This window comes from Olsenella sp. An290, from assembly GCF_002159535.1.
Taxonomy (GTDB): domain Bacteria; phylum Actinomycetota; class Coriobacteriia; order Coriobacteriales; family Atopobiaceae; genus Thermophilibacter.
The window spans coordinates 113,823-171,493 of record NZ_NFIU01000003.1 but is presented as its reverse complement, the minus strand read 5'-3'; the positions used below and the strand labels follow the sequence as shown (position 1 = coordinate 171,493).

49 protein-coding genes and 7 tRNA genes are annotated in these 57,671 nt (G+C 64.7%); 21 read left to right on the top strand and 35 right to left on the bottom strand.

What is annotated here, in order from left to right:
* Nucleotides 1-102: 102 nt before the first annotated feature.
* The gene (locus tag B5F84_RS03530; RefSeq protein WP_087320850.1) at nt 103-2,790 is read right to left on the bottom strand and encodes a valine--tRNA ligase; all 2,688 of its coding nucleotides are present in this window, start codon (nt 2,788-2,790) and stop codon (nt 103-105) included.
* Nucleotides 2,791-2,872: 82 nt separating this feature from the next.
* Between B5F84_RS03530 and B5F84_RS03525 the strand changes: the two genes are divergently transcribed.
* Both B5F84_RS03525 and B5F84_RS03520 read left to right on the top strand, forming a co-directional pair.
* Entirely contained in the window at nt 2,873-3,625 is a 753-nt protein-coding gene (locus B5F84_RS03525; RefSeq protein ID WP_087320847.1) for a TatD family hydrolase, read from the top strand.
* A 120-nt stretch (nt 3,626-3,745) separates the two neighbouring features.
* A complete protein-coding gene (locus tag B5F84_RS03520) occupies nt 3,746-4,870 on the top strand; it encodes a glycosyltransferase family 8 protein (protein ID WP_239378223.1) in 1,125 nt (374 codons plus the stop codon).
* Between the two features lie 91 nt (nt 4,871-4,961).
* Here the strand turns inward: B5F84_RS03520 and clpX are convergent, their stop codons facing one another.
* The 7 genes from clpX to B5F84_RS03485 form a co-directional block, all read right to left on the bottom strand.
* Nucleotides 4,962-6,254 (bottom strand): ATP-dependent Clp protease ATP-binding subunit ClpX, encoded by a 1,293-nt coding sequence (gene clpX / locus B5F84_RS03515; protein WP_087320844.1) that lies wholly within the window; start codon nt 6,252-6,254, stop codon nt 4,962-4,964.
* A 4-nt stretch (nt 6,255-6,258) separates the two neighbouring features.
* Nucleotides 6,259-6,876 (bottom strand): ATP-dependent Clp protease proteolytic subunit, encoded by a 618-nt coding sequence (locus B5F84_RS03510; protein WP_087320841.1) that lies wholly within the window; start codon nt 6,874-6,876, stop codon nt 6,259-6,261.
* Nucleotides 6,877-6,947: 71 nt separating this feature from the next.
* On the bottom strand, nt 6,948-8,291 hold the full coding sequence (gene tig, locus B5F84_RS03505) for a trigger factor (RefSeq protein ID WP_204205490.1): 1,344 nt from the start codon (nt 8,289-8,291) through the stop codon (nt 6,948-6,950).
* 56 nt (nt 8,292-8,347) lie between these two features.
* A tRNA-Leu gene (locus B5F84_RS03500) sits at nt 8,348-8,434 on the bottom strand.
* Between the two features lie 176 nt (nt 8,435-8,610).
* Nucleotides 8,611-10,332 carry an ABC transporter ATP-binding protein gene (locus B5F84_RS03495; protein WP_087320838.1) on the bottom strand — a complete coding sequence of 574 codons (1,722 nt, stop codon included), beginning with the start codon at nt 10,330-10,332 and terminating at the stop codon, nt 8,611-8,613.
* Nucleotides 10,333-10,596: 264 nt separating this feature from the next.
* Nucleotides 10,597-11,079 (bottom strand): GNAT family N-acetyltransferase, encoded by a 483-nt coding sequence (locus B5F84_RS03490; protein ID WP_087320836.1) that lies wholly within the window; start codon nt 11,077-11,079, stop codon nt 10,597-10,599.
* A 307-nt stretch (nt 11,080-11,386) separates the two neighbouring features.
* Complete coding sequence (locus tag B5F84_RS03485) at nt 11,387-11,683, bottom strand: GHKL domain-containing protein (RefSeq protein ID WP_204205489.1); 297 nt, start codon at nt 11,681-11,683, stop codon at nt 11,387-11,389.
* Nucleotides 11,684-12,127: 444 nt separating this feature from the next.
* Between B5F84_RS03485 and B5F84_RS03480 the strand changes: the two genes are divergently transcribed.
* Nucleotides 12,128-12,616, top strand: coding sequence for a GNAT family N-acetyltransferase (locus tag B5F84_RS03480; RefSeq protein ID WP_087320833.1), 489 nt, complete (start codon nt 12,128-12,130; stop codon nt 12,614-12,616).
* A gap of 32 nt (nt 12,617-12,648) precedes the next feature.
* A complete protein-coding gene (locus B5F84_RS03475; protein ID WP_087320831.1) occupies nt 12,649-13,146 on the top strand; it encodes a GNAT family N-acetyltransferase in 498 nt (165 codons plus the stop codon).
* 27 nt (nt 13,147-13,173) lie between these two features.
* Here B5F84_RS03475 and B5F84_RS03470 read toward each other — a convergent pair whose 3' ends face one another.
* The 7 genes from B5F84_RS03470 to gdhA form a co-directional block, all read right to left on the bottom strand.
* Nucleotides 13,174-13,608, bottom strand: coding sequence for a GNAT family N-acetyltransferase (locus B5F84_RS03470; protein ID WP_239378221.1), 435 nt, complete (start codon nt 13,606-13,608; stop codon nt 13,174-13,176).
* Nucleotides 13,609-13,842: 234 nt separating this feature from the next.
* Nucleotides 13,843-14,688 carry a PHP domain-containing protein gene (locus B5F84_RS03465; RefSeq protein ID WP_087320826.1) on the bottom strand — a complete coding sequence of 282 codons (846 nt, stop codon included), beginning with the start codon at nt 14,686-14,688 and terminating at the stop codon, nt 13,843-13,845.
* A gap of 255 nt (nt 14,689-14,943) precedes the next feature.
* Entirely contained in the window at nt 14,944-18,153 is a 3,210-nt protein-coding gene (gene carB, locus B5F84_RS03460; RefSeq protein WP_087320823.1) for a carbamoyl-phosphate synthase large subunit, read from the bottom strand.
* Complete coding sequence (gene carA / locus B5F84_RS03455) at nt 18,154-19,422, bottom strand: glutamine-hydrolyzing carbamoyl-phosphate synthase small subunit (RefSeq protein WP_087320820.1); 1,269 nt, start codon at nt 19,420-19,422, stop codon at nt 18,154-18,156.
* Nucleotides 19,423-19,993: 571 nt separating this feature from the next.
* Nucleotides 19,994-21,235, bottom strand: coding sequence for a [FeFe] hydrogenase H-cluster maturation GTPase HydF (gene hydF, locus B5F84_RS03450; RefSeq protein WP_087320818.1), 1,242 nt, complete (start codon nt 21,233-21,235; stop codon nt 19,994-19,996).
* Nucleotides 21,236-21,361: 126 nt separating this feature from the next.
* Nucleotides 21,362-23,911: a transglutaminase domain-containing protein gene (locus tag B5F84_RS03445; protein ID WP_143786039.1), complete on the bottom strand. Its 2,550-nt coding sequence runs from the start codon at nt 23,909-23,911 to the stop codon at nt 21,362-21,364.
* 436 nt (nt 23,912-24,347) lie between these two features.
* Entirely contained in the window at nt 24,348-25,703 is a 1,356-nt protein-coding gene (gene gdhA, locus B5F84_RS03440) for an NADP-specific glutamate dehydrogenase (RefSeq protein ID WP_087320900.1), read from the bottom strand.
* A 541-nt stretch (nt 25,704-26,244) separates the two neighbouring features.
* Here gdhA and B5F84_RS03435 point away from each other — a divergent pair.
* From B5F84_RS03435 to B5F84_RS03415, 5 genes are all read left to right on the top strand, one after another.
* On the top strand, nt 26,245-27,513 hold the full coding sequence (locus B5F84_RS03435; protein WP_158094474.1) for a site-specific integrase: 1,269 nt from the start codon (nt 26,245-26,247) through the stop codon (nt 27,511-27,513).
* A 2-nt stretch (nt 27,514-27,515) separates the two neighbouring features.
* The gene (locus B5F84_RS03430) at nt 27,516-27,743 is read left to right on the top strand and encodes a hypothetical protein (protein ID WP_087320809.1); all 228 of its coding nucleotides are present in this window, start codon (nt 27,516-27,518) and stop codon (nt 27,741-27,743) included.
* Nucleotides 27,744-27,745: 2 nt separating this feature from the next.
* The gene (locus tag B5F84_RS03425; protein ID WP_087320808.1) at nt 27,746-28,618 is read left to right on the top strand and encodes a hypothetical protein; all 873 of its coding nucleotides are present in this window, start codon (nt 27,746-27,748) and stop codon (nt 28,616-28,618) included.
* Nucleotides 28,619-28,924: 306 nt separating this feature from the next.
* The gene (locus B5F84_RS03420) at nt 28,925-29,161 is read left to right on the top strand and encodes a helix-turn-helix domain-containing protein (RefSeq protein WP_158094473.1); all 237 of its coding nucleotides are present in this window, start codon (nt 28,925-28,927) and stop codon (nt 29,159-29,161) included.
* A gap of 9 nt (nt 29,162-29,170) precedes the next feature.
* Entirely contained in the window at nt 29,171-31,684 is a 2,514-nt protein-coding gene (locus B5F84_RS03415; protein WP_087320806.1) for a VapE domain-containing protein, read from the top strand.
* A 467-nt stretch (nt 31,685-32,151) separates the two neighbouring features.
* Here the strand turns inward: B5F84_RS03415 and B5F84_RS03410 are convergent, their stop codons facing one another.
* A complete protein-coding gene (locus B5F84_RS03410; RefSeq protein ID WP_087320803.1) occupies nt 32,152-33,138 on the bottom strand; it encodes a hypothetical protein in 987 nt (328 codons plus the stop codon).
* Nucleotides 33,139-33,295: 157 nt separating this feature from the next.
* On the opposite strand from B5F84_RS03410, the gene B5F84_RS03405 reads away from it, so the two are divergent.
* From B5F84_RS03405 to B5F84_RS03355, 11 genes are all read left to right on the top strand, one after another.
* Complete coding sequence (locus B5F84_RS03405; protein WP_158094472.1) at nt 33,296-33,502, top strand: helix-turn-helix transcriptional regulator; 207 nt, start codon at nt 33,296-33,298, stop codon at nt 33,500-33,502.
* Nucleotides 33,502-33,864, top strand: a complete 363-nt coding sequence (locus B5F84_RS03400; RefSeq protein ID WP_087320797.1) for a hypothetical protein — start codon at nt 33,502-33,504, stop codon at nt 33,862-33,864. The genes B5F84_RS03405 and B5F84_RS03400 overlap by 1 nt, the downstream gene beginning before the upstream one ends.
* Nucleotides 33,865-33,878: 14 nt before the next feature.
* Complete coding sequence (locus tag B5F84_RS03395; protein ID WP_087320794.1) at nt 33,879-34,058, top strand: hypothetical protein; 180 nt, start codon at nt 33,879-33,881, stop codon at nt 34,056-34,058.
* A gap of 2 nt (nt 34,059-34,060) precedes the next feature.
* On the top strand, nt 34,061-34,744 hold the full coding sequence (locus tag B5F84_RS03390) for a hypothetical protein (protein ID WP_087320791.1): 684 nt from the start codon (nt 34,061-34,063) through the stop codon (nt 34,742-34,744).
* 3 nt (nt 34,745-34,747) lie between these two features.
* Nucleotides 34,748-35,305 (top strand): hypothetical protein, encoded by a 558-nt coding sequence (locus B5F84_RS03385; RefSeq protein ID WP_087320789.1) that lies wholly within the window; start codon nt 34,748-34,750, stop codon nt 35,303-35,305.
* Nucleotides 35,302-35,661 carry a hypothetical protein gene (locus B5F84_RS03380; protein ID WP_087320786.1) on the top strand — a complete coding sequence of 120 codons (360 nt, stop codon included), beginning with the start codon at nt 35,302-35,304 and terminating at the stop codon, nt 35,659-35,661. The genes B5F84_RS03385 and B5F84_RS03380 overlap by 4 nt, the downstream gene beginning before the upstream one ends.
* Nucleotides 35,654-36,064 (top strand): hypothetical protein, encoded by a 411-nt coding sequence (locus B5F84_RS03375; RefSeq protein WP_087320783.1) that lies wholly within the window; start codon nt 35,654-35,656, stop codon nt 36,062-36,064. Before B5F84_RS03380 ends, B5F84_RS03375 begins: the two co-directional genes overlap by 8 nt.
* 1 nt (nt 36,065) lies before the next feature.
* Nucleotides 36,066-36,404: a hypothetical protein gene (locus B5F84_RS03370; RefSeq protein ID WP_087320781.1), complete on the top strand. Its 339-nt coding sequence runs from the start codon at nt 36,066-36,068 to the stop codon at nt 36,402-36,404.
* A 102-nt stretch (nt 36,405-36,506) separates the two neighbouring features.
* On the top strand, nt 36,507-36,737 hold the full coding sequence (locus B5F84_RS03365; RefSeq protein ID WP_087320778.1) for a hypothetical protein: 231 nt from the start codon (nt 36,507-36,509) through the stop codon (nt 36,735-36,737).
* A complete protein-coding gene (locus B5F84_RS03360; RefSeq protein ID WP_087320774.1) occupies nt 36,727-38,178 on the top strand; it encodes a terminase family protein in 1,452 nt (483 codons plus the stop codon). The genes B5F84_RS03365 and B5F84_RS03360 overlap by 11 nt, the downstream gene beginning before the upstream one ends.
* Before the next feature lie 138 nt (nt 38,179-38,316).
* Complete coding sequence (locus B5F84_RS03355) at nt 38,317-38,499, top strand: hypothetical protein (protein WP_087320772.1); 183 nt, start codon at nt 38,317-38,319, stop codon at nt 38,497-38,499.
* Nucleotides 38,500-38,724: 225 nt separating this feature from the next.
* Here the strand turns inward: B5F84_RS03355 and B5F84_RS03350 are convergent.
* A tRNA-Gly gene (locus tag B5F84_RS03350) sits at nt 38,725-38,798 on the bottom strand.
* Between the two features lie 5 nt (nt 38,799-38,803).
* Nucleotides 38,804-38,880 (bottom strand) — tRNA-Pro (locus B5F84_RS03345).
* An 87-nt stretch (nt 38,881-38,967) separates the two neighbouring features.
* Between B5F84_RS03345 and B5F84_RS03340 the strand changes: the two genes are divergently transcribed.
* Nucleotides 38,968-39,894 carry a diacylglycerol kinase family protein gene (locus B5F84_RS03340; protein ID WP_087320769.1) on the top strand — a complete coding sequence of 309 codons (927 nt, stop codon included), beginning with the start codon at nt 38,968-38,970 and terminating at the stop codon, nt 39,892-39,894.
* A 92-nt stretch (nt 39,895-39,986) separates the two neighbouring features.
* Here the strand turns inward: B5F84_RS03340 and B5F84_RS03335 are convergent, their stop codons facing one another.
* From B5F84_RS03335 to B5F84_RS03260, 17 genes are all read right to left on the bottom strand, one after another.
* Entirely contained in the window at nt 39,987-40,748 is a 762-nt protein-coding gene (locus B5F84_RS03335) for a transposase (RefSeq protein WP_087320767.1), read from the bottom strand.
* Between the two features lie 373 nt (nt 40,749-41,121).
* Nucleotides 41,122-42,825: a phosphoenolpyruvate--protein phosphotransferase gene (gene ptsP / locus B5F84_RS03330; RefSeq protein ID WP_087320764.1), complete on the bottom strand. Its 1,704-nt coding sequence runs from the start codon at nt 42,823-42,825 to the stop codon at nt 41,122-41,124.
* 103 nt (nt 42,826-42,928) lie between these two features.
* Complete coding sequence (locus tag B5F84_RS03325; RefSeq protein WP_087320761.1) at nt 42,929-43,927, bottom strand: 1-phosphofructokinase family hexose kinase; 999 nt, start codon at nt 43,925-43,927, stop codon at nt 42,929-42,931.
* Between the two features lie 150 nt (nt 43,928-44,077).
* Nucleotides 44,078-44,154 (bottom strand) — tRNA-Arg (locus B5F84_RS03320).
* 17 nt (nt 44,155-44,171) lie between these two features.
* Nucleotides 44,172-44,750, bottom strand: a complete 579-nt coding sequence (locus tag B5F84_RS03315) for an NUDIX hydrolase (protein ID WP_087320758.1) — start codon at nt 44,748-44,750, stop codon at nt 44,172-44,174.
* A gap of 5 nt (nt 44,751-44,755) precedes the next feature.
* The gene (locus B5F84_RS03310) at nt 44,756-45,559 is read right to left on the bottom strand and encodes a DNA/RNA non-specific endonuclease (RefSeq protein ID WP_158094471.1); all 804 of its coding nucleotides are present in this window, start codon (nt 45,557-45,559) and stop codon (nt 44,756-44,758) included.
* Nucleotides 45,560-45,688: 129 nt separating this feature from the next.
* A tRNA-Lys gene (locus B5F84_RS03305) sits at nt 45,689-45,764 on the bottom strand.
* Nucleotides 45,765-45,769: 5 nt separating this feature from the next.
* Nucleotides 45,770-45,845 (bottom strand) — tRNA-Lys (locus B5F84_RS03300).
* Between the two features lie 13 nt (nt 45,846-45,858).
* Nucleotides 45,859-45,934 (bottom strand) — tRNA-His (locus tag B5F84_RS03295).
* 98 nt (nt 45,935-46,032) lie between these two features.
* Nucleotides 46,033-46,782, bottom strand: coding sequence for a Fic family protein (locus B5F84_RS03290; protein WP_087320751.1), 750 nt, complete (start codon nt 46,780-46,782; stop codon nt 46,033-46,035).
* Nucleotides 46,783-46,975: 193 nt separating this feature from the next.
* Nucleotides 46,976-47,722, bottom strand: coding sequence for a Fic family protein (locus tag B5F84_RS03285; RefSeq protein WP_087320749.1), 747 nt, complete (start codon nt 47,720-47,722; stop codon nt 46,976-46,978).
* Nucleotides 47,723-47,734: 12 nt separating this feature from the next.
* Nucleotides 47,735-47,932, bottom strand: a complete 198-nt coding sequence (locus B5F84_RS03280; RefSeq protein WP_087225076.1) for a hypothetical protein — start codon at nt 47,930-47,932, stop codon at nt 47,735-47,737.
* A 259-nt stretch (nt 47,933-48,191) separates the two neighbouring features.
* Nucleotides 48,192-48,710, bottom strand: coding sequence for a hypothetical protein (locus tag B5F84_RS09445; RefSeq protein ID WP_143786038.1), 519 nt, complete (start codon nt 48,708-48,710; stop codon nt 48,192-48,194).
* Between the two features lie 3 nt (nt 48,711-48,713).
* Nucleotides 48,714-51,881, bottom strand: a complete 3,168-nt coding sequence (locus B5F84_RS03275) for a DEAD/DEAH box helicase family protein (protein ID WP_087320746.1) — start codon at nt 51,879-51,881, stop codon at nt 48,714-48,716.
* A 3-nt stretch (nt 51,882-51,884) separates the two neighbouring features.
* Nucleotides 51,885-53,864, bottom strand: a complete 1,980-nt coding sequence (locus B5F84_RS03270) for a site-specific DNA-methyltransferase (RefSeq protein WP_087320743.1) — start codon at nt 53,862-53,864, stop codon at nt 51,885-51,887.
* Nucleotides 53,864-54,439 carry a DUF4391 domain-containing protein gene (locus tag B5F84_RS03265; protein WP_158094470.1) on the bottom strand — a complete coding sequence of 192 codons (576 nt, stop codon included), beginning with the start codon at nt 54,437-54,439 and terminating at the stop codon, nt 53,864-53,866. Before B5F84_RS03265 ends, B5F84_RS03270 begins: the two co-directional genes overlap by 1 nt.
* A 31-nt stretch (nt 54,440-54,470) precedes the next feature.
* Complete coding sequence (locus B5F84_RS03260; RefSeq protein ID WP_204205488.1) at nt 54,471-57,623, bottom strand: helicase-related protein; 3,153 nt, start codon at nt 57,621-57,623, stop codon at nt 54,471-54,473.
* Between the last annotated feature and the right edge of the window lie 48 nt (nt 57,624-57,671).

The window sequence follows — 57,671 nt, the reverse complement described above, 5'->3', positions numbered from 1 at the left end:
CGAGGGCCGACATGCGGGCGCCCCCGTACTTCTCGCAGGCAACTTCTGAGCGAAGCGAAGTGAGCCGGCGAGAAGTACGGGGGCGCCCCGGCGCACGAGGACCTACGCGAAGTCCGCGATCTGGGCCTTGAGCTGCTCGATCGTGGCCGTGAGCTCGGCGGCCTGCGCGCGCTTCTTCTCGATGACCGCGGGCGCCGCCTTGGCGACGAAGCCCTCGTTGGCAAGCGTGCGCTCCACGCCCGCGAGGTCCTTCTCGGCCTTGGCAAGCTCCTTGGCGAGGCGCGCGGACTCGGCGGCCAGGTCAACGAGGTCGCCCACGTGGACAAAGATCTCCAGGCCGCCGTCGGCCACGGAGACGCAGCCCTCCGGCTTCTGGGCGTCGGCGGCGGCAACGAACGCGCCCACGTGGCCCACGGAGCGCACGAAGCCCTCCTGGCCGGCGAGAACCGTCGCGTCCTCGTCGGCGCAGCGCACGGTGACGTCGAGCTCGGCACGAGGCGACAGGCGGTAGCGGGCGCGCGTGGAGCGCACGCAGGAGATGACGCGCTTGGCGAGCTCGAAGTCCTTCTCGGCGCGCTCGTTCACGAACTCGGCGAAGCGCTCGGGCTCCGGCCAGGCGGCCACCATGAGGAACTCCGCGGAGTGGTCGTCGAGGCCGGACGCGGGCAGGGCGTCCCAGACGCTCTCGGTCACGAACGGCATGACCGGGTGCAGCAGCCTCATGCAGGTGTCGAGCACAAAGACGAGGTTGCGCTGGACCTGCAGGCGCTCCTCGGGCGCGCCGTCCAGAAGGCGGCTCTTGCAGAGCTCGATGTACCAGTCGCAGACGTCGCCCCAGAAGAAGCTCTGGATCTCGCGCGCGTAGTCGCCGAAGGCGTAGGTCTCCAGCTGCTCGGTGGCGTGCGCGACGGCACGCGCCAGGCGGCTGAGCATCCACGCGTCCTCGGGCGTCACGGCGGCCGGGGCGCCCGGCTCGTAGCCCTCGAGGTTCATCTGGACGAAGCGGCTCGCGTTCCAGACCTTGGTCACGAAGCCGCGGGCCTGCTCGGTGCGCGGGCTGTCGATCAGCTTGTGGGTCTTCTTGTCGATGTTGGCGTCGAACTTGACGTCCTGGTTGTTGGTGATGAGCGTGAGGAGGTTGTAGCGCATGGCGTCAGCGCCGTACTTCTCCATGAGCTCCATCGGGTCCACGCCGTTGCCCTTGGACTTGGACATGCGGCTACCGTCCTTGGCGAGGATCGTGGCGTAGATGTAGACGTCGTGGAAGGGCACCTCGTCGGTGAAGTAGAGCGAGCTCATGATCATGCGCGCCACCCAGAGGGCGATGATGTCGCGCGCGGTCACGAGGACCTTGGTGGGGTGGTGGCCCTCCATCTGATCGGGGTTGTCCGGCCAGCCCTGCGTGGCGAAGGTCCAGAGCTGCGAGCTGAACCACGTGTCGAGCACGTCCTCGTCCTGGCGCACGTGGTGCCCGCCGCACTTGGGGCACGTGTCCGTGTCCTCCATGAGGGCGTCCTCCCAGCCGCAGTCCTCGCAGTAGAAGACCGGGATGCGGTGGCCCCACCAGAGCTGGCGCGAGATGCACCAGTCCTTGAGGTTGTCCATCCACGTGAGGTAGGTCTGGGTCCAGCGCTCGGGGTGGAACTTCACCTCGCCCGACTTCACGACCTCGGTCGCGCGCTCCTTGAGCTTGTCCACGGCCACGAACCACTGCTCGGAGAGCCAGGGCTCGAGCGCGGTGTTGCAGCGGTAGCAGTGCATGACGGAGTGGTCGAGCTCCTCGACCTTCTCGAGCAGGCCATGCTCCTCGAACCACGCCACCACGGCCTCGCGGCACTGGTCGCGGTTCATGCCGGAGAACTCGCCGTAGCCCTCGACCACGACGGCGTGCTCGTCGAAGATGTTAATCTGCGGCAGGTCGTGGGCCTGGCCCATCGCGTAGTCGTTGGGGTCGTGCGCGGGCGTGACCTTGACGAAGCCCGTGCCAAAGCCGGCGTCCACGTGCCAGTCGGAGAAGATCGGAATCTCGCGGTCAACGATGGGCAGGCGCACCATCTTGCCCACGAGCTTGGCCTTCTCAGGGTCCTGCGGGGAGACGGCCACGCCCGTGTCGCCGAGCATGGTCTCGGGGCGCGTGGTGGCCACGGTGATGTGGTCGATGCCGTCCACGGGCTCCACGAGCGGGTACTGCAGGTACCAGAGGTGGCCCTTCTCGTCCTGGTACTCGGCCTCGTCGTCCGAGATGGCGGTGCAGCAGGAGGGACACCAGTTGACGATGCGCTTGCCGCGATAGATCAGGCCGTCATGGTACCAGTCGCAGAAGACCTTGCGCACCGCGCGGGAGAACTCGGGGCTCATCGTGAACTTCTCGTCGGAGAAGTCGATCGAGCAGCCCATGCGCTTGATCTGGGAGACGATCGTGCCGCCGTACTCGCGCGTCCAGTCCCAGCAGGCGTCGAGGAACTTCTCGCGCCCGATCTCAAGGCGGGAGACGCCCTCGGACTTGAGCTTCTTGTCCACCTTGGTCTGCGTGGCGATGCCCGCGTGGTCCGTGCCCAGGATCCAGCGCGTGGAGCGCCCGCGCATGCGGCTGTAGCGCACGTAGGTGTCCTGGATGGAGTCGTCCATCGCGTGGCCCATGTGCAGGATGCCCGTCACGTTGGGCGGCGGGATGACGACGGTGCAGTCCCCCACCCCCTTGGAGCGCTGGTAGCAGCCGGCGCTCATCCAGCGCTCGATGAGCTCGGGCTCGGCGGTTGCGGGGTCGTAGGTCTTGGGCATCTCTTCCACGGCCTGTCCTCTCGTGGCGAAGGTTCATATCAGCTCAACAGAATAGCACGCGCGCGGTATCATCGCGGGAAGGGAGGGAAACATGTGGTTTGACGCACACTGCCACCTGGGCTGGTTCTCCGACCCCGTCGCCGTGGCGCGGGACGCGGCCAAGAGGGACCTGGGGCTGCTCGCCGTCACGGTGACGCCGGACGAGTTCCTCGCGCTCCGCGGGCGCCTTGCGGCCAAGAAGAACGTGCACCTTGCCGCGGGGCTCCACCCGTGGTGGGTGCGGGACGCCTCGGACGCCGACGCGCTCTGCGCGCTTGTGGGCGACCTGCGCCTTGTCGGTGAGATCGGGCTCGACGCCGCGCCTCGTCGCGCGGGGACATGGGATGCGCAGCTCGCGGCCTTCGAGCGCACCTGCCGCGCCTGTGCCGAGACGAGCGAGCCCGGGGCGCCCAAGGTCCTCTCCGTCCACGCCGTGAGGGCGGCAGCGACGGCGCTCGACGTGCTCGAGCGGACGGGAGCCGCGGCGCGCTGCCGCTGCGTGCTGCACTGGTTCTCCGGCACGTCCGAGGAGCTCTGGCGGGCGGTCCGGCTGGGCTGCCGCATCTCCCTTGGCGAGCGGGCGCTCTCGACGCGGCGCGGGCGGGAGTACGCGCGCGTCGTGCCCGCAGAGGCCCTTCTCGTCGAGACGGACCTCCCGGGGGCGCCCGGGGACACGGGAGGCGCCGCGCTGCTCGAGGGGTCCCTGGCTGGCGCCACAGCGGGCGTCGCGCACGCCCGTGGGATCGAGGAGGCCGCCGCACGCGAGCTTCTTGCCAGAAACGCCGTCGCCCTTCTTGCCCCGTGAGGGCGCGCAAGCGCCGAGACCCCGAGCGCCGCCGCACGGCACCGGTCGCCGCGCGGGCGCCACGCCCCGGCTCGGCATGGTAGAGTTGACGGGTCAGGCAGGCGCGCGAACCGAGGTCACATGAAGCCACTGCGCAAGACAACGCACGTGAGGAACCCGCTCTCGTCCACGATGCTCGCGAGCTCGTCGACCGACCTTGACCTGCCGCTTGACGACGTGGTCATCGTCTTTGCGTGCAGCGAGAACTTTGTCCCCTATCTCTCCGTCGCGATCCAGTCCATCGTCGAGAACGTGAGCCCGGACCGGCGCTACGACATCATCGTGCTCACGCGCAACATAACCCCGGCGAGCATGATCACGCTGACGCGCCAGGCGACCTCTGACAACGTGGGGATCGGCTTTCTTGACGTGGACGCCGCGCTCGGTGACATCGAGCTCCCCCATCACGGGCACTTCCGGCCGGAGACCTACTTCCGCCTCCTCGCCCCGCAGCTCCTGCCCAACGTGGACAAGGCCATCTACCTCGACTCCGACCTCATCGTCGACGCGGACGTGGCCGAGCTCTACGACACCGACGTCACGGGCTACCCGCTCGCGGCCACCCGCGACGCCGACACCATCGGCCAGATCGAGGGCTACGACGCCACCGTGGGGCCCTACCTCAAAGACGAGCTCGGCATGGACGACCCGCACGACTACTTCCAGGCGGGCGTCCTGCTCATGAACCTCGCCGAGCTCCGGCGCACGGTCTCCCCGCGCGAGTTCCTGCGGCTCTCGACGCTGCGCATGTGGCGCTGGCTCGACCAGGACGTCCTCAACCGGGTGGTCAACGGCCACTACGTGCGCGTGCACATGCGGTGGAACTACCTCATGGACTGGCAGCACCTCCGTCGCACCCACATCATAGCCAACGCCCCCGCCGACGTCCGCGCCGAGTACGAGGAGGCCGCGGCCAACCCCGCGATCATCCACTTTGCCGGGCCGGACAACCGGCCGTGGCTCTACCCCGACGCCGACCGCGCCGAGCTCTTCTGGCGCTACGCGATGCACTCCCCCTACCTCGACGAGATTCGCGGGCAGCTCGAGGAGTCACGTGCGTCGGTGAAGGGGCTTGCCAAGCGCCTCCAGGTCATTGTGCTCTACAAGGGGATCATGCCCGCCTTTGACCGGACCTGCCCTGCCGGCACGCGCCGGCGCGCCGCCGTCATAAGGGGCTACATGGGCCTTGGTGGCGCCAACCTGTAGCGCACGGCATGAATAGACGGGGACGGCCCCCTTGAGCCATCGCGAAAAGGCTCAAGGGGGCCGTCCCCGTCTTGTCATGCCGTCACGGCGACTACTCGATGATGGGCGACGCCCCGCCACCGACGGACTCCTTCGTCACGGTGACCTTGGTGATGTCGAGGTTGCTCGGCAGGTCAAACATCGTGTCCTGGAGGGTGGCCTCGCAGATGGCGCGCAGGCCGCGCGCGCCCGTCCCCCGGGCGATGGCCTGGCGCGCGATCTCCTCGAGCGCGTCGTCGGTGAACTCGAGCTTCACGCCCTCGAGCTCGAACATGCGACGATACTGCTTGACGAGGGCGTTTCTCGGCTGCGTGAGAATGCTCACGAGGTCGGCCTCGGTGAGCTCGCGCGTGGCGGTGATCACCGGGATGCGGCCCAGGAACTCGGGGATCATGCCGAACTTGTGGAGGTCCTGGGGCATGACCTGGCCCATGAGGTAGTCCTCGTCCTTCTCGGCGCTCTGGCTCACCTCGGCGTTGAAGCCGATGCCCTTCTTGCCGATGCGGTCGGCCACGATCTTGTCCAGACCCACGAAGGCGCCGCCGCAGATGAAGAGGATGTTGGTGGTGTCGATGCGAATGAGCTCCTGCTGGGGGTGCTTGCGGCCGCCCTGCGGGGGCACGCTCGCCTCGGTGCCCTCGAGGATCTTGAGGAGCGCCTGCTGCACGCCCTCGCCGGAGACGTCGCGCGTGATGGAGAGGTTCTCGGCCTTGCGGGCGATCTTGTCGATCTCGTCCACGTAGACGATGCCCACCTGCGCGCGCTCCACGTCGCCGTCGGCGGCGGTGATGAGCTTGAGCAGGATGTTCTCCACGTCCTCGCCCACGTAGCCCGCCTCGGTGAGGGTGGTGGCGTCGGCGATGGCAAACGGCACCTCGAGGAAGCGCGCGAGCGTCTGCGCGAGGAGGGTCTTGCCGGTGCCCGTGGGGCCGAGCAGCAAGATGTTGCTCTTGGCGATCTCCACCTCCTCGGCGCCTTCCTCGACCTCGTCGTTTCCGGAGAGGATGCGGCGGTAGTGGTTGTAGACGGCCACGCTCATGGCACGCTTTGCCTGCTCCTGGCCCATGACGTACTGCGAGAGCTCGTCGTAGATCTCGTGCGGGGTCGGCAGGTTCTTGATGGGCAGCTCGGGGGCGGGCTCGGCCTCGCCGTCGGCGACGTCGGGCGCCGCGTCGAACTCGGCCTCGCTGATCATGTCGGCGCAGGCGTGAACGCACTCGTCGCAGATGAAGACCCCGTTGGGGCCCGCGATGAGCTTGCTCACCTGGCTGCGGCTCTTGCCGCAGAAGGAGCAGTGGACCTCGCCGGTCATGTAGCCGAAGGAGTCGTCGTCGTTGTGAGGCATGGGGCTACTCCTGCGTCTGCTCGGTGCGCGAGGTGATGACCTTGTCGACGAGGCCGTAGGCGCAGGCCTCGGTCGCGCGCAGGTAGTTGTCGCGCTCGGTGTCGGCGTTGATCTTCTCGATGGGCTGTCCGGTAGCCTCGCTCAGAATCTCGTTCAGGCGATTGCGGATCCAGCGGGTCTCGTCGGCCACGATCTGGATGTCGGTCTGCTGGCCGGAGACGCCCGAGCTCGGCTGGTGAATGAGGACCATCGAGTTGGGCAGCGCCAGGCGCTTGCCCTTGGCGCCGCACGCCAGGATCGCGGCGCCCATGGAGGCGGCCATGCCCACGCAGATGGTGGAGACGTCGGGCTTGATGAAGTTCATCGTGTCGATGATGCCAAGACCCGCGTAGACGTCGCCGCCGGGCGAGTCGATGTAGAGGGAGATGTCCTTCTCGGGGTCCTGGCTCTCCAGGTGCAGGAGCTGTGCGATCACGAGGTTGGCGGAGTCGCGCGTGACCTCCTCGCCGAGAAACACGATGCGGTCGTTGAGCAGCCGCGAGTAGATGTCGTAGCTGCGCTCGCCGCGCGGCGTCTGCTCGACGACGTAGGGGATGAGCGGGATGTTCGTAGGCTGGTGCATGGTGGCTCCGTTTCTTGTAGAAAGCCCCGGGCGAGAGTTCGCCCGGGGCGCGTGGTGCCGTGGGAGCGGGGCTACTCGGCGTCGGAGTCCTTCTCGGCGGCGCGCTCGGCGACCTCGTCCACCACGTTCACCTTGGCGTTCTCGACGAGCCAGTCGAGGGCCTTGGTGCGGCGGATGGAGTCGCGGATGGCCGGGAGACGGCCCTCGTCCTTCCACTGCTTGACGGAGGCGTCGACGTCCTCGACGCCGGCGCGCTCGAACTCGGCGCGGACGTCGTCCTCGGTGGCCTCGAGGCCGAGCTTGGCGGCCACGGCGTCGAGGGCGAGCGACTGGCGGGCGCGCTCCTCGGCCTGGACGCGCAGGTCGGCGATGAAGTCGTCGGACTTGATGCCGCGGGCGCGCAGGAACATGTCAAGGGACACGTTCTGGCGCTGGAGCTGCGCGAGGAACTCGGAGGCGAGCTCGTTGAAGATCTCGTTCTGGTAGGCCTCGGGCACGGTCTCGAGCTTGAGCAGCTTGCCCATGGCCTCGACGACGCGGTCCTCCTTGAGGTTGGGGATCGTGGTCTTCTTGTCGCCCTCGATCTCCTCCTTGACGGCGGCCTTGAAGGCGTCGACGTCGTCGAAGCCGAACTTCTTGGCGACCTCGTCGTCGAGCTCGGGGGTGACGGCCTTCTTGATGGCGTTGAGGGTCACCTTGACGGAGAAGGTGTGGGAGTGGACCTCGCCCTCGTGCTCGTGGCTGTGGGTCCAGGCGATGGCCTTCTCCTCGCCCTTCTTCATCCCCACGATGCCCTCCTGGAGCTGCTCGGGGACCTGCTGGCCGTCAAGGGCGAGCAGACGGTTCTTGCCGGCGAGGTGGCCGGCGCCCTCGACGTTCTCCACGTCAACGGAGACGACGTCGCCGGGCTCGGCGGCGCGGTCCTCCTCGACGTCCTCGTAGGTCACCTGGTAGCTGAGGAGCTGGTTGATCTGCCAGTCGATCTCGGCGTCGGTGGCCTCCTCGGGCGGGAGGTTGATCTCCGGGGCGTCGTAGCTCTCGAGCTCGCAGGACGGGCGGACGGTGATGGTGGCGTCAACGACGTAGTCGGCGCCCTGGGCGGCGAGCTCGGGGTCGGCGCCCTCGGCGCCGAAGCTCACGCGACCGACGGGCGTGACGTCGAGCTCCTCGAGCATGAGGGGCTCGACCGCGCCGAGGAGGTCGTTGGTGGCCTGGGCGAGGACGGCCTCGCGACCGATGATGCCGTCGATCACCGGGCGCGGCGCGTGGCCGCGGCGGAAGCCCTGGAAGTTGTACTTCTTGGCGATGTCCTTGTAGGTCTTGGCGATGGCCTTGTCGACATCGGCAGCCGCGACGGTGACCTTGGCGGCCATCTTGTCGTCGATCGGCTTCTCAGCGGTGACGGTGATCTTCAACGTTCCTCCAGTGTCTCGTGCGGGCGGGCTTGCCCCGCCGTGCGTGCCGTTTGTGCTGGTGCGGGCGAAAGGACTCGAACCTTCACGGGGTCTCCCCCACTGGAACCTAAATCCAGCGTGTCTACCAGTTCCACCACGCCCGCAGGTTGCACAGCCTTATGAATATACCAAACTTCTAGAGGATACCCCCGTCTTGGCAGATATTTCATGGCAGCCCGGAAGCTGGCGGCACGCCTGCCCCGGCACCAGGCCCGGCCGGCAAGGCGCCAGCCGAAGGGCAGGGCGCCGACCCAAGCGGCAGCCACGAGGGCGCGGCCCCTCACGCAGAGACGGTGTAGAGGCCGTAGAAGTAGCCGCGCGCCGCCATGAGCTCGTCAAAGGTGCCGCGCTCCACCACGCGCCCGCCGCGCAGGACGAAGATCTGGTCGTAGCGCGCGAGCAGCGGGGCCTCCAGGCGGTGCGTCACCACGAGGCGCGTGAGGCCGTCGAGCGAGAGGATCTGCTCGGTGACCTCGAAGGCCGTGCGCGCGTCGAGCGCCGCCGTGGCCTCGTCCAGAAGCAGCACCGGCGTGCGGCGCAGCAGGGCCCGCGCGATGGAGACGCGCTGGCGCTCGCCGCCCGAGAGCGCCGAGCCGTTCTCGCCGCAGCGGTAGTCGAGGCCCTTCTCGGCAACCAGGTCGGCAAGGCCCGCGCGGCGCACGGCGTCGGCCACCTCGGCCTCGGGGAAGTCGCGGAACATCGTGACGTTGCGGCGCAGCGTGTCGTCGAAGATGAAGACGCTCTGGTCGATGAGGCTCATGAGGTCGTAGAGACTGGCCGAGTCAACGCCGCGCAGCTCATGGCCGTCGAGCGCGATGCTGCCGGCGTAGCCGTCGTCTGCGCCCATGAGGAGGTTGAGCAGCGTCGACTTGCCGCTGCCCGAGCCGCCCACCAGCGCGTAGCTGCCGCCTGCCGCAAGCGTCATGCTCACGTCCTCGAGGACCGGCGTGCCCGGCACGTAGGAGTAGCCCACGCGAGAGAGCTCGATGCCGCGGCGCAGCGCGGGCTCGACCTTCTCGCCCGCGTGCTCCGCGTTTTGACCCACGACCTCGGCGAGCTTCTCCACGAGCGAGAGCGCCGCGCGACGGCTCGCCCAGTACTGCGGCACCACGTTGATGGGCGCGATGAGATAGTTGCACAGGTTCACAAAGATGAGCACCGTGCCGGCAGAGATCTGCCCTCCCACGGCGAGGAACGCGCCGATGAAGAACACGCCAAACTGCAGGAGCGACGCGCAGAAGTTCTGGCTCACGGCGCCGATCAGGCACTCCCACCAGTAGCGGGCGCGCTTGAGGGACTCGACGCTGGTGTTTGCCGCGCCAAAGAGGCCGCGCGCCTCCTCCTCGGCCTTAAAGGACTTGATGACCGAGAAGCCGGCGAGAAGGTCGCGCAGCTGCGAGACAAAGCGCTCGTTTCCCTCGGAGACGCTCCGCTCGCGCGCCGCCAGCTCGTTTCCCATGAGGACGGAGGCCACGATGGGCAGGGCGCAGAGCAGAAGCGTCGCCAGCGTGAGGGGCACGCTGTAGAAGAACATCATGACGAGCGTGGCCACGAAGAGCAGGGCCTGGTAGAGCAGAAGAAAGCCGCGCTTGAGGTAGTTCTCCTCGATGGAGGCGACGTCGTTGGTGAGAAGGGAGAGGTAGCTGCCCGTGGACTCGCGCGTGAAGGCGCGGATGCCCTTCTCGGAGAGGCGGCGGAACGCGAGCTCCTTGTACTGGGCGAGCGCGCGGTAGATGAAGGCGCACTTGGCCCGGTACATCCCCGTGCTGATGGCGACGCTTGCCACGAGGAAGACGGCCGAGAACGCGAGCAGCTGCGTGAGGCGCCCCGGGTCGGCGGAGGTGATGACATCAATGATCTCGCCGATGATCCACGAGCCCACGAGCGCCGCGGGCACGTCGAGCAGCGTGAGGGCTATGGCGGCGACGAAGGAGGCGTGGTTGCCCCGATAGAAGGCGGAAAGGTACTCGCGCGCGGCAGGCGCGGCACTGACATGTCTCATGCTCTCTCCTCATGACGTGACCGCAGCCTCGCGGGGCGCGCGGTCGAACGGGTATGCCGAGGAGCTTCTAGAGCATGGCGACCTCTCGTCGGGTACATGTCACGCCAAGTCTATCACAGCGCCTCCCTGCAAGGGCGCCGGGCGGTATGGGAGGAGCCCGGCGCCCTTTGCCTCAGGATGGCGCGGGCGCGACGCCGGCGGGCGATTCTCGCACGAGTCGCGCGATTTTCCGCGCGAAATGCGCGGGCGGCATGGCGGCAGCCGTCACTCATAGGTGCCGGCTCGCAGGGCAGCCTGAACCGGCTTAGTCCACGAGCGCCGGAACACGAGCAGCCCGTCGCGCCTCCCCGCCAATTCGAAGTCGAAGCGCTCCGCGATGCGCCGGGTTGCCTTGTGTTCGGGAACGCACTCGATGATGGCATCCTTTCCCGCCGAGCGAGCCCAACCAAGAAGGACGCGCGTGAGCTCCGTGGCATACCCCCGACCCCATACCTGCGGTACGAGCACCCAGCCAATCTCAACGGACGTGTCATCGTAGTCGTGGTAGATGACACAGCCGACAAAACTGCGAGCATCCTCCACCGCATAGACGAGCGGTAGGTCCGCCAGTCCGACCTCCTCCAGAAATGCACGTGACCGCTCCGGCGAGAAGGGCGACTCGAGGCGGCGCATCGCACGAGCATCGGAGAGGAGCTCGGTCAGCGGGCCGAGGTCCTTCTCGGCCATGCGACGTATGGTCAGGTCCATGGCGAGCCCTTCTGACAATGGTCCGGGGGGATTGTCAGGTTGCCCCGACGTAGGCGACGCAGCCCATCGCGTCGCAGCGCGCGAGGCCGAGCGCCTCGACGGCGCCACTGCCTGACCGGTCCAGATTGCCACATTTGCCGCGAAGCGTCACGGGGCTTCCGCCGCGCGGCGCTCAGGCCGCCGCTCGTCCTTCTCGGCCAGACTGAGGAGGAGATGGCGCCCGTGCTCACGCCCCGCCTGGACGACCTCATCAAATAGCTCTGCGTTTGGGGACTGCCCCAAGGCGCCAGAGCGCTCGAATCGCGGCTCATAGCGGCAGGCTCACCTCGGCGGCAAAGACGCCGGGCTCGTTGGCCAGGTTGAGGAACCCGCCGTACTTGTCCACCACCGCGGCCACGCGCTTCATGCCCAGCCCGTGGTTGCCGCGCTTCTCGGTGATGTAGTTGCGCGCGTTGAAGCTCGGGTCCTCCACGGCGGAGTTCTGGACGCTCATGTAGAGCTGCGAGCCGCGCGCGGCCACCGCGCGCTCGAGGTAGAGGCCCATGACCGTGGAGACCATGGACAGGTTTGAGAACGCCACGAAGGCGTAGTAGAGCGGTATCACGTTGGATGCTGCCTTTCACGAAGGGTCGACCGTGCAAAGGGGACAGTCACCTTTGCACGCCTGCGGTCGGATCCCTCGGGGAGGCTGCGTCGACATGGCAAGACCCGCCCGTCCACGCGGGCGTCATCGGGTCACGCTGGGAACGAGCCTCCCTAGCGGAGGGTCTCCTCGTTCGTCTGCCTCATCGCTGCCCCCTCTGTTCGACCGGAAAGGCCATGGCTAGGATAGCACAAGCAGGCCGATGTCCCTCTCGCCCTGCCGCGCGCCTTCCCTCACATATTTTCAGTATTTATTACATGGAGAAGCACGTAGCAACTGACTTCCAAAGGGCCGTTCAGTCCATTTATCCCCCATTGCCACGTGCTATTTCATGTAATAAATTCTTTATTCAGGAGGCGCGCGAGACATTGCCGCCCAAGAAGCGGTCGCAGAGAGGGGCCCGATGTGCCAGCTGTTCTTGACATAGCTCACGACCTGCGGCTCGTTAGGCTGGACGCGCCGCCCGCCGAGGCGCTCTCGTGGTATCAGGACCCCGACACGCTCTGGATGGTCGACGGCAGGCGCGAGCCCTACACGCCGGAGCGCCTCGCGCGCATGTACGCCTGGCTCTCGGCGCGCGGCGAGCTTTGGTTCATCGAGGCGCGTGACAGAATCCCCGGGGACGAAACCGGCGGCTGGCGCGCGGTCGGCGACGTCACGCTCTGCCCGGACGACCTCCCCATCGTCATCGGCGAGAAGGACCTGCGGGCACGTCACGTGGGGCGTCGCGTGGTCGGGGCGCTCTGCGAGCGGGCGCGCGCACTCGGCTGGCACGAGGCCCGCGTGGGTGAGATCTACGACTGGAACGTCGCGTCCCAGCGGTGCTTCTCGGCCGCCGGCTTTGAGCCCTACGAGCGCACCGACCGCGGCACCCGCTGGCGGCGTAACCTGTAGGCGAAGGCGGCCATGACGTCGAAGGGACTCCCATGACCCAGATACTCCCTCTCGCCCCTGAGGACATCCCGGAGAAGGCTGCGGTCCATGCGCGGACGTGGCAGGAGACCTATCGCGGGATGCTGCCGGACGAGCTCAACGACACGATCACGCCACGGTTCGCCGAGGACGTCACGCGCCGGCTCACCAGCCTGCGCACGCTCGTGGCGAAGGTCGACGGGAAGATCGTGGGCTACCTCAGCTGGTCGGAGCGGTGCCGCGCGCACTTCAGTGTCGACGGGGCTGCCGAGGTCTGCAACCTCTACGTCCTCCGCGCGTTCCAGGGCCAGGGGGTCGGCCGCGCGCTGCTGGAGGCAGCCCTCGAGAGCATCGGCCCGCGGGACGTCGTGCTGAGCGCGTTTACCTCCAACGCCCCCGCGCTCGGCTTCTACGAGCACGTGGGGTTTGAGAGGACGGGGGTCACCTTTGACGAGGGGCCCATGGAGGAGACCGAGCTCCTGCTGCGCAGGGCGCGCGGACGGGCCCGGTGACGGCGGGCGGCGGGCGCCTCGGGCCGCCTACCCGCGGGCGACCCTGACATAGGCGACGCAGCCCATCGTGTCGCTGCGGGCGAGGCCGAGGCTCTCGTAGAACGCGCGAGTGCGCGGGGCGTCATCCGTGAGGAGCTCCAGCTGGTAGACGTCGGAGAACCGCTCCATGACGGCACGCATGAGCTGCGTGCCGATGCCCGTACGCTGATGCGAGGGCGCGACAATCAGATCCTGCACAAAGACGATCGTTGCCCCGTCGCCCACGACGCGCGCAATCCCCACGAGCTCGTCGCCGACAAGAGCGCCCCAGACCGCGAGGGAGCCCGCATACCCCGCGAGCAGCGTCTCAGGGCGCGCAGTGTAGTTCGTCCAGCCGACCGCCCCATACAGGCCGAGAATCTCGCCGAAGCGCGACTCCCGCTCGCCGGGCGAGAGCTCGCGAATCGTGACGCCCGCGCTCACGCGGCACCCCGCTCGCACCCATAGCGCAGCACGGAGAGCGCGGAGGTGCGGCCGAGCGCGGCGGCCACGACGGGCAGGACAAGGGCGGGCGCGGCGATGGCAAGCGGCAGCATGGGGGCCTCCTCTCCCGGGAACGCCCCCATGGTACCCCACGCCCACCCCGCACGACATCCGGCGAATGCCCTGCAGCCGTCATAAGGAGTCGCCGCCATAAGGGGCCGCGCCACTCACAGGTCAGCGCAGCGGCAGGGCCTCCCAGCCGCCTCCCGCGCGCGGGACCTCGACCGAGCGATAGCCCACGGACCAGGCATGGCCGTAGGCGCGGGCGATGCCGTCGCAGACGTCCTCGGGGCGATGCCCGTCCGAGCCCACGGCGATGGGCACGCCGGCACGGCAGAACCGCTCGAGCAGGCCGCGCGAGGGATAGTAGTCCCCCACCCCCTTGCGCCAGCCGGCCGTGGAGAGCTCCACGCGACGGCCCGTGTCGCGCGCGCAGGCGACCATCTCATCCCAGAGCGGCGCGAGGTCGATCGTGGCGGCCAGACCGAGCGGCCGCATGCGCTCCGGCAGGTCAGGGTGCGCCATCACGTCAAAGGCGAGCGGGCTCTCGCAGGCGGCGCACCATGCGCGCACGTAGCGGCGCCAGACCTCGTCGGGGCCTAGCTCGTGCCAGATCGCCAGGTCGGAGGTGTCGTCGATCCACGCGCCGTCGTCCTTCTCGCCCAGCCAGTGCACGGAGCCGAGAAGAACCTGCGCCCCCGCGCCCCACCTGGGCACGTACGCCTCGCACCCCGGGTACCAGTCGGCCTCGAAGCCGTAGACCATCTCGAGCTCCGGGTGCGCGTCGCGCGCCGCCTCCCACGCGGCCCGATGGGCCGACAGGTCGGCCTCCGCCACCTGGACCTCGCCCGTGGGGTCCATCGGGCCCGGCGGGAGCGTCAGGTGGTCCGTCGAGACGAGCACGGCGCACCCCGCGGCCGCCGCGGCCCGGGCGTTCTCCTCGAACGTGCCCACGCCGTCCGAGAAGCGCGTGTGCGTGTGGCAGTCCACGATCGAGCCGGGCGCGAGCGCTCGTGCCATGCGTTCCTCCCTGTGTCCTGACACCCCGTCGGCGCCTGCGCGCTGTCGTCGGGCGCCTCGGCCGCAACATCAAATCTGGCTGCGCGTTTTTGGCACTTTTGGCCCCTTCCCAAGGCCTGAAACAGCCAAAAAACCGCAGCCAGATTTGATGTTACCCCAAGGGTAGCCACGAGCGGCGCAATCCCATCGAAAGGGGCCGCCGGGCGAGAAGCCCGACGGCCCGACAGTGCAAAAGTGCCTGTCCCCCTTGCACGCCTACAGATCTTGGAGGGCGTAGACGGAGAGCGGGCCCTCGCGCAGGGCGGCGATGGCCTGGACGAGCGCCACCGCGCCGGACATGGTGGTGGCCATGTCGATGCCACGGCTCACGGCCTCGCTCCTCATCTTGGTGCCGTCGCCGCGCGAGCTGTGCCCCTTGGGCGTGTTGATGAGGAAGGAGATCTTGCCCTCGGCCATGAGATCGCACACGTTGGGGTGCCCCTCGGAGATCGGCTTCACGACCTCGCACGGGATGCCCGCGGCGCGAAGCGTCTTGGCGGTGCCGCTCGTGGCCAGAAGGTCGTAGCCGAGGTTGCGCAGCGAGAGGGCCACCGGCGCCACGGAACGCTTGTCGCGGTCGCAGACTGAGATGAAGACGTTGCCGGACTGCGGCACGTCGTACTCGATGGCCTCGCGCGTCTTGGCGTAGGCCTTGGGGAAGGTGACGTCGAGCCCCATGACCTCGCCGGTGGACTTCATCTCCGGGCCAAGGGTGACGTCGGCGCCCGGGAAGCGGCTCCACGGCATGACGGCCTCCTTGACCGCGTAGTAGCCGAGGTCGCGGCCCTCCGGCGGAAGACCCAGGTCACAGATCTTCTCGCCGCTCATGATGCGCGCGGCGCACTTGGCCAGCGGCACGCCGGTGGCCTTGGACGAGAAGGGCACCGTGCGGCTCGCGCGCGGGTTGAGCTCGATCACGAAGACCTGCTCGTCGCGGACGGCGTACTGCACGTTGAGAAGGCCCTGGATGTGGCAGGAGAGCGCCAGGCGCCGCGTGGTCTCGCGGACCTTCTCGACCAGTCGGTCGGAGAGCGAGAAGGGCGGGAAGCAGCAGGCGGAGTCGCCGGAGTGGATGCCGCACTCCTCGATGTGCTCGAGGACCGCGCCCACGTAGCACTGCTCGGTGTCGCAGAGGGCGTCCACGTCGAGCTCGATGGCATCCTCGAGGAAGGCGTCAAGGTAGACGGGGTGGTCCGGCGAGACCTTGGTGGCCTCGGCCATGTAGCTCACGAGGTCGTCGTCATCGTAGACGATGCCCATGCCGCGGCCGCCGAGCACGTAGCTCGGGCGCACCAGTAGCGGGTAGCCCACGCGGCGCGCCACGGACTTGGCCTCGTCGACGGTCTCGGCCGTGCTCGAGGGCGGGTAGGCGATCTCGAGGCGGTCGAGCAGGCTCGCAAAGCGGTCACGGTCCTCGGCGAGGTCGATGGCCTCAGGCTGAGTGCCCATGATGGGGACGCCCGCAGCCTTGAGGCGCTTGGCAAGGTTGATCGGGGTCTGGCCGCCGAGGGTGACGATGACGCCCACGGGCTTCTCGACCTCGATGACGTTCATGACGTCCTCGAAGGTGAGCGGCTCGAAGTAGAGACGGTCGGAGGTGTCGTAGTCGGTGGAGACGGTCTCGGGGTTGCAGTTGACCATGACGGTCTCGTAGCCCTTGGCCGCAAGGGCGTAGGCCGCGTGCACGCAGCAGTAGTCGAACTCGATGCCCTGGCCGATGCGGTTGGGGCCGGCGGAGAGAATGACCACGCGGGGCTTCTCGGCCTCGTGGAACTCGGTCACGCCGCCCTTCTCGTAGGTGAGGTAGTGGTAGCTCGTGCGGGCCGCGAACTCGCCGGCGCAGGTGTCGACGGTCTTGATGCACGGGCGCACGCCAAGGACCTCGCGCACGGCGCGCACGGTGTCCTCGCGCTGGTTGGTGAGGTGAGCGAGCTGGGCGTCCGAGAAGCCCAGCTGCTTGGCGGCCATCATCGTGTCGGCCGTGAGGCCTGCAAGGCCCAGCTCCCGGATGGTGCCCTCGGCGGACACGATGTCCGCGATGCGGGAGAGGAACCAGCGGTCGATCTTGGTGAGCTCGAAGACGCGCTCCACGGACCAGCCGCGCCGCAGCGCCTCGGTCACGTAGAGGATGCGCTCGGGCGTGGGCGTGGCCACGTGCTCCTCGAAGCGCTCCTCGTCAAAGGAGTCGTTGCCGTCGGCGCCAAGGCCGGCGTGGCCCTGCTCCAGCGAGCGCATGGCCTTCTGCATGGCCTCCTCGAAGGTCGAGCCGATGGACATGACCTCGCCGACGGCCTTCATGCGCGTGGTGAGCGTGTCGTCGGTGCCCTTGAACTTCTCGAAGGCAAAGCGCGGGACCTTGACCACGCAGTAGTCGATCGAGGGCTCGAAGCAGGCCGGCGTCTCGCGCGTGATGTCGTTCTCGATCTCGTCGAGCGTGTAGCCCACCGAGAGCAGGGCCGCCATCTTGGCGATCGGGAAGCCCGTTGCCTTGGAGGCGAGCGCCGAGGAGCGGGAAACGCGCGGGTTCATCTCGATGACGATGACGCGGCCGTCATCCGGGTTCACGGCAAACTGCACATTGGAGCCGCCGCAGGCGACGCCCACGCGCTCGAGGATCGCGATCGAGTAGTCGCGCAGGCGCTGGAGCTCGAAGTCGTTCAGGGTCTGGCAGGGAGCCACCGTGATGGAGTCGCCGGTGTGGACGCCCATCGGGTCGAGGTTCTCGATGGAGCAGATGACGACGCCGTTGCCCGCGGAGTCGCGCATCACCTCCATCTCGATCTCCTTCCAGCCCTCCACGGACTGCTCGACGAGAACCTCGCTCTCGGGCGAGAGCGCGAGGCCCTGCTCGGCAATGCGCAGCAGGTCATCGTGGTCGTAGGCCATGCCGCCGCCGGCACCGCCGAGCGTGAAGGCGGGACGGATGACCACGGGGTAGCCGAGCTCGTCGGCGATCTTCTCGCACTCCTCGATCGTGTGGGCGATGCCGGACTTGGCGACCTCGAGGCCGATGTCGCGCATGGCGTTGGCAAAGAGCTCGCGGTCCTCGCCAGTCTCGATGGAGTCGACGTCGCAGCCGATGACCTCGACGCCGTACTTCTCCAGCACGCCGGCCTTGCCGAGGGCAACGGCGCAGTTGAGGCCCGTCTGGCCGCCCATGTTGGGGAGAAGCGCGTCCGGGCGCTCCTTCTCGATGACCTTGGTCACGGACTCCACCGTGATGGGCTCGATGTAGGTGCGGTCGGCGGTCTCCGGGTCCGTCATGATGGTGGCCGGGTTGGAGTTCACGAGCACGACCTCGTAGCCCTCCGAACGCAGGGCCTTGCAGGCCTGGGTGCCGGAGTAGTCGAACTCGCAGGCCTGGCCGATGACGATGGGGCCGGAGCCGATGATCAGGATCTTCTTGATGTCGGTGCGCTTGGGCATCTAGAAGCGCCTCCCCTCGCGGACGTCGATGGCGAGGTAGTCGTCCTCGCCGCGCATGAGCTTGGCAAACGCCGCAAAGGCGTACGTGGAGTCGTTGGGGCCGGGCTTGGCCTCGGGGTGGTACTGCATGGAAAAGGCAGGGATGTCGAGGAACTGAATGCCCTCGGGCGTGCCGTCGTTGAGGTTGACGTGTGTGAGGCGCACGCGGCCATACTCCTTGGTGGTGACGACGGGCGCGATGTGCGCGCGGGACCAGAAGCGCAGGTCCTCGTCCGCCGGGTGCTCGGAGACGCCGCCGGAGAGCTCCGGCACGAGCGGGCCGAAGGACGAGAAGACCGGCCCGTAGTTATGGTTCTGCGCGGTGATCTCCACCTTGCCCGTGAGCAGGTTCATCACGGGCTCGTTGCCGCCGTGGTGGCCGTACGGGAGCTTCTCGATCTGGGCGCCGGCCGCCATGGAGATGACCTGGTTGCCGAGGCAGATGCCAAAGACCGGGAGCTTGCCGAGGCACGCGCGCACGGCGTCGACCACGGGCGGCACGGAGACCGGGTCGCCGGGGCCGTTGGAGAAGAACACGCCGTCGGGGCTCATCTCGAGGACCTTCTCGGCAGACGTGTCCCAGGGCACGACGGTGACCTCGCAGCCGGCGGCCGAGAGGCGCTTGGCGATACCCTTCTTCTCGCCGCAGTCGTAGGCCACCACGTGGAGGCACGGCTGACCGTCGGCGTCCTGGCCGGGCACGACGTAGGACTCCTTCGTGGACACGTCGGCGACGTAGTTGTGGTCGGCGATGGCCGGGGAGGCCTTCACGCGGGCGACGAGGCTCTCCGGGTCGAGGTCCGTGGTGGAGATGGCCGCGCGCATGGCGCCGCCCTCGCGGATGGCGAGCGTCAGGGCTCGGGTGTCCACGTCCTCGATGGCAACGACGCCGCGCTGCTCGAGGAAGGCGGGCAGGGACTCCACGGACTGCCAGTTGCTCGGGGTGTAGCACATGTCGTGGACCACGAGACCGGAGAGGTGCAGCGGGTCGCCCTGCATGTCCTTCTCGTTGATCCCGTAGTTGCCGATCTGGGGATAGGTGAGCGTCACGATCTGGCCCGCATAGGACGGGTCAGAGACGATCTCCTGGTAGCCCACCATCGAGGTGTTGAACACGATCTCGCCAAAGGCCTCGCCCTCGGCTCCGGCAGAACGCCCAAAGAAGTGCATCCCGTTCTCGAGCGCGAGCAGCGCCCTCGGATGCCTGCCGTTGTCCACCAAAAGGTTCACAGCAACACCGCCCTTTCGTACGCGCGCGCCCTCATCAGAGGCAGGCCACAGTTACAAAAAACGGAGCACCCGCGAGCGAGGACTCCGATAAGGCTGCGACATGTATGTTGTGGACGCCTTTTCGGTCTCTCGTACCGTCTTAAAGGTCACCGACAAGTATAGCCGCTCGAGCGTTGCTTGTGGGATGGGAGAACGCATTCGCAAAAAACGCGCCAGGGGGCGATTGCGAGCGTGACTTTTGGTGAGCTTGTAGCGTTGTCTCGCTGCATGTCACGCTTCTCTCGTGCGGGGCGTGAGTTTCTGCGAGCTTGTGGCGCCGGCTCACAAGAACTCACGCTTCTCTCGCTCAAAGCGTGAGTTGCTGCGAGCTTGTGGCGCCGGCTCACAATAGCTCACGCTTTTGCAAGAGAAGCGTGAGCTTTAGTGAGTTGGCCGCGTTATCTCACAACAAGTCACGCTTCTCTCGTGCGGGGCGTGAGTTTCTGCGAGCTGGCGCGGAACGCTCGCTCGAGCGGCCACGCACTCGGCCAATGTGCGACTTGAGCGCACGCTAGCCGGCGGGCGAGAAGAACTACTCGCCCGTCGCGTCAAGCGCGGCGAGCGCCTCCGGAAAGGGCGCGAGGCTGCGCCGCAGGATTCCGTGCATGTGGGCGATCGCGACACCGTAGTTGGTCATCGGGACCCCCTGCGCCTCGGCGCGCGCCTGACGGGCGCGCATCTCGCGCGCGGTGAGCGTGCAGCCGCCACAGTGGACGACGGCCGAGAAGGGCGTGAGGTCCTCGGGAAAGTCCGCGCCGCTCGTGAAGGCAAGCTCGAGCTTCGCCTTCGTGTGCGCGGAGAGCCAGGCGGGCAGCTTGACGGTGCCGATGTCCTCGCACTGCCGGTGGTGCGTGCACCCCTCGCTCACGAGCACGCGGTCACCGTCGCGCAGGCGGTCGAGCGCAGCGGCGCCGGCGACGGCGGACACGAGGTCCCCCTTGTAGCGCAGCATGAGGATCGAGAAGGACGTCAGCGGTACGTCGGCGGGCACGATGCGCGAAACGGGGCCAAACACCTGCGAGTCCGTCACCACGAGCGCGGGAGGCCCGACAAGGGCGTCGAGCGCGCGGGAGAGCTCGGTCTCTCGGCAGGTCACGGACACGCATCCGGCGTCGAGGAGGTCGCGAATCACAAGCTGCTGCGGGAGGATGAGGCGGCCCCGGGGCGCGGAGGCGTCGATCGGGCAGACAAGCACCACGGCGCTTCCGGCGGGCACGAGGTCGGCGACAACACGCCGCGACGTCCCGACCGGCACGACCCGGGCGAGGCGCTCCTTGAGCTCGCGCACGCCCTCCCCCGTCCGCGCGCTCACCGCGACCGTGCGCGCGACGAGCGCGGGGTCCTTCTCGGCAAGCGCCGCGAGAGCCGCGCGGGCGGCCGGCAGGTCGCACTTGTTCCAGGCCACGACATACGGGACGCCGCGACCCTCGATGGCGGAGAGCAGCGCACGGTCAGCCTCCGAGAGGCCGCGCGCGCCGTCCACGACGAGCACCGCGACGTCACAGGTCGCGAGCGCCCGCCGCGCTCGCTCCACGCGCCGGGCGCCGAGCGCGCCCTCGTCGTCCACCCCGGGCGTGTCGACGATGACGACCGGGCCCAGCGGCAGGAGCTCCATCGCCTTGCGCACCGGATCCGTGGTGGTGCCGCGCACCTCTGAGACCACGGACAGCTCCTGGCCGGTCACCGCGTTCACCACGCTTGACTTGCCGGCGTTGCGCACGCCAAAGAATCCGATGTGCGTGCGCTCGCCCGACGGCGTCTCGTTAAGTCCCATCTCTCCTCCATTTGGGGACGGGTTATTTCTCTCAGAGTTTTTGGGACAGGTTCGGACAGGCCGCCCGCGGGACCTGTCCCAAATTCTCTGAGAGAAATAACCCGTCCCCCTTTGCTACTACCTGTCTTATGCCGAGAGCAGGCTCGGGTCGATGTAGTCGGAGATGAGCGTGTCGGCCATCCACGACGAGTTGTACGAGCGGCCCTGGAGCGCCGGATCGTCCTGAGCGAGCATCATGTACTCGTCGGTCGAGGCGGTATTGGACTGGTCGCCCGGGTCGTTCCAGGTCGGGTCGACCACGACCCAGCTGCCGTCGATGTTCACGAGGTTCCAGGCGTGGTCGGTCGCGTAGACGCCGGGCTGCGGTGGCACGTTGCCGGACGCGTACACCGACTCGAGCCCGGCGCGGTCAGCGAGGAGCTTGAAGGTCTGCGCGTAGCCGGAGCAGATCGAGCCGCCGTCGAGGATGAGCGTGCGCACGGTGGACGGGTCCTGGGTCGCGGCGTCCATCGAGAAGCTCCCGGAGCTGATGGCGTCGTAGTTGTACCAGAGGTTCTCGGCGATGTAGTCGTTGATGGCACGCACCTTGTCGGCGTCGGACATGCCGTCGGTGATGATCTCGCCGATGATCTCGTCGGCCTTGTCGCTCACCTGCTGGCGCTGCTCGTTCAGGACGTCCTGGTCGTTGACCTGCTCCCACGGGGTCAGGCTGGTGACGGTGAGGAGCATCCTGCCGTCGCGGCGCGTCACCTGGTAGGTGGGGTTGCCGTTGAAGATGAGCGGGTTCTGGGCGCATGCCTCGAAGAGCGCGTCCGCGACGTTCGCGGTGCCGGCCGCGTTGGCGTAGTCGGTGACGTCGATGAAGGTGTTGCCCGCGAGCAGGTTGGCCGCGATGTAGCGCACGAGGTCGGATGAGGCGTTGATCTCATAGGGCACGTCGGGCATCGTGGTGGAGGGCTGCTGGCTCGCCTGGACGGCGCCCCAGTCGATGCCGTCCTCGGCGTCGATGCGCGTGGGCATGCCTGACGGCGGGTTCTCGCGCTGGAGCTCGTCGAGTGCCTGCGTGGCCGCCTGCTTGACCGACTCGATGCCGCCCGGCCAGTACGGCGCGAGCACGCCCAGCTCGCCGGAGAGCGCGGTGCCCGGCACCGTGTAGGGGATCACGTACATGTCGACGTTGCCCGTGGTGAGATGCTGCTCGTCCGGACCGTACGTGAGGTACTCGTTGTCGGTCCGCGCGTTGTCGTAGTCGAGCTGGAGACGCTGGATGCCCACCGTGCCGTCTGCCATGGAGACGTACTCGAACAGGCGCCACTTCATGTAACCGACCGGATCGGTGGCCTGATCGGGCTCGGTGTCCGATCCCTGGTAGATGAGCGCGCTGTAGGTCGCAGATTCGAGCGGCATCTTGCCCAGGAGGTCGTTGATGTTCTGGAAGTCGAAGGGCGACTGGGTGTCCCCGTCCGCCCCGACCGCGATCACCGAGATGGACGCGTCCTTGACATGGTCGGTGTTGGGAACGTAGTCGGCAACCTCGAGGCCCTGCTGTCCGGAGGCGGCGTCCTGGCGATTCTCAAGAATCTCGTCCTCGGACTCCCCGACGAGAAGCTCGTCGAAGCGGCCGTTCTGCTGGAAGGTTCCGGCCACCCCGTAATCCTGCATCATCTGGTTGAACTCAGCGGCATCGGTGTCGTAGTCGGCGGTGTCGATCGAGGTATCCTGCGTCGAGGCGAGCAGGTCATAGGTATAGCGGTCTAAGACAGCAGCTGCCGTCTCATTGACGGCGGAAAGGTATACCTCGTAGTGGTCTGCACCCTCAACCGGATCCCATGAGATTGAAAGCGTGCCGGTGTCGGTAACGTTGACCTGGACGTTGTCTGGCTCGGCGAGCGCGTTCTCGTCCTTGTCGATATCGTTGGCAACCGTGAAATAGGTGACCTCGGGCTTGTCGAGCTTCTTTCCGTCCGAGCCGATGTAGCGCACCAGATAGTAGCCGCCAGAGCCGTACCAACGCCCTAACGGAACAAACTCGTCTGACTCGGCGTCATCAAGATGGAAGAGATCGATCTCGTCGGTGTCGTTACCGTTCTCGTCACGCACCCGGGGGTCGGCGGGCGCCACATAGAGGGCGTTCGAGCCGTCATCGCTTTCGAACATCGTGACCGAGGTCGGGAACTCATGCGAGAACGAGCTGTCGGTGTAGACTCGCGCGACGTCGTAGGGATTCGTGTTGCCGATCTGATCGAAGCTATCGAAGGTCATCTCGATGCCCTCGTCGAGCGGAAACTCGAACTCGTAGCAGTCATCGAGATCGAGCTGGGCCTCCTGCAGGCTGTACTTGTCGGGATCCAGGGTGCCGTAGTACGAGGCGTCGCCGCCCGCGGGCGCGCCGCTGCCGCCGCCCAGCAACCGGGAGACCCCGAAGAAGCCGAGCACGGCAACCAGCACCACGACGACGGCCACCGCCACGGGGACCACCGGCACGCGCCTCTTGGCCTTGGGGGCGCCGGCAGACCACGGATCCCGGGGCTGGTCGAACGGGGGCTCGGGTGCGGCGTCCTGACCGGGACGCCCCTCGCCGGCGGCGCCGGAGGGCGCCTTCCCGCCGGACGCCGGTCCATCCCACCAGTTTCCGGACGACGCCTTCTCGGCGGGCGCCGGATCTTCAGCGGGCACATGGTCGCCGGCGGACGCCTGCGACGAAGCGAAGGGAGACGCAGGACGGGAGCCCCGACCGCTCCCGTCCTCGTACCCGAACGCGAAATCGGACTGCGCGGCGGACAAGGGAGAAGGCGGCCCGCCAAGTTCCGCACCGCACGCGGGGCACCTCCTCGCATCGTCAGGAACGGATTGCTTGCAATGCGGACACAGCATGGAGCCTCCTCGGTACTTGTCGAGCCCCTTTGTTTCCCAAGCGGCTCCCGACCACGTACATACAAGCCCTAGTATAAGGGGAATGCACGGGGGCGCTGGGCACGCCGTTCGGCCCCGCGCCATGAAAAAACAGCGGCGGAGGGACTTGCTCCTCCGCCGCTGCTGCGCGGTTCCCCTTCGGCGCGCCGCTAGCTCAGCAAGCTGCAGGCCGCGCGCCGTTGAACTCGTCTGCCGTTGGTTAGCAGACGCCCTGGGCCATCATGGCCTCGGCGACCTTGAGGAAGCCCGCGATGTTGGCACCCATCACGAAGTTGCCCTCGTGGCCGTAGGCGCGGGCGGTGTCGTCCACGTTGTGGAACATGCCGCGCATGAGGCTCTCGAGCTTGCCGTCGACCTCCTCGAAGGTCCAGGAGAGGTGCTCGGCGTTCTGGCTCATCTCGAGGCCGGACACGAGCACGCCGCCGGCGTTGGCAGCCTTGCCGGGCATGAAGGCAACGCCGTTCTCCATGAGGTAGGTGGTGGCATCAGGCGTGGTGGGCATGTTCGCGCCCTCGCCGACGACCTTGCAGCCACCTGCCACGAGCGCCTGGGCGTCCTCGAGGGTAAGGGTGTTCTCACGGGCGCAGGGCAGCGCGATGTCGCAGGGGAGCTGCCAGACGCCGCGGCCGTCGCCCTCGTGCCAGACGGCGTTCGGGCGCTCGTCCACGTACATGGCAAGGCTCACGCCCTGGTCGTGGCCGGAGCGCTTCTTGTTGTAGATGTGCTCGAGCACCTGGTAGTCGATGCCGTCGGGGTCCTCGACCCAGCCCTTGGTGTCGGAGCAGGCGATGGTCTTGCCACCGAGCTGCGCCACCTTCTGAATGGCGTAGATGGCAACGTTGCCGGAACCGTGCACGACGACGGTCTTGCCCTCGAAGGAGTCGCCCTGGCTCTTCAGGTACTCGTCCACGAAGTACACGAGGCCGTAGCCGGTTGCCTCGGTGCGGGCGAGCGAGCCGCCGAAGGTGAGGCCCTTGCCGGTGAGGACGCCGGTCCACTCGTTCCTGATGCGCTTGTACTGGCCGAACATGTAGGCCACCTCGCGGCCGCCCACGCCCAGGTCACCGGCCGGCACGTCGGTGTTGGGGCCGATGTGGCGGCAGAGCTCGGTCATGAAGGACTGGCAGAAGGCCATGACCTCGCGGTTGGACTTGCCCTTGGGGTCGAAGTCCGCGCCGCCCTTGCCGCCGCCCATGGGCAGCGTGGTCAGGCTGTTCTTGAAGATCTGCTCGAAGCCGAGGAACTTGAGCATGCCCACGGTGACGGTGGGGTTGAAGCGCAGGCCGCCCTTGTAGGGGCCGATCGCGGAGTTGAACTCCACGCGGTAGCCGCGGTTGACCTGGACCTTGCCCTCGTCGTCGACCCACGGCACGCGGAACATGACCACGCGCTCCGGCTCGACGATGCGCTCGAGAAGCGCGTTCTCCTCGTACTCGGGGTGGGCGTCGAGCGCGGGCTGCAGGGTCTCGAGGACCTCCTTGGCCGCCTGGATGAACTCGAGCTGCTCGGGATAGCGGGCCTCGAGGTCAGCGATGACTCTCTCGGAATACGTCATGGGCATCTCCCCTCCTTGAGCGACTGGCGTCGCTACCAAAGTTCCGGAATGAGAATACTTTTGTGACGGAACTGCGTCAGCTTTTGTCGCACAGGTGTAACCAAACGGTGCGAAGCCCGTAATTTGCCCGCCCCATGACTCGGCAAAAGGGGACAGGTTTTTCCTCTCAGAGAATTTGGGACAGGCCAGCGGCAAGAAGGACGCGCGTCGGCAGGTCGTCGGAGACGGCGCCGGCAGAGCGCGGGAGACGACAGGCCTGTCCCATTTTCTCTGAGAGAAAAAACCTGTCCCCTATTTACGGAAAAGCCCGGGGCGAGCCCGGGCTTGAAGGAACATGGAGCGGGTGACGGGAATCGAACCCGCGTCATCAGCTTGGAAGTGTGCGGATGTTTTGCGTCAGCGCGTCTAGCTGGAAATATATAGACATTCTACCTGCGCCTATTTGGTCTATTGAGTCTATATGGACTGTGATTTACCATGTAGTCAGGCCGATATTGCGCACGTATTGCGCACGCCATTGCGCATTTTTGGAGGTGCAGAGATGCAGGTAGAGGACAAGTTTACGAGCGTGTCGATAAGACAATACGGTGATGAAAAGTGGCGCGCTCAGCTCATGTACAAAGATGAAGAAGGAAACTGGAAGAAAACGAGCCGCGTTCTGGAGACCACGGGGCGCGACACCGGGCGCAGCAAGCAGGTCTGGAAGGCCGCGAGCTACGAGGCGGAGGAGCTGAGGCGCGCACTCAACGAGGAGGCGCGGACCGCGCAGGAGTTGGCAGCGCTTGGCATCAGGCCGGGAGAGACCGTCTCCGACTACGTGAGCTTCTATATCGAGGGGCGGCGGCCACACGTCGAGCGCTCCACGGCTGCGGAGTACGACCGAATCCTCAGCAAGCTCATTGCCCCGGGCATTGGCTCGATTGGCCTAGACGCCCTCACGCCTGATGATGTGCAGGGGTGGATTAACGCCCTTGCGAAGCAGTTCGCCCCCGTGACCGTTCGCAAGGCCCTCGTTCTCCTCCGCTCCGCCATGACCCAAGCAGTGGAGCGCGACAGGCTCGCGAAGAACCCGACCCGCACCGTCAAAGCGCCGAAGCTGGAGGCACCTAAGCCCAACGCGCTGGACGAGAAGGGCCGCGCCAAGGTCGCTCAGTTCATCGCGATAGACCCCGCCACAAAGACCAACATCGGGTTCGCGCTCGCCCTCTACATGGGGCTTCGCGAGGGCGAGGTATGCGGCCTCAGGTGGCGTGCCGTTGACTTCGAAGACAGGACCCTCACCATACGCGAGACCATCGGCCACGAGGGAAGCAAGTGGTATCCCAAAGAGCCGAAGACGGACGGCAGCGCGCGGACGCTCCCCATCCCCGATGTTCTCGTCGCTGCCCTCAAAGCGCGGCGCGCGCAGATGAACGAGGAGCGAATGAGCACCGGGCGTGACCTCTCGACGCTGTACGTAATCGGCGGGGCCGACGGCTCCTTCATGCAGCCGCACTACCTATCGAATCGATGGAGAAGGACGGCGGACGCGCTGGAGCTTGTCGGAACTGAGGGCAAGCGGCCGACCTTCCACGACCTTCGCCACACCTTCGCGACGGCTGCAATCGCGCACGGCGTGGACGTTAAGAGTGTGTCGAGCATGATGGGCCACGCAAACGCAGCAATGACCATGAACACCTACGCGAGCGCCGACCCCGACGCGAAGCGGCGCGCCTCCGACGCCGTGGCAAGGGCGATTGAGACGGAGGTCTCCCGCCACGCAAACGACGGGCAGATTCTGACGCTGGGCAGGACGGGGACGGAGGACTAGCCATGGCGCGCACCGGAGCAACGAAGAACTGGATTGAACGGGGAACCTTGGTGGCGTGTTCGACGGACGAGGACGCACGCATCGGCTTTCTAGTGAACACCTATATGGCGTGCGACAGCGAAGGACGCAGCGCGATAATCGCTGCCGCAAGTGGCATAGCGGACGCAGTTGAAAAGAGGCGGGCGGCAAACCCCGCCGCCGTCCTCCATTTCAGCGGGACGGAGGCGTAACCATGGCACAGACTCATTTGGTGCGCGAGGGCATGCGGCCGCTCACGCAGGGATTCGCCGACGCCTACCGCGCATGGCTGGACAACTGGACCAAACGGAACAAGAGATTCAATCCGCTCGGCAAGGACGTGACTCCCGAGCAGTTCGCCGAGGCGCTGGACGCGCTGGGAATCGAGCGGGAGGGCAGAGCGGAGTCTCTTGGCGAAGTTCTGGGCATCAGTAGTAGACAGGCGCGAAACATCTTGAGTGATCCATCCGTGTTGACAGAGGAGAGGCAGAGGATACTTCTCCGGCACGCTTCGCGGGCGTTCGCAGAGTCGTTTGATGAACTCAGTTGTGCCAAGCAGGTTCTTGACGAAGACGAGCGATGCGGCGTGGATACGAGCGATAGCCAAGCGTGGGTTGATTGCTGCGACGAAAGGCTAAAAGCTATCGAGTCCGCAGCGGAAGTCCTTGGCTGTGACCATCTCCGCACAAGGGCCCAGGAGCGCGCCCGCGCGGAGTTCGTCGGTCGCGCGACAATCGAGGCGTTGCACACAATGGACGCCCGCGACCGGGCGACGCTGTTCCGCGTGATGATGGGGATGCTCGACTCGTACAAGGGCAGCTCGGAGCGCGACCGCCGCGCGCGCCAGATAGCCGACGCGCTGCGAAAGACCGCATGCGGCACGCACGCGACGCTTGGCGACCTTGCCGACCTAATCGCATACGACTATGACGGCTACCTCGACCATCTGGAGAGAGTGGAGCAGCAGTTGGATGAGGAAACCGGCGCGAACCTGATTGGCAGTCCATCACTCTTCGATTACTACGGGGCGGCAGACTCCGCAATCGAGACAACGGTCCTTAGCGAGTACTTGGAGCTGGACGGCTAACATTTCGACAACGTAAAACGTTGGTTGAGGCAGAGACTTATTTTCAAGTGCGGAGGCGGAAGCGAGAGCCTGAGAATGCGGGCAAATCGCTTCCGCCTCTCTCAATGTGTGGGCGAGTGTGGCCAACTGACGGAAATATGCATCTGCGAACGGACCAACATCGTTTCCGAATTGGCGATTTCATGCCTATCTACCTGCGTCTTTGCAGTCCTCAACAACCGCTAAGCTCCAACTAGTCGCGACAAATCAAACATGGCGGCGAGGCCGGACGCGGCCAGACCGCAACGACTAGTTAGGAGTATCACCATGAGCGTTTCCACCGTGACAAACGACGTTGAGTCCAAGTCCCCTGTCCGCAACGACACGAGCCTCCGCAGCACCCTCCCCGACCTCCTCGACACCAACCAGGCGGCGGCGATTCTCAACGTCACGCCCCGCACCGTCACCCGCATGTGCGAGCAGGGCAAGCTCAAGGCCGTGCGCGTCATGAGCCTGTGGCGCATCAACCGCGACCGCCTTCTCGATTTCGCGGGCCTCAACTAAGGGCGGGATATGACAGGACGCGAGAACAAACACGCGGACCTTCCTAAGCTTCTCGCCGCTATCGACCCCCAAACGCTCACCTATGACGAATGGCTCAAGATTGGGATGGGGCTGAAGTCGGCAGGGTTTGGCGTCGAGGAGTGGGATGAGTTCAGCTCCCGCGACCCCGACCGCTACGAGCCCGGAGTGTGCGCGAGCAAGTGGGAGACCTTCACCGCCGACGGAGGCATCACGGGGGCAACCGTCGCTAAGATCTGCGCGGAGCGCGGCGTCAGCATCGGGAGCGCAGCAATCGCCCCGGTCAAAAAGCGTGAACTGAACAAATACGGCTTCACTGCGGAGGAAAGCCGGACGCACCATCGCGCGCTTATCGAGGAGTCGCGGCGCACCCTCCGAGACAGCGACGAGGCCAAGCGCCTTGCCGCCCCCTACCTCTCCGCCCATTGCGGGATGACAGTCGAGGAGGCAATCGACGCGGGCCTTGGAGTGGTTGACGCCGACACCATCCGCCGCGCGGGATCATATAAAGACTTTACCGGGATGTATTGGGACGGCTACACCCGCCTTGTCTTCACGGCGCGGGGCAGCTTCGATTACTACCACATCGACCGCGACATATCCGAGGGATACGAGGAGCGAGGAACCAAGGAGTACAGGGACAAGCACCCGAGATACCGGAAATATGCCAAACCGAACAAAGAGGCCATGAAGCAGCCCGATCTGCTGAACCCCGACGCAATCTGCGGGGAGGACGGCGTTTGCTTCGTTGTGGAGGGGTGGCCCGACGCACTCGCGGTCGAAGCTGCGGGCTACCGAGCGACCCCTGTTCTGTCGAGCATCAGCAACGGCACGCTTCAGGCAATCGAGGCGCGCAACGAAGTCGAGCAGATGCGAGTTGTCCTCATGCTCGACAACGACGAGACGGGACGCCCCAAAATCGAGAAGGCAGTCGCTAGGCTGGAGAAAAAGGGCGTTATCGCAATCCCGTTCGCGTGGCCCGATGGTGCCCCCAAGGACGCCGGCGAGTGGCGCGCCGAGGACCCAGCGGGCCTCGCCTCAGCGCTGGGGGTGGCGCACGCCCAAGCGCTCGCCGCGCAGCCCAAGCTCAGCGTCGAGCCGATAGACGGCTACTCGTTCTTTGACGAGGAGAGGCAGCCGCGAATCGAGGAGCTTGTCCAGTGGATGAAGGGAAGCACCGAGCTTGTAGCCGCCCTCAAGCTGAACGATTGCGACGGAGAGTATTGGAAGCTCGCCCCAACGTCATGGGACCCCGACCCCACCCCACGCCCTTGGGACGATTCCCGCGACGGGGCGGCGGTCCGAATGGTGGTGGAGCACTACAGCACCAAGAAGGCGGACAGGCACAGCATACGCGACGCGATGGGCGTCTTCACGTCGGCGGTCGAGCATCGGTTCAACCCGCTTCGCGACGCAATTCTCAACCTCCCAAAAGTGGAGAAGAACACTGGCGGCGGGCTGAACGTGACCGAAACGGGAGAAGGGCCGTTCGGCATGGCCCCCTTCTACGATGGCGCTCCCACATGCCTTGGCATCGTCTCACCCGCACCGCGCGGGATGGGCTACGCGCTCACCGACGAGGCGGGAAACATCATCGAGAACGTTACATGCGTGGCGGGGTGGACGCTCGCCCGATTCCTTGGCGCTACGCCGTGCCGATACACCTACGAGGTTGAGCGGGTGACGTTCCGAGCGATTATCGCCCGCGCGCTGTACCCGGGGTGCGACTTCCAGCTCATGCCGATACTCTACGGGGCACAGGGCATCGGGAAGGACACGTTCTGGAAGGCCTGTGCGCTCGCGCCGTCGCTGTTCGTCACGCTCGCGCGCGGCATGGACGAGAAGTCAATCTCGCAGGTCGCACCCGGACACTTGGTGGCCGATGTGGAGGAGCTCGCCGCCATGAAGGGGACCAAGAGCCTTGAGCAGCTCAAGTCCGCCGTCAGCCGCAACAGCGACGTTAGGCACGTCAATTACCGTGGCGACTTCGACCTCTCCCGCTCATTCGTCATGGTCGGCAGCACCAACAGCCGCGACGTTCTGAGCGACGAGACGGGAAACCGGCGCTTCCCCATCATCGAGTGCCACGCGACCAAGCGGCTTGCCGACAGCGAGCGCGAAGAGATGTTTAGGGCCGTGAGAATCGGAATCGCGGAGATGCTGGAGGAGCACGACCGCATCGGCAAGGATGGATTCCTCCGCCGACTCAGACTCCCGGACGCCGTTCTCCCAGACATGGCGGCGGCACAGGCCACATTCACCGAGGCCGACGAATGGGCAGAGAGCATACGCGAGTGGCTGGATAGGGCAAAGCCGGAGATCACTTGTCGCGAGATGGCGGCAAAAGAGGCGCTTGGCATCCTCGCAGATGACTTCAGGACGATGCGACGGCCTGAGCAGAACAGAATCTCGCGAGCGCTCGACTCCAGCCCATCCTATCGCCGAACGGGCAGGCAGAGGGTTCCCGGCTACGGAACCCTGACAGCGTGGAGGCGTAAGTCTTAACCTCAGAAAATACGCGAGCGCCGTTACAGTTGTTGCAGTTCCTGTTGCAGTTCTCAGCGAGGGAACTGCAACAGGTGTTTTTGCAGGTAAAGCGCCGGATTTACCCCGCTTGTTACAGTTGTTGCAGTTCTTTTTCTAAAAAGAGGATAGGGATAGAAAACGACAGTGGAATACAAGGCAAAAGCATGTTGTTTCCGTATCTCATAGGGTTTTCGAGAAAACAACTGCAACAACTGTAACAACTGCAACGCATGGTCAGCTACCTGCGCTTTTGTCGCTCAAGCTGTTACACACCTGTTGCAGTTCCTGTTGCAGTTCTCAGCACTTTGGGGATGAACCCACCCTGGGTGGACACGCGCGAAAGGCGGCGGATGGGACGGAGGTAATCGCTAAGCGGCGCAGAACGCCGAATGACGGCGGTTCCCGACCCCTCGGGGCATCCGGTCGAGGTCGCCCGTTCTAGGGCCTCATACGGCGTTCTGCGAGGCCGTTTTCTCGTTCGAGGCCGCCTTCTCGCGCTCGGCGCGCTCGGCTGCCCGCTTCGCCTTGAGCTTTTCGTAGTTGTGCGCCTGCTGGCACTTGACCGAGCAGTAGTCCGCGCGCCGCTCGCGCCTCTGAACGCTCGGGTCTTGCACGGCATACGTCCGCGCCCCGGTCTTGTACTGAAACCACCGCCCGCAGTGCTTGCACTGTTTCAGAGGCTCGCCGTCGAGGGCTATTGCTACGGTCTGGGCGAGCGCGAGGGCGAGCGCCGGGGCCGAGTCCGGCATGGTGCCGCCGAACGGCGCTATCGCGAACGTATGGCGGGCGAGTGCCGCGCTCGCGTACTGGCACGCGAGGTCTAGCTTTTCCTGCGCGTCTAGATCGTCGGCGCTCGGGTAGCCGCCCACCTTCACGGCGTCGAGGATGGTCTGGCAAACGGCCTTGACGGTGGCGACGGCCTCTTGTGCCTCATGGCGGGAGAGGAGGCCGGAGGCGTCCTCGTATCCGTCCGGCGTCGGGCCGTCCGAGGCGTCAAAGAGGTCTTTCGTCATGGCGACGCTACCGGTTATGCCCCATGCCTCATTGGTACCGAAACGTTTTTGGAATATGCGCCGCGTCATAAACAAGTCTTGGTGTGCCGTGTACGTCGCCGGGAGCGCGTAATAGGGCTGCTCGCCGTCGCTCACGTTGACGCGAGCGAGCGAGTACGCGAGGCCGTACCTGCCCATGAACGCCTCTAGTTCGTCGGCGTCATACGGGTTCACGCCCAGAAGGTCGCTGAGCAGCCGGGACGTTTCGGAGGACTTGCGCCAACCATCGCGCATCGGCTCATAGACCGTGTGGCCCGCGAGGTCGTGGCGGACGAACGAGAAGCAGCCGTGAGCCTTCGCGGCCTCCCCGCCCGCCCCCGCAAGGCTCGGCATGGAGTAGAAGCGCGGGCCCGTAGTCTCCGCCTTGTCAAACTTGCTCATAGAAGCCCCTTCTCTATGTGTTTCAAAGACGCCACATCTTTAGAACTGCCCCCATCCTAACATAAGGGTGTAGGGCTAGACCACGACGAGAACGGAGGTAGAGGCATTGGCAGTAACCACACCTTGCGCCGGGTTCTTCGCAGATCGCATTACGCGATTGAAGTTCGAGCGCGAGAAGCAAGGGCTAACGCAGGCGGCGCTTGCCCGCGTGGCATGGCTCAACAGCTCGGAGCTTTCCAAGATGGAGCGCGGGCGAACGGTTCCCTACGAGGAGCAGGCGCGGCGAATCGCGGCGGCGCTCGGCTGGGAGGGGTCGCTCGAGGAGCTGTTTGAGCCCATCGACGCCGGGGAGGCAGGCGTCTAGTGGCAGACCTTCGCGGCATCGGGGCCGAGGAACGCCGGTTCATAGCCGAGTGGCTGCGCGTGAGCCTCAGGGGCTACCGCGTGGCCGAGGGCTTCGCGGACGGCGTTCCGTGCGTCTACGTTCAGGTCATGCGCCCGGACGATTGCGGAAACGGCCTTGTCTGCTTCGAGGTCTACGTCTCGTGCTCCTACAAGCGCAAGGGGCGCAGGGAGGCGGCCACGCGCGAGGTTACGGCTGCGCTAAGGGCGCTCGCTCACGTCGGGCGCTATGAGGAGTGGGGAGTCTACGAGCCCACCGAGTTCGCGGGCGAGTCCTCAGTCCTCGCTATCGGGCACCGCCGAATGGGCGGGCAGGACTTCTAGAGAAAGAGGCACGAATGAACGTCAACAAGATCATGGGCGAGGTTCGCGGCAAGCTCGCGGAGGCCGAGAAGGGCGTCCGCCTCAGCCAGTGGCCGGACACGGACGAGGGCCGCGAGAGCGCCGTCTCGTTCCTTGAGGCCGTGGCTGCGGACGTGCGCGGCGCTATCTCCGCGCTCAAGGGCGAGGAGGGCTAGGGATGTTCGACAAGGGGCGCACCAACGCGCGACTCTCCATCATCGCCGAGCAGTGCGCGAGCGCCGCGCTTGAGGTCGCAAGGCAGGATTACAAGGAGTACATGGCCGCGCTCAAGCCGGGGCAGACGGTCGAGCCTATGGGCAAGCTCAAGGGCCGCGCGGGCCAGGAACGTCTCTACGCATCATGCGAGGAGTTCCGCGAGAAGGCCGCCGCCGTCCTCGCTCAGGCGGAGCGCGAGGCGGGCGACGAGATGGCCGAGGCGCCGAGCGCCGCCGCGCTCGCATACGTTCAGGCGCTCGGGGCGCGCTCGCGCGTCACAAAGACCGAGCTTGAGGCCGCGTTCCGCAACTATGGCGACAACTGGTCAATCTATAGGACGCTGCGCGACATCGAGGCGCGGCAGGCGCGCGAGGGACACCCGGCGTTCGTCACAGGCATCAGCAGCACGCTCGACGGGGCCATGGAGTACGTAGAGGACGCCAAGAAGGCGATTGACCGGTTCATCAACGGCGTTCGCTTTCAGGAGTACAAGGACGAGAACGACCTCAAGAGCCGCCTCTCGTTCCTCCAAATGACGCTCAACGGCATCGCGCGCGGCAACGCCTTCGCTGGCATCGTCGGAGGCATCACGGGCGGCCACGAGGGCGGCGAGCCTTCGGGCGACGTCGCTTCTCAGGGGGAGTAGCGCATGGAGTTCGAGGACTTCAAGGAGCGCGAGTTCAAGGAGGTCGCGGAGGCCATGTTCTACTGCATGGCCGCCGGTGGCCGAGGCGAGGACGGCGAGGCGTGGAGTCCGTGGCGCGGCAAGGCCATTGAGGCGTGCGACAGGGCGCTAGAGCGCATCGGGAACGACATGGTTAAGCCCATGAGCGCCAACGCCGAGCGCTACGTGGCGCTCCTCAGGGAGCGCGAGAACGTGACACCCGACGAGGTTTCGCGGGCGCTCGCGTCGTGGGGCAAGAACCATCAGGCCGCCCGCGCCATTATCGACCGGGCGCACGAGCTGGGCTTCAAGGGCTTCGACGCGACGCGCGACGAGCAGCTTTACCACGCCTTCGAGATCATCAAGTCGGATTGCAAGACCATGAGGTTCAAGGCGGAATCCGGCAAGGTCGAGGAACGCGAGGGATACAAGCGGCTGGGCGTCGTGCTCAGGGACTGGGCGAACTACCTCAAGGGCTACGAGTCCATTCTCGGGAACGCCGTGGAGCCGCTGCGCGTGCCGCGCGAGGAGGTGGGCGCGTGACGCTGCCGCCCGTGGCCGCCGAGCTAGAGCCGGACTTCAAGGCCGCTTGTATGCACATGTTCGAGGCCGCCCGCGCGGCGTGCCGTGGCGAGGCTGCGGACAGGCTCAGGGCCGCCGCCGTCGAGACGTGCGAGGCGGCCGCCGAGTACGCCGAGGTGCAGGGCGACCACGTGACCGCCGGGGCGTTCCGGCGCATCGCCGGCGAGTGCGGGAGCCTGCCGCTGGATCGCGGGGAGCTTGCTACCTACGCGCTCCTCAAGACGGCTGCCCGCGACTGGGCGAACTATCTGACGGGGCGAGAGAGCTTCATGGGCCGCGCGTGCGGACCCATCGGGAAGGGGGCGGACAATGGCTAGGAGCGTCAAGAACGAGTGCGGCGGGAACTGGGGAGGAGCAAAGCGCGCCCTCTCGCTGGTCGAGCGGGCCCTGACGGATTTCGCCGCGAGCTTCGACGCGCTGGGCGAGCGGCACGAGGAGGAGCGCCGCGCCGTGGCTCAGGTCGCCTACGGTCGCCTTGACACCGCGTGCCGCCTTCTCGTGGAGGAGGGCGGCGAGGGCTTCGACGCCGAGGCCGTGACGGAGCCCGCGCGGCGCTTCGTGGGCGACGTTGAGGGCTACGCGCTGGGCGCGCCGTACAGCGTGGAGGGCGCTGCCCTGCTCGCGCTGGCAAAGACGGACGCTCTTCTCCACGAGGCGTGGAAGTCCGTCCCCTACAGGTTCAGCCTGCCGCCATGCCCGACGCCTAGCGAGGTCGCCTAGCATGGGCGGCCACAACCCGCGCGTATCCAACGGCACGAGGCGGCGCGACCTGAGAAGGCGCGTCGCTTCAATGGGCCTGCCCTGCGCATTGTGTGGAGCGCCCATAGACTACTCGCTTCCCGCCGGGCATCCGCTCAGCTTCGAGCTTGACGAGATCGTTCCGGTCAGCCGCTTCGAGGAGGGCGGCTACGCATCGGCCACGGCCTGCGCGCTAGACCCGCGCAACGTGCGCCCGGTGCATCGACAACGAATCTGCAACCAGAAGCGGGGCAACGGGCTTCGCAAGAGCAAGGGCGAGGTGCGGGAGCAAAAGCCCTTGAAGCACTCGCGGGCTTGGTGAGGGTGTGGGGGCTTGTCCTCCCCATGGCCGACGGCACGCCACGAGGCATAGCGCTGCCCCCGCCCGGTTTCGTTTTCGCCAGTGATAGGAGGTTTTCCCACCATGGGCAAACTCGTTTTAGCAGCTAAGAAGGGCAAAAAGCGTGACATGCTGGTTGCCCTGCGCGACGAGATCGCGGAGCAGATAGAGGCCACGAGCAGCGGGCGCGACATGGCCGCCCTGAGCAAGCGCCTTATCGAGGTCGTGGAGCAGATAGAGGACATGGACGCCGCCACGGCGCAGACGGCGAACCCGCTGCAAGCCGCCCGGAAGGCCGTGGCCGATGGCGACTAGGCACGGCAGGCAGGAGCCTACGTTCGAGGTCGTGGGCGGCTTCTCCTCCTCTAGGGGCGGCGAGGCCGTGGGGCTGTTCGAGAGCTACGGCGTGCGCTTCATGCCGTGGCAGGCGCGGCAGTTGGAGCTTTACCTAGCCCGCGACGGCGCGGGGCGGGCGGCCTCAAAGACAATCGGCCTGAGCGTCCCGAGGCAGAACGGGAAGAGCTACGCCGCCCGCTTCTATGCGGTCTGGTGCGCCGCCGTCGAGGGAAAGGCCGTACTCTACACGGCCCACCACGGCGTAACGACGCGCGAGATGTTCAAGCGAATCAAGAGCTTCGCGGAGGGTACGCCGGACTTCGCCGCCGAGCTTGCGCACAACGGCGTGAAGCAGGCGCAGGGGAACGAGGCGGTCTACTTCTCAAACGGCGGGTTCATCGAGTTCAACACGCGCACGACCTCAGTTTCGAGGGGCAAGACCTATGACGTTATCGTGGTCGACGAGGCGCAGACGTTGGACGATTTGGAGGCGTCCGCCTTGCAGCCCACGACGCTTGCGACGGACAGCGGCGACCCGCAGATGATCTACATAGGCACGCCCCCAGACCCCAAGTGCAAGGGAACCGTTTTCCGCGACCTCCACAGGAAGGCCCACGCGGGGGAGCTGGGCGGCGGCTGGTGGCTCGAATGGGCGGCCACGGAGATAGGCGACCCCCACGACGCGGAGCGCTGGTACGAGTGCTGCCCCGCCATGGGGTACCGAATCAGGGAGGACGTTATGGCGGACGCGGCGGACAAGACGGCGGCGGACAGCTTCGCGCGGGAGTACCTAGGCTGGTGGGGCGCGGAGGTCGGCGTCCTACAGCACGTCATAGACCGCAGGTCGTGGGACTTGTGCGAGACGGACGAGCCGCCGGAGGACGGGCTTCTCACGGTCGGCGTGAAGTTCAGCCCGGACGGCACGCGCGGGACGCTGGCCGTGTGCCTGCGGCCCATGGACGAGCGTTTCAGGGCGACCGGTGAGCCGCCATACGTCGAGGTCATAGACGTTAGGCCGCTATCCCACGGCGTCGCGTGGTTCGCCAAGTGGGTTCTAGACCGGAAAGACAAGGTCGCCGCCGTCGCCGTTGACGGCAAGGCGGGCTCCGGCGTCCTCATCCAGAAGCTGGTGGACGGCGGCCTCGCCAAGGGGAAGATAGTCACGCCGAGCGCCGGGGACGCCGCCACGGCGAACGCCATGATCGTTGACGCCGTGAGGGAGAGCGCCCTAACGCACTACGGGCAGGAGCAGCTAACCGAGTCCGCAACCGAGACGGTCAGGCGAAAGCTGGGAAAGGACGGCTTCGGCTTCGAGGACACCGAGAGGGCGGACGCGACCCTCATAGAGGCGTGCGCCCTCGCGTACTGGCAGGCCATGACAACCAAGAGGCGACCGGGGCGAAAGGCCGTCGTGTACTAGCGACCACCGGGCGAGCAGACGCCGCCTCACGGCTCAGGGCCGCCGTGGGGCGTCCTTCTCTCGTTCCCGGCACTCGGGTACCGAGGCGCTGTGAACGGGCCTAGAAACGGCGCTCAGAGGCTCAGAGAGGGGCATGAAATGGGCAAGGACTACGCGACCATGAGCACGGCGGCGCTGCAACGCCGAAACTGCTTCCTCATGGGCAAGCTGGGCAGGGTACGGCGGGGCAAGCTGCAAGCTCCGCCCGAGAAGGTGGAGGCGTGGCGGCGCGAGGCCGACGAGGTGACGGAGGAGCTGTTTCGCAGGGCGCGCAGGGGGTAGGGGGAGTCTGAAAGTCCGGGCCATGCCCGCGTGCGAGTCCGCGCCGTCTGCAATCTTTCCCCCTCCCCCGACGCGACGGGGGGGGTGGTGCGAACGGGCGACGTGCGTCTATCGCTGAGGTCAATCACGCCTATATTGCGCATTTTTTGCGCATCGTCATTGCGCATATAATTGATAAAAGAAAACAGGTCAAACCATTTTGTAGGTCTGACCTGCTGTTTTGTCTGGAGCGGGTGACGGGAATCGAACCCGCGTCATCAGCTTGGAAGGCTGAGGTTCTACCATTGAACCACACCCGCGTGCGTGGTCGGGGCGACTGGATTCGAACCAGCGACCCTCTGCTCCCAAAGCAGATGCGCTACCAAGCTGCGCCACGCCCCGGTCGCAGGGTGAAAGTATAGGCGAGCGCGCCGTCTCGGGCAAGCGTAGAATGGACGCCACCGAGAAGAACCTCGAGAAAGGCAGCACATGTCAGCCTCCCCGCTCGGCCGCACCCTGCTCGTTGCAAATCCTGCTGCCCACAGCGGGCGCGGCGCTCAGGGCGCGGAGTTCGCCCGCCGCTTCCTGGGAAGCTACTCTTCCGCAACGGACGGCTACGACGTTCGCCTCACCTCAAGGCCTGGCGAGGCCACCTCGATCGCGGCGTGCGCCGCGGGCTATGACACGCTCATCGTTCTCGGTGGCGACGGCGTCATCCACGAGGTCGTCTGCGGTCTCATGTCGCTTCCGGCAGAGCGCCGGCCCCGGCTCGCCGTGCTGCCCCTCGGCTCCGGAAATGACTACGCCCGAACCCTCGGCATGACGAGAAACGACATCGAGGCCGCGTTCGCACAGATCGTCCGAGGGCACGAGAGGCCCGTTGACGTTGGACGAGTCAACGGAACCTACTTTGCCGAGACCCTCTCCTTCGGGCTTGACGCCGCGATTGCGCTCGACACCACCGCGCGGCGGGCGGCCGACACCTCGCAGGAGGGAGAGGCCCTCTTCGTGACCTCTGGGCTTAAGATCCTCTCGCGTGCGAAGAGGGGCTTTGCGTGCACGGCGCGCTTCGACGGCGGCGAGCCCAGAGAGCTCTCGCCGCACATCTTTGCGTTCCAGATCGGTCCGAGCTACGGCGGCGGCTTCCTCATCTGCCCCGGCGCCGACCCCGCTGACGGGCTTCTCGACGTCTGCCTCAACGTGCGCAAGCCTGCGCTGCCTCGGCTGCTCGCCCTCTTTGGGCTTGCAAAGTACGGCCGCCACGTCCGCTCAAGCGTCATCGAGACGCTCAAGGTGCGCCACGCCGAGCTCGAGTTTGCCTCCGCCCCGCCCTGCCAGGTCGATGGCGAGGGCATCGAGGGCACGTCCTTCTCGATAGACGTGGTGCCCGCCGCCCTCCGCGTCATCTTCCCCTAGAAAAAGGGTAGAAAAAGGGGACGGGTTATTTCTCTCAGAGAAAATGGGACAGGTTAGCTGGCTGCAAAGCCACGGCGCAGGGCGAGCAGCCGCTATCCGGCCCTCGCAAGCAGCAGGCTCTTCTCGATGGCGTACCTGCCCACGCCCGTCAGACGCTCGACCTGTCTGACGGAAAGCCCGGCGTCGCGCATCAGGGAGAGCACGCGAACGCGCTCCTCACCGTCCAGCGTCTTCACGTCCTCGAGCGATACGGGGTAAATCGCGGCGAGAGCAACGTCCGCCGCGTCTTCCTCCGGAACACGCGCGCCCGGCATGAAGCAGTAACCGGTCAGGCGCGGCGCAAGGCTGAAGCGCTCGAACTGATCGATCCCGCCCACCAAATCCAGGACGGTCTCGACGCTGGCAATCCACGGCTCGCCCACGTACTCGTGATAGCTGCTCCAGGGGTACTCGTCCGGAACCGCACAAATCCCCGCCTTCACAGGGTTGTCATGAATGTATCGAACGGCCGCGAGCAGCTGGGCATCATCTTCAACGGGGACGCTTTTGAACCGACCGGCAAACACCGACCCGACGTGGCCGGAGCGCCGGTTGAAGTGGCCCGCGTAGCTGGTCGTCATCGCATGGATGGCATCGCTCAGCCGGCCCCCGGGGTCAGCCAGGAGCAGGTGGACATGGTTGGACATGAGGCACCACGCAACAATCTCAATGCCGCGCGAGGACATCGCCTCGCCCAACGCCTCCAGAAACGCACGGCGGTCCGCGTCATCCTCAAAGATGACCTGACGGCCGTTTCCTCGCAGCATCACATGGTAGTAACCCGACTCAGAGACCCTCCTGGCACATCTCGGCATGTTGACCCCCCGACCTCGACAGGCATTAACCATAACAGTCTGGAAGGACTTTTCAACAATGGGAGCGGTTTTCAACATTTGGGACGAGTTTGCACGCGCGCAAATGAGCGACGAGAAGGACGCGAGGCAGAGGCCCCTCGACAAGGTCGCGACGAGAAGGACGCGAGGCAGAGGCCCCTCGACAAGGTCGCGACGAGAAGGACGCGAGGCAGAGGCTCCTTGGAAAGCGAGCGCCGGCAAGGGGTGTCCCATTTTCTCTGAAAGAAAAAACCTGTCCCCTTTTAGCACTTTTAGCAGAAAAGACGGTGCCGCGCGGGGCGACACCGTCCAATAGCCTGTCCCATTCTCTCTGAGAGAAAAAACCTGTCCCCTTTTAGCGGGCGGCGGCCTGGAGCATGGCCTTGACCTCGGTGGCGGTCTTGAGCTTCATGACCTTCTCGGTGAGGGCGTCGGCCTCGGCCTTGGTCCACTCGGAGATGATGCGGCGCGTGCGCAGAATCGAAGGGGCGGACACGGAGAACTCGTTCAGGCCAAAGGAGAGCAGCACCGGGATGAGCAGCGGGTCGGCTGCGGCCTCGCCGCACATGCCGACCATGATGCCGGCCTTGTTGCCCTCCTCGATGATGCGCTTGAGCGAGCGGAGGACCGCGGGCTGGTACACGTCGTAGAGGTAGGCGACCTTGTCGTTGCCGCGGTCGGCGCACATGGTGTAGCCGATGAGGTCGTTCGTGCCGATGGAGAAGAAGTCGCACTCGGCGGCGAGGTCGTCGGCGATCAGCGACGCGGCGGGCGTCTCGATCATCGTGCCGACCTCGATGTCCTTGTTGTAGGAGACGCCGCGGGCGTCAAGCTCGGCCTTGCACTCCTCAACGAGGGCCTTCACCTGGCGGATCTCGTCGAGGTTGGTGACGAGCGGCACCATGATCTTGATGTCGCCAAAGGCGGAGGCGCGCAGAAGGGCCGTGAGCTGGACCTTGTACTGGTCGGGGTTGGCGAGGCAGTAGCGCACCGCACGGTAGCCCATGAAGGGGTTCTCCTCCTTCTGCAGGCCCATGTACGGGATCTCCTTGTCGCCGCCCACGTCGAGCGTGCGGATGATGACGGGCTGGTTCTTCATGCGCAGCGCGACCTTCTGGTACGCGGCGAACTGCTCGTCCTCGCTCGGGAGCTCCTTGGCGTCCATGAAGAGGAACTCGGAGCGGAAGAGGCCGACGCCCTCGCAGTCGTGCTCGGCCGCGACGTTGGCGTCGTCGGGGTTGCCGATGTTGGCGACGAGAAGAACCTCGTCACCGTCGCCGGTGACCGTCGGCTTGCCGCGATAGGCCTCGAGGGCGGCCTTCTCCTCGGCGTACTGCTTGGCCTTGGCGCGGTAGTGCTCGAGGTCGGCGTCGCTCGGGTTCACGAGGACGCGACCGCGGGAGCCGTCAACGATGACCATGTCGCCGGTCTTGATGGACTTGGTGACGTCGGCCACGGAGAGGACCGCCGGAATCTCCAGCGCGCGGGCGATGATGGCGGAGTGGGAGGTGCGACCGCCCGTCTCGGTGACGATGCCGGCGACGTTGTCCTTGTCGATGTCGGCGGTCATGGACGGGGTGAGCTCGCCCACCACGACGATGGAGTTCTCGGGCAGGGTGGAGAGGTCCACGACCTCCTTGCCGAGCAGGTCGGCGAGAAGGCCCGTCTTGACGTCGGCCACGTCGGCGGCGCGCTCGCGGAAGAGCTCGTCCTCCATGTTGGCGAACATGTTGTAGTACATGTCGTACGCCTCGGAGACGGCCTGCTCGGCGCACATGCCGCTCTCGATGGACCCGTTGACCATCTCCTGGATACCCTCGTCCTCGGCAAACTCGATGTGGGCGCCCATGATGGCGGCGGCCTCCTCGCCCACGGTCTCGGTCATGCGCGCGATCTGGGCGTTTGTCTGCTCGACGAACTTGGCGACGGCCGCGGCGTAGCGCTGCTTCTCGTCACCGGCGTCCTCCGGCGCGTGCGGCGTGAAGCTCAGGTCGGGCTCCACGGCGACGCGGGCGACGCCGATGCCAATGCCGTCAGATGCGTTGACTCCCTCGTACATAGGTCTCCCCCTACATTCTGGCCGCCAGAGCGGCCCTGTCCCAAAACCCTCACACCCTGGCACGCGTGGCGCCAGGGCGAGAAGAACCAGTCATCGGCGACCGCTAGGCGCGCTCGCCGTCCGCGCCCGCGGCCTCGCGGGCCTTGTTGTTCTCCATGTCCTGTGCGATGACGCCCGGGATGGCGCGGCCCATCTTCTTGTAGAGCGCGCCCACCACGCGGTCGATCGTGGAGCGCTTTGCGATGCCCTTGCTCGCGGCGGTGGCGGTGCCGCACGCGGAGGCGAAGATGAGGGCCGTCTCGTAGTCGACGCCGCGCGTGACCTGCGCGAGGAAGCCTGCGACCATGGAGTCGCCGGCACCCGTGGCGTTGACGAGCTTGATCTTGGCGGTGGGAACCACGTGCTCGGCGCCGTTCTCGTCCAGAAGGAGCGAGCCGTGGCCGCCGCAGGAGATGATGACGTTGCGCGCGCCCTCCTCCTGGAGCTTGTGCGCATAGGGCATGCACTCCTCGGGCTCCTCGATGTTGACCCCGTAGATGCGGCCGACCTCGTGGTTGTTCGGCTTGATGAGGAACGGGTGCATGTCCAGCGACTCCATGAGGAGCTGACCGGGGGCGTCGACCACGAACTGGATGCCGCGGCCGCCGAGACGCCTCATGATCTGCATGTACATGTCCTCGGGCAGCGAGTTGGGGATGGAGCCCGTGAGGACGAGCGTGTCACCGGCGCCGACGATGTCCATGCGCGCCAGGAGCTCGTCGACCTTCTTCTCCGGGATCTTGGGGCCCATGCCGTTGACCATCGTCATGACGATGCCGTTGAGCTTGACGTTGATGCGGGTGTAGCCGCGGTCGAGGCACACGAAGTTGCTCGCCACGCCCTTCTCCTGCAGCCGGTGCAGGAGGTAGTCGCCGGTGAAGCCGGCGGCGATGCCCATGGCGATGCTCGGCACGTCGAGCTCGTTCAAGAGCGTGGAGATGTTGATGCCGTTGCCACCGCAGTGCAGCTCCTCGGAGGACGAACGGTTAGTGAAGCCCATGTCGAGCGTCAGGGGATGCATGACGTAGTCGAGGGCCGGGTTCAACGTCATTGTGTAAATCAACGCGTGCTCCTTCCGACGAGCAGACTCACGTGCCTAGTATGCCGCATAACGGCCTGAGGCCGCACGTGAATTGCGCAGACGGCCGCAGAATGCCGCTCAGGGCACAAGACGGGCCAGACGCTCCAGAGAGTGCCTGGCCCGGTGCGCTCCTGGTGCGCCCTGAGGGATTCGAACCCCCGACCTTCGGATTAGAAGTCCGCGGCTCTATCCAACTGAGCTAAGGGCGCATGGTTGCGTTCACATTCTATAGCATCCCGTACGCCTTGGCGGCGAGAATGCCCTCGACGGTCTTTGCGTCGTCAATGAGGCCGAGCCGGATGGCGCGGACGGCATCGTCCACCGGCACCCAGAGGACGTCCACGAACTCGCCCTCGTCGGGCGCCGCGTCCCCCTGGGAGAGGCCGTGGGCAAAGTACACGGAGGTGTGCTCGTCGGTGAAGCCGGGGGCGCCGTAGGACTCCGTCAGAAGCTCGAGGCGCTCGGCGACGAGGCCGGTCTCCTCGGTGAGCTCGCGCGCCGCGCACTCGTCGCGCGGCTCGCCGGGGTCCACCTTGCCCGCCGGAATCTCGAGCGTCATGCGGCCCAGGGCGACGCGGTACTGGCGCACGAGGCACACGCGCCCGTCGCGCACCGCCACCACCCCCGCGCCGCCGTGGTGGCGGACCACCTCGCGCCAGTCGAGCGAGCCGTCGGAGAGCTCCACCCGGAGGTGCTCGACGGAGAAGATCTTACCCTGCCACTCGGGGTCTGCCCGAACCACGCGCTCGTGCAGGCGGGCGTCGGGCGCAAGCGCGCCGCGAATCATATCGAGTCCCTCGGACATGCTCCTCACTCCCCCGCCACGGAAAAGGCGCCCGTCGCGTAGTCGATGTCGTACCCCGCGGCGTCGTTGTAGACCTCCACCTCGAGGTCGATCGCGCCGTCCGAGCTCAGCACGTCCACCAGGACGCTCCGCGGCAGGAGCTCCGCCCCCTCGTAGACCGGCGTCGCAAGGTAGAGGACGGTGCCGTCGGGGTTCTCGCGAAGCCAGTCGCGCGCGAGCCCCTCGGTGAAGGCCATGCCGCCGTCCTGGCCGTGGTTGTCGCCCACGTTCTGCGTGCGGGTGCCCGTGACGAGATTGTACTCCGCGTCATCACCGCCCAGGGACTTGGCGAGCAGGTGGCTGCGGTTGTAGAGGGTTCCGTGGTAGGTGGACCCGTCCGGGTTCACGATGTCGACCTCCTCGTTGTGGCCCCAGCCAGCGGGGTGAATGCGGGAGATGTCCTCGCGGCTGCGCTCGCTGCCACGCTTCATCATGTCATAGGTGACGTTGGCCGCGACCTGCCCCGTGCGCCCGAGGGCGTCGAGCCCCGCGTAGCGGACCTCGCCCGGCGCAAGGTCCACGTCCGCGACCGCCGTCCCGACGATGCGGTAGTAGTCCGGCGACGTGACGGGGTCCCAGGCGCTGTAGGACGCCTGACGGTCGGTGAGGGTCACGGGGGCCGTAGGAGCACCGCCCGTGCCGGACACGAGCCCCGGGGCAAGCCACGCGCCAAGCGCCAGGAGCGCGGCGGCGAGCAGAGCCAGGGGGCCGCGCGCCCGCCTTGAGGAGAGAAGCTGTGCCGACGGTCCTGCCGAGCGCCTACGCGTCATGTATCCTCCCATCCCTTGGGCCCTGTTGGGGACAGTCTATCCGGTCGACCGGACAGAAACTCTCGGCAGCCGGGCTCGGCCGCGCACAAGAAAGCGCCCGAACGCAGAGCGTCCGGGCGCGAACCATCGTGGTGGATCGTCAGGGGTTCGAACCCTGGACCTTGGGATTAAGAGTCCCCTGCTCTACCAGCTGAGCTAACGATCCAAAAATGGTGGATCGTCAGGGGTTCGAACCCTGGACCTTGGGATTAAGAGTCCCCTGCTCTACCAGCTGAGCTAACGATCCGTATTCGATTAAATGGGGTGGGCGAAGGGTCTCGAACCCTCGACCTACGGAGCCACAGTCCGTCGCTCTGCCAACTGAGCTACGCCCACCATCCGGCCACCTCTTCAAGCAGCTCGACTATTATGCAAAACCCCGCCGCCTGATGCAAGAACTTTTTTGAGAAGATTCCGTGGGGCCTCATCCCATGCTAGTCGAGCAGGCCCTCCCAGGTGAGCAGCGTCTCGTTGCGGAGGAACCGGCGGAAGGGGCTGAGGTCCCCCTCGAGGTGGAAGACGTCGAGCCCGGCGTGGTAGGCGCCGTGGTCCTGCGCGCGAATCACGATGGGCGGCATCCCCATGGCAAGCAAGACGCCGTTCATGAGCAGACGCGCGGTGCGGCCGTTGCCGTCCGCGAAGGGGTGAATCTCGGAGAGCCGCGCGTGGAGGTAGGCGGCGATGGTGAGATGGCGCCCCCCGGCCTCGAGCTCCGTGTTCACGTCGTCCGCGAGGACGCCCACTGCGTGCGGCACCTCGACCGCCGGGATGCCCACGGCAGCCGGCCCGCCCACGTAGTTGTCCAGCTTGAACGTGCCCGGGCGCTCGCCGGCGAGCAGGAGCTTCTCCTTGTACGTCCCCATGGTCACGAGGCCCTGGGCCTCCTGGATGAGCTCCTCGGAGAGGCAGGGGTCCTCAGCGAGCTTGATGCGGGCGAGGTCCCAGGAGACCTTGAGGTTGCGAGCCTCAACGAGCACCTGGACGTCGCCGGTGTAGCCCTCGACGGCGTCGCCCCTGACGATCTGGCTCACGGTGGCAAACGTGAGCTCCTCGTTCTCTATCTTCTCGGAGTTGTAGACGTAGTCGGGCACGAAGTCGGCGAGCAGCTTCTCCCGGCGCTCCTCCGGAAGCGCCACCCACGTGGCGACCAGCGCGTCGTAGCGATCCTTCAGCAGGTTAGCCATGGTGCACCTCCCATCGGACTGTTTAGTAGCATTCTACCGGCCGCCCGGGGCGAGAAGGACGATCGACTCTACCAGAGGCCCCACCCCCTCGGCGGAGGGCAGCCGTGCAGGGGGCGTGCGAAGGGGACAGTCACTTTTGCACGGGTATGCGTGCAAAAGTGACTGTCCCCTTCGCACGCCCCCTGCACGACTCTCAGAGGCGCCCCTCCCACGTGATGAGGCACTCGGTCATGAGGAACTGCTTGAAGGGCTCGAGGTCCCCCTCGTCGTGAAAGGCGTCGAGCGCGCCATAGTACGCCATCCGGTCCTGCTCCCTGATCACGACCGGCGGGTGCCCCATGGCGAGAAGGACCATGTTCATAAGCAGACGAGCCACTCGTCCGTTGCCGTCGGCAAACGAGTGAATGTCAACAAGCGAGGCATGGAGGTAGGCGGCTACGGTCAGCGCACGTCCGTTATCGGAAAGATAGGAGTTCACGTCGTCAAGAAGGTCTCTCATAAGCTCAGGGACGTCCGCCACGCCAGCGCCAACCGCCTTCACGCCAACAACGTAGTCGCCCAGTTTGTACGAACCGGGCCTCTCCCCGCTCCCCCAACGCTGCTCGTCATAGGTGCCGTAGGTCAGAAGCTCATGCGCCTTTAGGACAAGGTCCTCGGTAAGCCGTAGCCCGGGAGTCGCAAGCGGCCTCGCCCACTCCCAGGAGGTCTTGAGGTTCTGTATCTCAAAGAGCGTCCGAACGTCGCCAGTGAAGGCAATGATGCGCCCGTTCTCAAAGACCTCGCGGGTGTCACGGTACGTGATGGCGTCGTTCTCAATCTTCCCGGAGTTATATGCGTAGTTGAGGACAAAGCCGTCCACGTGCGCCTCACGCGAAGGGACGGAAAGGCCCCTCCACCTCGAAACGAAATCCTCGTAGCTGGCGAGAAGAACGTCGGGCATCGGCCTCACGACCTAGAGGTAGTCGGCAAGGCGTGGACGCTCGCCAAACTGCTTGCTGGGACGCTTGCGGCTCGCCGTCTCATTATTGTCGCTCACGAGCACGAAATCACCTGACGCAAGGGCCTTGGAAAGACTGCCGTGGGCGCTCACATACGCTAGGAGGCGTTGGTCGTCCACGAGGTTACCGCTCGGGTCCTTCCATATGCGCATATGCCAGCCCTCCAATCTCTCCGAGTCATGAGACGATTGTACCCGCTTGAGAGATTGACCAGGTTGACTCCGGGAAACAGCAGATCGAGCGTCCTCCCTACAGGTCGAGCGCCTTTCTCGCCACAGCCGAACACCCGCACGACGCCAAGCAGAAGCCCACAAGCTCCGCCAGCGAGACCTCACCTGACGGGCATGGCCCTAAATGTCATTCGGGAACATCCACTCAAGCGTGCCCTGTCGCGATATCATCAGATCTCGTTCATCCAACAAGAACTTGTGGCGCATTGCTCGCCGGGAAAACTGAGGCACTTGCCAATTCATTCAAATTGGAATTCAGCATAACAAGACGAGCTGCAACAATTCTCTTCTGCTCATCCGAGGTATAGCAAAGAACGGCTCCCCGCGCACCATCTGCTCCAGGAGCATCATTAAGACGTATGCAAGCCTTTTTATATTCAGCTTTGTAATCGCCCTCTTTTGAAACGATTATTTGAATATTGTTGGATGACAACTCTACACGGTCGTATGCTCCGCGACTATGACGTAAAGCTCGCAATTCGCATTTATCCCACGGGTAGCGCATCATCTCTTTAGTAAAACAAGCTACGGACATATCAGAGTACAACCTGGGGGAGTCACCCAGCGATAAGTGGTCTTCGACAGCGTTGCAGCAGAGCTCGTAGACTCTGTTACTGTTGCTGATAACTTCCAAAAATGCGTCTGCAACTCCAGATGCGACTAGTTTACTTAAGAGTGCATTCGCGTCATTCTTATTCATGCGTTACTCCCCCACAACCTCAAGAAGCTTCTCATAGCTGTCGACCACGTCGTAACGCACGTCGGCGTCACCCATCTCGTTGAACAGCTTCTTCGCGCACGCGATCTTCGCCTGCTCGATAGGTCTCAGGTCCAACGTGCTCATCGATCCCTTCGTCTCTGCAACAAAGAAGACGTGCTTTACACTCCCCTGCTTGAAGGCGATTGCCCAGTCGGGGGCGTAGTTGCCGACCGGCGTCGGTATCTGGAACGAACGCGGCAGTTTGGCGTAGACAACCACCTCGTCAGCCGCGTCCAAATCCTCGGCAAACCGCCGCTCCACGGACTTCACCGCAGTCCCGTCCGGGAACACGTAGTCCTGAACGTTCTTCTTGGAACGGTAGGCGCGCGCCATGCTCTCCGGCATGGTCTCCGTGAAGATGGCGGCGTCGTATCGCTCCTCGAGCCGGTTGTAGCTGATGTGCTCCACGATCATCGTCGCTTTCTCGTCGACGATGGCATCCCCCACCTTGGCGATGAACTCCTCGGGGTTCTCCTTGAAGAGCGCAAACTTCACAGGGCTCATCTCGGAGAGAATCCTCGCCGCGCTTCGACGGGTGATCTTCGCCCGCCTTGCGACCTCGCCCACCAGGTCATATTTGACGTGGATGGGAGACACGTCGGAAAGGTTGTGCGTCTCGGTATGACTCACCTCGAAGTGGCTCTTCGAGTCAAGCTGCTCGGCACTTCCCTCCTCGGCCTGCTCTCCTGTGACGATACGATACGTCACCTTGGAGACCATGAGGTTGCGGTCGATGTTGTCCACCGCCTTGCGGCGCAGCTCGTCGTCGTCAAAGTGAACGGTATAGGCCTGCTTGAAGTTGATCTTGTTCCAGAGCTCCTGGAACTCCCTCTTTCCGAAGTTCTCGTTAAGGGGATTGGAGAGAACCTTCGTCTCGAGGCCGTTGCTCACCATGTCATCAAGCACCGAACTGTCAAAGACGCTCGTCAGAGCGGTCTCGATAAGCGGAAGCTTCTGCTCGATCACCGCACGCGCGGCAACGGGGAGTGTCTCGATCTCCTCGCGCCTGATGCCCTCAGTCTTGAACTTGTCGGTGACGCTACCGTCGAGGCCAACGTACTCGAGCTTCACCAGCGCGTTGTGCACGAGCTCGGCCTGCCCGCCGTCCAGCTCGAGCTTCACGCCGCCCGAGCCAACAAAGTGAAAGTCCCGGAGGAACTCCCTCGTGACCTTCTTCGGTCGTTCGCGCAGCTCGGAACGGATGTCCCCCTGCAGGTCGCTCACAAAGCTCGAGTAGCTCTCGGACGCGATGACCGTGAGCAGGTTAACCTTCTGGACCATGTCCTCGCCGAGCGCGCCGACGTCCTGACGGTCGCCTTCCTGGTTCACGCACAGGCGCATACCGCGCCCGACCTCCTGGCGCTTGCTCGTCTCGGAGCCAGACTCCTTGAGCGTGCAGATCTGGAAGACGTTGGGGTTGTCCCATCCCTCGCGCAGCGCCGAGTGGGAGAAGATGAAGCGCGTGGGCTCTTCGAAGGAAAGCAGCCGCTCCTTGTTCTTGAGGATGAGATCGTAGGCGCTCTCGTCGTCGGAGTCCTCGGAGCCGCGCTTGGTGGTGCTGTTGATCGCATGGCCCTTCTTGTCAATCGAGAAGTATCCCTTGTGCACCTGGTTCGGCTCAAACTGCTTGAGATACGAGACGTAGGAGCCAGGCGCGTCGTCCCCAATGCGAGGTAAGTCGAGACGCTCGGCAACGGCGGCAGCGTACTCCTCCTCAAACACCTTGCCGTAGCCGACCGTCAGCTCCTCTCCGTCATCCGAGTAGGCGCGGTACTTCGCCACCTCGTCGATGAAGAAGAGCGAGAGGCACTTGATGCCCCGCGAGAAAAGCTGCTCCTCCTTCTGAAGGTGACTCTTTATGGTCTCGCGAATCTGTACGCGACGGATATCCTCGCCCGCGGAGTCGCCAACAACCTCACCGCAACGCAGCTCCTCACCATTGCGGAAGCGCACGTAGCCAAGGGTGCCATCCTGATCGGCGCGAATCTCAGAGACGACGAAGTCGTTGCGATATGCCTCGAGCTCGCCCGAGGCAACGTAGATGTCGTCACCCTCGTTGAACGAACCAATGATCTTCTTAACGCTACCGTTGGCCATAAGCTTCTTGAACTCGATCCGCGCGACGGGAGCGGCCTTGCTCACCTTGATCTCCTGCAGGCAGAGGTAGCCGTCCGTACCACGCATGCCGCGCACCTCAAAGCCCTTTACCTCGATGCGCTTCACAAGGCGCATGTTGTAGGCGTCGAGCGCGTCAAGCGCATAGACCTCGTTATGGTGCTCTGCGTGCGTGGCCGAGTAGTTGAGCGAGAAGAGCGGATGGAACTGCTGCATCGCCTTGCGCGTGGCGCTGTTCTTCTTCCCCATTTTCTGAGGCTCATCGAGGATGAGGATGGGGTTGGTGGCTGCAAGAACGTCAATGGGGCGCCGGCTGCCAAAGTCGTCGCGTTCGGAGAACATGATGCGGGCGGTCTTGTCTCCCCCGCGCCCCTCCTTGCTCTTGGACTCGTCAAAGGCGTTGAACGCTTGCATGTTAATGACCATGACGGAGATGTCGCTTCTGCTGGCAAAAGCATCGAGCTCGTTCAGGCGCGAGCTGTTGTAGACAAACCACCAGATGCGCTTCCCGTAACGGTCGGCGAAGTGCCGCTCGGTGATGGCAAGCGACTTAGCCACGCCCTCACGAATGGCGACGCTCGGCACCACGATGATGAACTTGGACCACCCGTAGCGCTTGTTGAGCTCAAAGATGGTCTCGGTGTAGACGTAGGTCTTACCGGTGCCCGTCTCCATCTCGACGTCCAGCTCGCAGGCGCCAAGTGAGTGGCTGAGCTTGCCCGAACGCTCGATGCCGTTGCGGTCCTGGACCTTCTTAATGTTGTCGAGAAGAACGTCGGAGCCCATCGTTAACGGAGCGTTCTTGTAGCCATCGGAAGCATCTGCCTCAAGGCTATCGAAGTTGCCAATGAACGCCTGGCCCTTCTTGTTGTAGAACCCGGCCCCCAGATCACGAACGAACTGTTGGCCATCAACTTTGGGCTGGCCTTTGAAGACATCGGCAACCGCATCTGCCGCCAAAGTCTGGTACTGCTGAACTTTGAACTTGAACTCCATAACCTAGATCACCTCGACCTCAGTAATGGAGCTGTAGTTCTTGAAGATCTCGGCAAAGTTCGAGACAGCGTCGTCACCGGCGAAGGAGGCGTCACGCATGACCGCGTAGTCGGGCTCCATCTTGGCCATTGCCGTCATGACCTTGACGGGCACGCCTCTGTCGAAGCAGGCGACGAGGCGGCCACCATCGACCGAGAAGACCGTGTAGCCGTCGACGTCGAGCTTCTCGATAGGGGCCGAGAGCTCGATCTGCTTCTTGAGCATCACCTGGATGATAAGGTCGTCTGGCGTGCGATCCGGCTTGAGGTTGTCAGCGAAGCCAACAATCGCCTGCTGGGTGTATTCCTCGGGTTCTGCGGACACGTCCTCGAAGTTCGAGGAGTCAATCTTGAGCGTACGGAAGCCGACGTCGGGGACCTTCTTCGGCTCTTCGCCAAGCTTGAGCTGGCGGTTGGATTCCTCCACCTCGGAAGCAATCTTCTTGCCAGCGCGACGGATACGCTCCCTGCCGATCTCGCAGATGTTCTTGTAGCCCGCCTTGGCGGCCTCTGACTTCTCGTCGCAGACCTCTGGCAGCTGCACCATGATGAACTTGCGGTTACCACCATCTTCGGCATTAAGTCGCATAACCGCATGAGCAGTTGTGGCAGATCCAGAGAAGAAGTCAAGTATTACTGCGTTCTTATCGGGAATGAGATTAACCAGACTCTTAATTAGCTCACTTGGCTTCGAATAATCAAAGACCGGCGTCCCGAACAGTCCATCAATTTCTTTCTTTGAGTTGTCATTTGAGTACTTATTATCAACAAACTCGAGAGAGGATACTGCTCTTGTTCTAGGCTGTATTACAACCCTATATCCATGCGGAGAGCGATCAATCGAGGCGTTCTGATACGTCTTTGTATAGATTCGCTTTCCGTTTCGTCCCTCTCTAACAACTACGAAGCCATTCTCTAAACCAAAGGAGAACAGCTCTTTACTCCACCGCCATACCCAATCAGTTCGTCCATGAACGCCATTGTGGCGAGCTTCATACGCTGAAAATGAACCACCTGGTACAAATGTTTCACCTGCGATGTTAATCTGATAATCCATCGACTCGTTGTACTGAAGGCTGTTGTAGTCAAGAGTCTGGTTCAGTTTATATGGGCCTCTTTCATTCAGATATTCATCGGCGTTCGAGAACCCTGCATCTACGTGCGCCGGCAGGTTAACCTGAATAGATGCCTTCTTTTTTATTGCGACAATGTAGTCATTATTCTGGGCAATATCACTTGATTTCCCCGCCTTCTTCGTAACGCGCGGGAACATTCCCAGGCGGTTATCGGGGCCAAACATCTCCGGAAGCATCTTGCACAAGTTGGCAAGCTCGGAATCGTCAAGGCTAACGAACAGAATCCCGTCCTCGCTTAGCAGGTCCCTGGCGAGCAGCAGGCGCGGGTACATCATGCTGCACCAGTCGGAGTGGAAGCGGCCGTTGGACTCGGGGTTGGCGACGAGGCGGCCGCCCTCCTCGTCGTAGTCGCCACTCTCCGCGTCGTAGTCCTCCTTCGTCTTCGAGAAGTCGTCGTCGTAGATGAAGTCGTGGCCCGTGTTGTAGGGCGGATCGATGTAGATCATCTTGACCTTGCCGGCATAGGTGTTGCGCAGGAGCTTGAGCGCGTCGAGGTTGTCGCCCTCAATGTAGAGGTTCTGCGTCGTGTCCCAGTTCACGCTCTTCTCGGGGCACGGGCGCAGGCACTTGTCAATCTGGCGGTACGCCTCCTGCTTGGCCTCGCGCTTGCCTGGCCAGGTGAACTGGTAGCGCTCCCTCTGGCCCTCGGCGACGTCGCCCACGCGCTCCTTCAGGGCGTCGACGTCGATGGTGTGGCGAAGGGTGCCGTCGGGCTCGCGAACCTCGGTCACGACCTCGGGGAAGAGCGCGGCGAGCTTCTCGACGTTCTCGTCGAGGATGCTCTCGGTGGTATGGGACAGCTTCTCCATCAGGACTCCCCCTCCAGACGGGACAGCTCCGCCTCGATTGCGCGTTTGCGATCGAAGAGAGCGTTCTTCTTTGCGATTTGCTTTTCTGATTTGCGCTTCCGCTCAACCTGCTCGAGCTCAAGCCGCAGCGCCTCGCTCCGCCTCTTTCGCTCGAGGCGTCCGGCAAGGTCCGTGTAGCTTGCATCGCCGAAAATAACCTGGGACACGATGGAATCCCAGAGCTCTCCTAAGGTCGATCCCACGAGCTCGAGCTTGGCGCCATCGGTCGGCTCCCACCCCGTCTCATAGAGGCGGTCTCGTCTGACAAGCAGCTTGCAGGACTCGTTCGTTAGACAGATAAAGAGCAGCTTGTTGGATATCGAGCGGGCAACCAACTCGATTGCCTCGTAGGGGATGCCGATGCCTTTGAGATAGAGCGCGAGAACGTCTATCTCCGCCACGTCCTTGTCGCCAGGAATGTGGATACTGGCCTCCTTGATGGAGGCGACCATCTCGATGCGCTCGATCTGCTGGACGAACTGTTCCTTGATGGCAGCTGTCGTCTTAAGGTGCTCGTAGAACACCTTCTTGGGCATCACACGGTTGACGAGCACCGTGCTCGGCAGATTAAGCACGAGGCCTCACCACCAGGAAGCAGACAAGCTCGAAGTCGTCGAGTCCCGCCACGTCGTTTTCGAGGAAACTCGTGGTGCCGCCGGAGAAGAAGCTGTCGAGGTCGGCCTCGGCCTTCTCCTCCACGATCGACTCGATGGCGCTGCGCAACAGGCCCGAGGCGACGTGCATGTCTCGCCCGTTCTTCGTGGCCTTGTTGTAGGCACGGCAGAGCACCGAATCGGGTTCAGACTTGCCTTTGCACAGGCGTCGCATGGCGTCGAGAGACTCTTTGGGATCGAGGTAGCCATGCACGACCTCGCCCTCGTCGCTCACATACACCAGGTAGAACGGGTGAATCTGGTTGCGCGTCTTGGCGTCGAGCTCCTGGTTCACGTTGCGGAGCACGAAGATGATGCCCGGTGTGTCACCCTCCACCACGGCATCGATGCCCGTGGGGACGCGATCGATGTCCGGATTCTCCTGGTGGTAGGAGACCAGATCCATACGGAAGTCGTTGAGGCCAAGGTCGGTGATGGAGACGCCGCCCGAGACGTCCTCGAGGTCCACGACCTCGTGCTTCATCTGCTCGAGCTGTCGGCGACGATACTCTAGGTCACCTTTTTCGTCCTCGTTGATATAGTCATCATCACCTGTCGACGCCAAGACGAGGGCGCGATTCTTATTCTCGATGCGCGTCTTGAGGTTTAGGTAGTTATCCAAATCCTCATCAGGCCAGAAGTTGACGAGCTGAATGACATCATTCTTGGAACCGATGCGGTCCACGCGGCCGAAGCGCTGGACGATGCGCACCGGGTTCCAATGGATGTCGTAGTTCACGAGGTAGTCGCAGTCCTGGAGGTTCTGGCCCTCGGAGATGCAGTCCGTGGCGATGAGGATGTCGATGTCCTTGCCGCGCAGACGCGGGTAGACCTTGTCGCGGTCCTTGGAGACGGGCGAGAAGCAGGTGAGGATCTCGGAAAGGTCACCGCGGACGCCGTCAACGTTGGTCTTGCCGCCACCCGATCCCGTGACCTCTGCGACTCCCAGTCCCAGCTCGCGAGATGCGAACTCAGAGACGTTCTCATAGAGGTAGTTCGCGGTGTCAGCGAAGGCGGTGAAGACGATGACCTTCTTGTTGCCCGGGTTGATGGGGTTCTCGACCTTCTCGGCAATGAGCCGTTCGAGACGCAGGAGTTTGTCATCGTGCTCGGCATCGATGCCGCGAATCATCTCGAGCAGGCCCTCAATCGTCTGAGCGTCATCCCGGACGTCCTTCTCCCAGCTTTTCCAATCGAGGTCGCGAAGATCGAACTGCGTTTTGCCGCCCACGGAGAAGTCCATGAAGTCGGCATCCTCGTAGTCGAGGTCAAAACCGTCACCAAAAGAGGAAGCGTCCACTTTCGACGTGACAGCTCCCTCAGCCTTGAACACCTCAATGGTGTTGAGGCACTGGTTCATGACCGAGAAGACGCGCTCAAGCGTGAGCCTGAACGACGAGATAGAGCTTTCGAGACGCTTGAGCAGATTGGCTGCCATGAGCTTGCGGACACCCGTCTCGCGACCGCTCGTGGTGAGGTTGCCGTTCTTGTCCTCATACTTTCCTCGAGCCGACGGCAGCAGATAATGCGAAGGGATGTAAACCGCAAGCGTGAGACGGTCAAGCGAGTTGGCAATCTCGCTGTACGTAATACTGTTGGGCAGCGTCGACAGCTTGGGATAAATGGAGACGGGGTCGTTGCGACGCGGGAACGGTCCGATGGCACTCACGTCGTAGTAGCGCTGGATATGCTTGCGCGAACGAGCAACCGTCACCTGGTCGAGGACCTTGAAGAAGTCGAAGTCGAGCGAGTCGGTGAGCGCCTCAGTGCTGCGCTCCTCGGCGGGAAGTTTGGACCAGACCGTGAAGGCGCCCTGGGCACTCTTAAACACGTCCTCGATGTTGGAAGAGAGCCCCAGCTTCTCCGACCACCCAGCCGGATCTCCCTGATAGGCAAGCCTCAGCTGGTTGCGCAGGTCCCGGAAGCGGTTGTTGACGGGGGTCGCGGAGAGCATGAGCACCTTGGTGGGGACTCCGCCGCGAATGACGTGGTTGATCAGACGCTGATAGCGGTTCTCGGTACCACCCGTCCCGTCGTCCCTTGCCGCGGTTGCTGTGTCTTCGCCGTTGCGGAAGTTGTGAGACTCGTCGATGACGACGAGGTCATATCCGCCCCAGTTGATTGTCTCCAAGTCCATGCCTGTGACGGTCTTGCCCCGCTTGCGCGAGAGGTCGGTGTGATAGAGCACGTCATAGCGGAGACGATCGCTGGCTATGGGATTGTTGACCTGGTTGTTGCGGTACATCGTCCAGTTGTCCGAAAGCTTCTTGGGACAAAGGACGAGCACGTTTCGATTGAGCGACTCGTAGTACTTGATGACAGCGAGCGCCGTGAACGTCTTGCCAAGACCTACGCTGTCGGCAAGGATGCAGCCATCGTAGGTCTGGAGCTTGTTGATGATGGCAAGAACCGCATCTTTCTGAAAATCATAGAGAAGGTTCCATATAGTGCTTTCGCGGAAACCCGTTCCTTCCTTGGGCAGATTGTCCACTGAGACGTCATCAAGGAACTCGTGAAAGATTCGATAGAGCGCCGCATAGTAGATAAGCTCGGGCGCGTTCTCCCGATACATTGCCTGAATGTTGTCCACGACTGTATCGGTGACGTCTTCGAGCCCCCCGTTTTTCCATGCCTGATCGAACATGGCAAGGAACTGTCGGGACGTCGAGGTGTCAAGACGTGACACGCCCGTCACGGTGGGATGATCGCCCACCCCAAGCTCTCCCACCGTAAAGCGCTGGAAGGGCATGTAGGTAGACGCGTCTCCTTTTCCGCTCACAGTCAGAGCGGGCGCTACAGGTGCCTGACCGGCTGTTGCGGACCTGAAACGAGCCTTCTCCCTAATCCAGCTCGCACATTCCGACGCAACGGCTTTCTGGGTAAGCTCGTTGCGGAGCTTGATCTCGAACTCTGTGCCGTAGAGCCCCTGCTCACGCGAAAGGCGCGGGATGTAGAACTCGCGCTGCTCCTTCTTGGCGCGCTCCTTGGCAAAGGTCGGCTCGGTGTATATGAACCGAAACTCGTCGAGCGACTCAAGCTGCTCGCGAAGCTCGTTGAATGCGTACATCGAGAACACCGATGCCGCTACGGAGACGGTATCCCCTTCACTGATGAC

Bases quoted from the DNA above. Each gene is read 5' to 3' on its own strand.
- B5F84_RS09445 (WP_143786038.1), bottom strand. From the start codon at position 48,710: ATGAATAAGAATGACGCGAATGCACTCTTAAGTAAACTAGTCGCATCT.
- B5F84_RS03365 (WP_087320778.1), top strand. From the start codon at position 36,507: ATGGGCAAACTCGTTTTAGCAGCTAAGAAGGGCAAAAAGCGTGACATG.
- B5F84_RS03290 (WP_087320751.1), bottom strand. From the start codon at position 46,782: ATGGCTAACCTGCTGAAGGATCGCTACGACGCGCTGGTCGCCACGTGG.
- B5F84_RS03430 (WP_087320809.1), top strand. From the start codon at position 27,516: ATGGCGCGCACCGGAGCAACGAAGAACTGGATTGAACGGGGAACCTTG.
- carB (WP_087320823.1), bottom strand. From the start codon at position 18,153: ATGCCCAAGCGCACCGACATCAAGAAGATCCTGATCATCGGCTCCGGC.
- B5F84_RS03340 (WP_087320769.1), top strand. From the start codon at position 38,968: ATGTCAGCCTCCCCGCTCGGCCGCACCCTGCTCGTTGCAAATCCTGCT.
- B5F84_RS03270 (WP_087320743.1), bottom strand. From the start codon at position 53,864: ATGGAGAAGCTGTCCCATACCACCGAGAGCATCCTCGACGAGAACGTC.
- B5F84_RS03310 (WP_158094471.1), bottom strand. From the start codon at position 45,559: ATGACGCGTAGGCGCTCGGCAGGACCGTCGGCACAGCTTCTCTCCTCA.
- B5F84_RS03475 (WP_087320831.1), top strand. From the start codon at position 12,649: ATGACCCAGATACTCCCTCTCGCCCCTGAGGACATCCCGGAGAAGGCT.
- B5F84_RS03370 (WP_087320781.1), top strand. From the start codon at position 36,066: ATGGGCGGCCACAACCCGCGCGTATCCAACGGCACGAGGCGGCGCGAC.
- B5F84_RS03420 (WP_158094473.1), top strand. From the start codon at position 28,925: ATGAGCGTTTCCACCGTGACAAACGACGTTGAGTCCAAGTCCCCTGTC.
- B5F84_RS03465 (WP_087320826.1), bottom strand. From the start codon at position 14,688: ATGGCACGAGCGCTCGCGCCCGGCTCGATCGTGGACTGCCACACGCAC.
- B5F84_RS03335 (WP_087320767.1), bottom strand. From the start codon at position 40,748: ATGCCGAGATGTGCCAGGAGGGTCTCTGAGTCGGGTTACTACCATGTG.
- B5F84_RS03385 (WP_087320789.1), top strand. From the start codon at position 34,748: ATGGAGTTCGAGGACTTCAAGGAGCGCGAGTTCAAGGAGGTCGCGGAG.
- B5F84_RS03520 (WP_239378223.1), top strand. From the start codon at position 3,746: ATGAAGCCACTGCGCAAGACAACGCACGTGAGGAACCCGCTCTCGTCC.
- B5F84_RS03495 (WP_087320838.1), bottom strand. From the start codon at position 10,332: ATGAGACATGTCAGTGCCGCGCCTGCCGCGCGCGAGTACCTTTCCGCC.
- B5F84_RS03285 (WP_087320749.1), bottom strand. From the start codon at position 47,722: ATGCCCGACGTTCTTCTCGCCAGCTACGAGGATTTCGTTTCGAGGTGG.
- B5F84_RS03435 (WP_158094474.1), top strand. From the start codon at position 26,245: ATGCAGGTAGAGGACAAGTTTACGAGCGTGTCGATAAGACAATACGGT.
- B5F84_RS03490 (WP_087320836.1), bottom strand. From the start codon at position 11,079: ATGGACCTGACCATACGTCGCATGGCCGAGAAGGACCTCGGCCCGCTG.
- B5F84_RS03265 (WP_158094470.1), bottom strand. From the start codon at position 54,439: ATGCCCAAGAAGGTGTTCTACGAGCACCTTAAGACGACAGCTGCCATC.
- B5F84_RS03410 (WP_087320803.1), bottom strand. From the start codon at position 33,138: ATGAGCAAGTTTGACAAGGCGGAGACTACGGGCCCGCGCTTCTACTCC.
- B5F84_RS03355 (WP_087320772.1), top strand. From the start codon at position 38,317: ATGGGCAAGGACTACGCGACCATGAGCACGGCGGCGCTGCAACGCCGA.
- B5F84_RS03525 (WP_087320847.1), top strand. From the start codon at position 2,873: ATGTGGTTTGACGCACACTGCCACCTGGGCTGGTTCTCCGACCCCGTC.
- B5F84_RS03315 (WP_087320758.1), bottom strand. From the start codon at position 44,750: ATGTCCGAGGGACTCGATATGATTCGCGGCGCGCTTGCGCCCGACGCC.
- B5F84_RS03415 (WP_087320806.1), top strand. From the start codon at position 29,171: ATGACAGGACGCGAGAACAAACACGCGGACCTTCCTAAGCTTCTCGCC.
- B5F84_RS03360 (WP_087320774.1), top strand. From the start codon at position 36,727: ATGGCGACTAGGCACGGCAGGCAGGAGCCTACGTTCGAGGTCGTGGGC.
- B5F84_RS03375 (WP_087320783.1), top strand. From the start codon at position 35,654: ATGGCTAGGAGCGTCAAGAACGAGTGCGGCGGGAACTGGGGAGGAGCA.
- B5F84_RS03390 (WP_087320791.1), top strand. From the start codon at position 34,061: ATGTTCGACAAGGGGCGCACCAACGCGCGACTCTCCATCATCGCCGAG.
- B5F84_RS03260 (WP_204205488.1), bottom strand. From the start codon at position 57,623: ATGTACGCATTCAACGAGCTTCGCGAGCAGCTTGAGTCGCTCGACGAG.
- B5F84_RS03395 (WP_087320794.1), top strand. From the start codon at position 33,879: ATGAACGTCAACAAGATCATGGGCGAGGTTCGCGGCAAGCTCGCGGAG.
- B5F84_RS03510 (WP_087320841.1), bottom strand. From the start codon at position 6,876: ATGCACCAGCCTACGAACATCCCGCTCATCCCCTACGTCGTCGAGCAG.
- B5F84_RS03280 (WP_087225076.1), bottom strand. From the start codon at position 47,932: ATGCGCATATGGAAGGACCCGAGCGGTAACCTCGTGGACGACCAACGC.
- gdhA (WP_087320900.1), bottom strand. From the start codon at position 25,703: ATGACGTATTCCGAGAGAGTCATCGCTGACCTCGAGGCCCGCTATCCC.
- clpX (WP_087320844.1), bottom strand. From the start codon at position 6,254: ATGCCTCACAACGACGACGACTCCTTCGGCTACATGACCGGCGAGGTC.
- ptsP (WP_087320764.1), bottom strand. From the start codon at position 42,825: ATGTACGAGGGAGTCAACGCATCTGACGGCATTGGCATCGGCGTCGCC.
- hydF (WP_087320818.1), bottom strand. From the start codon at position 21,235: ATGGGACTTAACGAGACGCCGTCGGGCGAGCGCACGCACATCGGATTC.
- B5F84_RS03275 (WP_087320746.1), bottom strand. From the start codon at position 51,881: ATGGAGTTCAAGTTCAAAGTTCAGCAGTACCAGACTTTGGCGGCAGAT.
- B5F84_RS03425 (WP_087320808.1), top strand. From the start codon at position 27,746: ATGGCACAGACTCATTTGGTGCGCGAGGGCATGCGGCCGCTCACGCAG.